General features: G+C 43.1%; 58 protein-coding genes, 1 other RNA gene, 2 pseudogenes and 1 riboswitch (1 of these 62 only partly in view). Of the genes and pseudogenes, 42 read left to right on the forward strand and 19 right to left on the reverse strand.

Annotated features, from left to right (window positions below; genetic code table 11):
* On the forward strand, positions 1-238 hold a 238-nt coding region (locus tag E2R31_RS10015; protein ID WP_243701299.1), incomplete at its 5' end, for an LPXTG cell wall anchor domain-containing protein.
* A gap of 173 nt (positions 239-411) precedes the next feature.
* Here E2R31_RS10015 and pbp1a read toward each other — a convergent pair.
* The gene (pbp1a, locus tag E2R31_RS06195) at positions 412-2,559 is read right to left on the reverse strand and encodes a penicillin-binding protein PBP1A (protein ID WP_132973474.1); all 2,148 of its coding nucleotides are present in this window, start codon (positions 2,557-2,559) and stop codon (positions 412-414) included.
* Positions 2,556-3,152: a Holliday junction resolvase RecU gene (gene recU, locus E2R31_RS06200; protein WP_000248780.1), complete on the reverse strand. Its 597-nt coding sequence runs from the start codon at positions 3,150-3,152 to the stop codon at positions 2,556-2,558. The genes pbp1a and recU overlap by 4 nt, the downstream gene beginning before the upstream one ends.
* Before the next feature lie 66 nt (positions 3,153-3,218).
* On the opposite strand from recU, the gene E2R31_RS06205 reads away from it, so the two are divergent.
* From E2R31_RS06205 to tig, 17 genes are all read left to right on the forward strand, one after another.
* Positions 3,219-3,746, forward strand: coding sequence for an SLOG family protein (locus tag E2R31_RS06205; RefSeq protein ID WP_132973476.1), 528 nt, complete (start codon positions 3,219-3,221; stop codon positions 3,744-3,746).
* A 69-nt stretch (positions 3,747-3,815) separates the two neighbouring features.
* Positions 3,816-4,145 carry a cell division regulator GpsB gene (gene gpsB, locus E2R31_RS06210; protein WP_125415678.1) on the forward strand — a complete coding sequence of 110 codons (330 nt, stop codon included), beginning with the start codon at positions 3,816-3,818 and terminating at the stop codon, positions 4,143-4,145.
* Positions 4,146-4,165: 20 nt separating this feature from the next.
* Positions 4,166-4,547, forward strand: an RNA gene (gene rnpB / locus E2R31_RS06215) — RNase P RNA component class B.
* Between the two features lie 83 nt (positions 4,548-4,630).
* On the forward strand, positions 4,631-5,788 hold the full coding sequence (locus E2R31_RS06220) for a THUMP domain-containing class I SAM-dependent RNA methyltransferase (RefSeq protein ID WP_084947041.1): 1,158 nt from the start codon (positions 4,631-4,633) through the stop codon (positions 5,786-5,788).
* Between the two features lie 12 nt (positions 5,789-5,800).
* A complete protein-coding gene (mapZ, locus tag E2R31_RS06225) occupies positions 5,801-7,252 on the forward strand; it encodes a cell division site-positioning protein MapZ (RefSeq protein WP_084947038.1) in 1,452 nt (483 codons plus the stop codon).
* 75 nt (positions 7,253-7,327) lie between these two features.
* Entirely contained in the window at positions 7,328-8,752 is a 1,425-nt protein-coding gene (gndA, locus tag E2R31_RS06230) for an NADP-dependent phosphogluconate dehydrogenase (RefSeq protein ID WP_132973478.1), read from the forward strand.
* An 11-nt stretch (positions 8,753-8,763) separates the two neighbouring features.
* On the forward strand, positions 8,764-9,453 hold the full coding sequence (locus tag E2R31_RS06235; protein ID WP_132973480.1) for a response regulator transcription factor: 690 nt from the start codon (positions 8,764-8,766) through the stop codon (positions 9,451-9,453).
* A gap of 99 nt (positions 9,454-9,552) precedes the next feature.
* The gene (gene cbpC / locus E2R31_RS06240; protein WP_132973482.1) at positions 9,553-10,572 is read left to right on the forward strand and encodes a choline-binding protein CbpC; all 1,020 of its coding nucleotides are present in this window, start codon (positions 9,553-9,555) and stop codon (positions 10,570-10,572) included.
* A 121-nt stretch (positions 10,573-10,693) separates the two neighbouring features.
* Positions 10,694-11,572 (forward strand): mevalonate kinase, encoded by an 879-nt coding sequence (gene mvk / locus E2R31_RS06245; RefSeq protein ID WP_132973484.1) that lies wholly within the window; start codon positions 10,694-10,696, stop codon positions 11,570-11,572.
* A complete protein-coding gene (mvaD, locus tag E2R31_RS06250; RefSeq protein ID WP_132973486.1) occupies positions 11,554-12,507 on the forward strand; it encodes a diphosphomevalonate decarboxylase in 954 nt (317 codons plus the stop codon). The genes mvk and mvaD overlap by 19 nt, the downstream gene beginning before the upstream one ends.
* The gene (locus tag E2R31_RS06255; protein ID WP_132973488.1) at positions 12,494-13,501 is read left to right on the forward strand and encodes a phosphomevalonate kinase; all 1,008 of its coding nucleotides are present in this window, start codon (positions 12,494-12,496) and stop codon (positions 13,499-13,501) included. Before mvaD ends, E2R31_RS06255 begins: the two co-directional genes overlap by 14 nt.
* Positions 13,485-14,486 carry a type 2 isopentenyl-diphosphate Delta-isomerase gene (gene fni, locus E2R31_RS06260; protein WP_132973490.1) on the forward strand — a complete coding sequence of 334 codons (1,002 nt, stop codon included), beginning with the start codon at positions 13,485-13,487 and terminating at the stop codon, positions 14,484-14,486. Before E2R31_RS06255 ends, fni begins: the two co-directional genes overlap by 17 nt.
* 166 nt (positions 14,487-14,652) lie before the next feature.
* Positions 14,653-15,351 carry a cell wall-active antibiotics response protein LiaF gene (gene liaF / locus E2R31_RS06265; protein ID WP_132973492.1) on the forward strand — a complete coding sequence of 233 codons (699 nt, stop codon included), beginning with the start codon at positions 14,653-14,655 and terminating at the stop codon, positions 15,349-15,351.
* Positions 15,348-16,346: an envelope stress sensor histidine kinase LiaS gene (locus E2R31_RS06270; protein WP_132973494.1), complete on the forward strand. Its 999-nt coding sequence runs from the start codon at positions 15,348-15,350 to the stop codon at positions 16,344-16,346. Before liaF ends, E2R31_RS06270 begins: the two co-directional genes overlap by 4 nt.
* Before the next feature lie 9 nt (positions 16,347-16,355).
* Positions 16,356-16,988 carry a response regulator transcription factor gene (locus E2R31_RS06275; protein WP_084877661.1) on the forward strand — a complete coding sequence of 211 codons (633 nt, stop codon included), beginning with the start codon at positions 16,356-16,358 and terminating at the stop codon, positions 16,986-16,988.
* Positions 16,989-17,645, forward strand: a complete 657-nt coding sequence (locus E2R31_RS06280; RefSeq protein ID WP_132973496.1) for a DNA alkylation repair protein — start codon at positions 16,989-16,991, stop codon at positions 17,643-17,645. It begins immediately after the preceding gene.
* Between the two features lie 92 nt (positions 17,646-17,737).
* A complete protein-coding gene (gene tig, locus E2R31_RS06285; RefSeq protein WP_132973498.1) occupies positions 17,738-19,021 on the forward strand; it encodes a trigger factor in 1,284 nt (427 codons plus the stop codon).
* A 40-nt stretch (positions 19,022-19,061) separates the two neighbouring features.
* On the opposite strand, the gene recD2 is transcribed toward tig, so the two are convergent.
* From recD2 to rnhC, 3 genes are all read right to left on the reverse strand, one after another.
* Positions 19,062-21,434, reverse strand: a complete 2,373-nt coding sequence (gene recD2 / locus E2R31_RS06290; protein ID WP_132973500.1) for an SF1B family DNA helicase RecD2 — start codon at positions 21,432-21,434, stop codon at positions 19,062-19,064.
* Positions 21,435-21,583: 149 nt separating this feature from the next.
* Positions 21,584-22,198: a signal peptidase I gene (lepB, locus tag E2R31_RS06295; RefSeq protein ID WP_001105831.1), complete on the reverse strand. Its 615-nt coding sequence runs from the start codon at positions 22,196-22,198 to the stop codon at positions 21,584-21,586.
* A gap of 3 nt (positions 22,199-22,201) precedes the next feature.
* Complete coding sequence (rnhC, locus tag E2R31_RS06300; RefSeq protein ID WP_084947005.1) at positions 22,202-23,083, reverse strand: ribonuclease HIII; 882 nt, start codon at positions 23,081-23,083, stop codon at positions 22,202-22,204.
* A gap of 86 nt (positions 23,084-23,169) precedes the next feature.
* Between rnhC and zapA the strand changes: the two genes are divergently transcribed.
* The 6 genes from zapA (at position 23,170) to E2R31_RS06330 (ending at position 29,811) form a co-directional block, all read left to right on the forward strand.
* Positions 23,170-23,472 (forward strand): cell division protein ZapA, encoded by a 303-nt coding sequence (gene zapA, locus E2R31_RS06305; protein WP_000002027.1) that lies wholly within the window; start codon positions 23,170-23,172, stop codon positions 23,470-23,472.
* A complete protein-coding gene (locus E2R31_RS06310) occupies positions 23,469-24,017 on the forward strand; it encodes a CvpA family protein (protein WP_132973502.1) in 549 nt (182 codons plus the stop codon). The genes zapA and E2R31_RS06310 overlap by 4 nt, the downstream gene beginning before the upstream one ends.
* 101 nt (positions 24,018-24,118) lie before the next feature.
* On the forward strand, positions 24,119-26,455 hold the full coding sequence (locus tag E2R31_RS06315; protein ID WP_132973504.1) for an endonuclease MutS2: 2,337 nt from the start codon (positions 24,119-24,121) through the stop codon (positions 26,453-26,455).
* Positions 26,456-26,622: 167 nt separating this feature from the next.
* A riboswitch (glycine riboswitch) is annotated at positions 26,623-26,711 on the forward strand.
* A gap of 88 nt (positions 26,712-26,799) precedes the next feature.
* On the forward strand, positions 26,800-28,122 hold the full coding sequence (locus E2R31_RS06320; RefSeq protein WP_000891446.1) for an alanine/glycine:cation symporter family protein: 1,323 nt from the start codon (positions 26,800-26,802) through the stop codon (positions 28,120-28,122).
* A gap of 130 nt (positions 28,123-28,252) precedes the next feature.
* Entirely contained in the window at positions 28,253-28,801 is a 549-nt protein-coding gene (locus E2R31_RS06325) for a carboxymuconolactone decarboxylase family protein (RefSeq protein WP_033680925.1), read from the forward strand.
* 110 nt (positions 28,802-28,911) lie between these two features.
* Positions 28,912-29,811 (forward strand): TDT family transporter, encoded by a 900-nt coding sequence (locus E2R31_RS06330; protein ID WP_132973506.1) that lies wholly within the window; start codon positions 28,912-28,914, stop codon positions 29,809-29,811.
* 25 nt (positions 29,812-29,836) lie between these two features.
* Here E2R31_RS06330 and serS read toward each other — a convergent pair whose 3' ends face one another.
* From serS to E2R31_RS06345, 3 genes are all read right to left on the reverse strand, one after another.
* Positions 29,837-31,111: a serine--tRNA ligase gene (gene serS / locus E2R31_RS06335; RefSeq protein ID WP_132973508.1), complete on the reverse strand. Its 1,275-nt coding sequence runs from the start codon at positions 31,109-31,111 to the stop codon at positions 29,837-29,839.
* A gap of 213 nt (positions 31,112-31,324) precedes the next feature.
* Positions 31,325-31,696 carry a DUF956 family protein gene (locus E2R31_RS06340; protein ID WP_132973510.1) on the reverse strand — a complete coding sequence of 124 codons (372 nt, stop codon included), beginning with the start codon at positions 31,694-31,696 and terminating at the stop codon, positions 31,325-31,327.
* Between the two features lie 2 nt (positions 31,697-31,698).
* Positions 31,699-33,063, reverse strand: coding sequence for an aspartate kinase (locus tag E2R31_RS06345; protein WP_000869649.1), 1,365 nt, complete (start codon positions 33,061-33,063; stop codon positions 31,699-31,701).
* Between the two features lie 202 nt (positions 33,064-33,265).
* Here E2R31_RS06345 and E2R31_RS06350 point away from each other — a divergent pair, with 202 nt between their 5' ends.
* From E2R31_RS06350 to E2R31_RS06420, 15 genes are all read left to right on the forward strand, one after another.
* A complete protein-coding gene (locus E2R31_RS06350) occupies positions 33,266-34,051 on the forward strand; it encodes an enoyl-CoA hydratase (protein ID WP_093586704.1) in 786 nt (261 codons plus the stop codon).
* Positions 34,052-34,141: 90 nt separating this feature from the next.
* A complete protein-coding gene (gene fabT / locus E2R31_RS06355) occupies positions 34,142-34,576 on the forward strand; it encodes a fatty acid biosynthesis transcriptional regulator FabT (protein WP_000386342.1) in 435 nt (144 codons plus the stop codon).
* On the forward strand, positions 34,576-35,550 hold the full coding sequence (locus tag E2R31_RS06360; protein WP_132973512.1) for a beta-ketoacyl-ACP synthase III: 975 nt from the start codon (positions 34,576-34,578) through the stop codon (positions 35,548-35,550). Before fabT ends, E2R31_RS06360 begins: the two co-directional genes overlap by 1 nt.
* A gap of 57 nt (positions 35,551-35,607) precedes the next feature.
* Complete coding sequence (locus tag E2R31_RS06365; RefSeq protein WP_000257840.1) at positions 35,608-35,832, forward strand: acyl carrier protein; 225 nt, start codon at positions 35,608-35,610, stop codon at positions 35,830-35,832.
* Between the two features lie 117 nt (positions 35,833-35,949).
* Positions 35,950-36,924, forward strand: coding sequence for an enoyl-[acyl-carrier-protein] reductase FabK (gene fabK, locus E2R31_RS06370; RefSeq protein WP_132973514.1), 975 nt, complete (start codon positions 35,950-35,952; stop codon positions 36,922-36,924).
* A complete protein-coding gene (fabD, locus tag E2R31_RS06375; RefSeq protein ID WP_132973516.1) occupies positions 36,917-37,837 on the forward strand; it encodes an ACP S-malonyltransferase in 921 nt (306 codons plus the stop codon). The genes fabK and fabD overlap by 8 nt, the downstream gene beginning before the upstream one ends.
* A gap of 45 nt (positions 37,838-37,882) precedes the next feature.
* Complete coding sequence (gene fabG / locus E2R31_RS06380; protein ID WP_132973518.1) at positions 37,883-38,614, forward strand: 3-oxoacyl-[acyl-carrier-protein] reductase; 732 nt, start codon at positions 37,883-37,885, stop codon at positions 38,612-38,614.
* Between the two features lie 28 nt (positions 38,615-38,642).
* A complete protein-coding gene (gene fabF, locus E2R31_RS06385) occupies positions 38,643-39,878 on the forward strand; it encodes a beta-ketoacyl-ACP synthase II (protein ID WP_000774050.1) in 1,236 nt (411 codons plus the stop codon).
* A gap of 2 nt (positions 39,879-39,880) precedes the next feature.
* Positions 39,881-40,369: an acetyl-CoA carboxylase biotin carboxyl carrier protein gene (gene accB, locus E2R31_RS06390; RefSeq protein WP_132973520.1), complete on the forward strand. Its 489-nt coding sequence runs from the start codon at positions 39,881-39,883 to the stop codon at positions 40,367-40,369.
* Positions 40,366-40,788, forward strand: a complete 423-nt coding sequence (gene fabZ, locus E2R31_RS06395) for a 3-hydroxyacyl-ACP dehydratase FabZ (RefSeq protein ID WP_000565515.1) — start codon at positions 40,366-40,368, stop codon at positions 40,786-40,788. Before accB ends, fabZ begins: the two co-directional genes overlap by 4 nt.
* Positions 40,789-40,799: 11 nt before the next feature.
* Positions 40,800-42,167: an acetyl-CoA carboxylase biotin carboxylase subunit gene (gene accC, locus E2R31_RS06400; RefSeq protein WP_000488665.1), complete on the forward strand. Its 1,368-nt coding sequence runs from the start codon at positions 40,800-40,802 to the stop codon at positions 42,165-42,167.
* A gap of 35 nt (positions 42,168-42,202) precedes the next feature.
* Positions 42,203-43,069 carry an acetyl-CoA carboxylase, carboxyltransferase subunit beta gene (accD, locus tag E2R31_RS06405; RefSeq protein WP_132973522.1) on the forward strand — a complete coding sequence of 289 codons (867 nt, stop codon included), beginning with the start codon at positions 42,203-42,205 and terminating at the stop codon, positions 43,067-43,069.
* The gene (locus tag E2R31_RS06410; RefSeq protein ID WP_001017382.1) at positions 43,066-43,833 is read left to right on the forward strand and encodes an acetyl-CoA carboxylase carboxyl transferase subunit alpha; all 768 of its coding nucleotides are present in this window, start codon (positions 43,066-43,068) and stop codon (positions 43,831-43,833) included. Before accD ends, E2R31_RS06410 begins: the two co-directional genes overlap by 4 nt.
* A gap of 155 nt (positions 43,834-43,988) precedes the next feature.
* Positions 43,989-44,171 (forward strand): hypothetical protein, encoded by a 183-nt coding sequence (locus tag E2R31_RS06415; RefSeq protein ID WP_000148135.1) that lies wholly within the window; start codon positions 43,989-43,991, stop codon positions 44,169-44,171.
* An 18-nt stretch (positions 44,172-44,189) separates the two neighbouring features.
* Positions 44,190-44,915: a CPBP family intramembrane glutamic endopeptidase gene (locus E2R31_RS06420; protein ID WP_132973524.1), complete on the forward strand. Its 726-nt coding sequence runs from the start codon at positions 44,190-44,192 to the stop codon at positions 44,913-44,915.
* 49 nt (positions 44,916-44,964) lie between these two features.
* On the opposite strand, the gene nusB is transcribed toward E2R31_RS06420, so the two are convergent.
* The 9 genes and pseudogenes from nusB to gatC all read right to left on the reverse strand — a co-directional run bounded on the left by nusB (position 44,965) and on the right by gatC (position 50,613).
* Complete coding sequence (nusB, locus tag E2R31_RS06425) at positions 44,965-45,387, reverse strand: transcription antitermination factor NusB (protein ID WP_084971775.1); 423 nt, start codon at positions 45,385-45,387, stop codon at positions 44,965-44,967.
* Entirely contained in the window at positions 45,380-45,769 is a 390-nt protein-coding gene (locus E2R31_RS06430; RefSeq protein WP_061415360.1) for an Asp23/Gls24 family envelope stress response protein, read from the reverse strand. The genes nusB and E2R31_RS06430 overlap by 8 nt, the downstream gene beginning before the upstream one ends.
* 21 nt (positions 45,770-45,790) lie before the next feature.
* Entirely contained in the window at positions 45,791-46,351 is a 561-nt protein-coding gene (gene efp / locus E2R31_RS06435; protein WP_000568640.1) for an elongation factor P, read from the reverse strand.
* Between the two features lie 128 nt (positions 46,352-46,479).
* A pseudogene (locus E2R31_RS06440) lies at positions 46,480-46,773 on the reverse strand (glutamyl-tRNA amidotransferase); the annotation flags it as partial.
* Positions 46,748-46,879: pseudogene (locus E2R31_RS10160) on the reverse strand (SPFH domain-containing protein); the annotation flags it as partial. The pseudogenes E2R31_RS10160 and E2R31_RS06440, both read right to left, overlap by 26 nt.
* Before the next feature lie 64 nt (positions 46,880-46,943).
* On the reverse strand, positions 46,944-47,342 hold the full coding sequence (locus E2R31_RS06450; protein WP_001032002.1) for a hypothetical protein: 399 nt from the start codon (positions 47,340-47,342) through the stop codon (positions 46,944-46,946).
* A 57-nt stretch (positions 47,343-47,399) separates the two neighbouring features.
* The gene (gatB, locus tag E2R31_RS06455; protein WP_132973528.1) at positions 47,400-48,845 is read right to left on the reverse strand and encodes an Asp-tRNA(Asn)/Glu-tRNA(Gln) amidotransferase subunit GatB; all 1,446 of its coding nucleotides are present in this window, start codon (positions 48,843-48,845) and stop codon (positions 47,400-47,402) included.
* Positions 48,845-50,311 carry an Asp-tRNA(Asn)/Glu-tRNA(Gln) amidotransferase subunit GatA gene (gatA, locus tag E2R31_RS06460; RefSeq protein WP_132973530.1) on the reverse strand — a complete coding sequence of 489 codons (1,467 nt, stop codon included), beginning with the start codon at positions 50,309-50,311 and terminating at the stop codon, positions 48,845-48,847. Before gatA ends, gatB begins: the two co-directional genes overlap by 1 nt.
* Positions 50,311-50,613 (reverse strand): Asp-tRNA(Asn)/Glu-tRNA(Gln) amidotransferase subunit GatC, encoded by a 303-nt coding sequence (gatC, locus tag E2R31_RS06465; protein WP_000705423.1) that lies wholly within the window; start codon positions 50,611-50,613, stop codon positions 50,311-50,313. The genes gatA and gatC overlap by 1 nt, the downstream gene beginning before the upstream one ends.
* Positions 50,614-50,816: 203 nt before the next feature.
* Between gatC and E2R31_RS06470 the strand changes: the two genes are divergently transcribed.
* Both E2R31_RS06470 and E2R31_RS06475 read left to right on the forward strand, forming a co-directional pair.
* Positions 50,817-51,509, forward strand: a complete 693-nt coding sequence (locus E2R31_RS06470; RefSeq protein WP_132973532.1) for a YwaF family protein — start codon at positions 50,817-50,819, stop codon at positions 51,507-51,509.
* 145 nt (positions 51,510-51,654) lie between these two features.
* On the forward strand, positions 51,655-53,199 hold the full coding sequence (locus E2R31_RS06475; RefSeq protein ID WP_132973534.1) for a peptide chain release factor 3: 1,545 nt from the start codon (positions 51,655-51,657) through the stop codon (positions 53,197-53,199).
* Positions 53,200-53,652: 453 nt separating this feature from the next.
* On the opposite strand, the gene E2R31_RS06480 is transcribed toward E2R31_RS06475, so the two are convergent.
* Positions 53,653-54,606 carry an aromatic acid exporter family protein gene (locus tag E2R31_RS06480; protein ID WP_132973536.1) on the reverse strand — a complete coding sequence of 318 codons (954 nt, stop codon included), beginning with the start codon at positions 54,604-54,606 and terminating at the stop codon, positions 53,653-53,655.
* Between the two features lie 67 nt (positions 54,607-54,673).
* Complete coding sequence (gene sstT, locus E2R31_RS06485) at positions 54,674-55,879, reverse strand: serine/threonine transporter SstT (protein ID WP_132973538.1); 1,206 nt, start codon at positions 55,877-55,879, stop codon at positions 54,674-54,676.
* A 147-nt stretch (positions 55,880-56,026) separates the two neighbouring features.
* Here sstT and E2R31_RS06490 point away from each other — a divergent pair, with 147 nt between their 5' ends.
* Positions 56,027-56,403: the 5' portion of a mechanosensitive ion channel family protein gene (locus E2R31_RS06490; protein WP_084946949.1), read on the forward strand. 184 nt of this gene lie beyond the right edge of the window; 377 of the gene's 561 nt are visible here — the first part of the coding sequence; it begins with the start codon at positions 56,027-56,029; the stop codon falls past the right edge of the window.

Raw genomic sequence — 56,403 nt, forward strand, 5'->3', positions numbered from 1 at the left:
ACCAGAGTACACAGGTCCACTTGGTACAGCAGGAGACCAACCAGCACCGACAGTTGAAAAACCAGAGTACAAATTGAACTTAAGTCTACTCGCTGATACTAAGACTCCAGAAGTTAAACATGATGATCAGAAGGAGCTTCCGGCAACAGGTGAAAGCAAAGCTGACACAGCTCTCTTCCTAGCAGGCGTAAGTTTAGCTCTATCTGCTCTATTTATCGCAAAAGGGAAAAAGGAATAGCTTCTGATTACCTTTGCTTTTGACAAATTTTAGCATCAAGAGAAAGTGAAAAGACAGCTCCATAACCTCTATAATAGTTAGAGAAACTATTAAAAGAGTTATGGTGCTGTTGGGATAAACTATTGAGCTATAAAGAATAAAAATCCTGAGAATTTTACTTCTCAGGATTTTGCTTATTGTTGCGGTTGACTTGGTTGGTTTTGCTCAGCAGGTGCAGTGCCTGATTGTTGAGGAATCGTCTGCGTTTGACTTGTGTTTGGAGTAGTTGAACTTGACTGAGAAGTCGAACTCTCAGATGTAGAACTAGAACTTTCAGATGTAGAACTTTGTTGTGTAGATGATGAAGGGGTCCACGTATTGCGTGCTCCATTCTTGAAGACAAATTCCCCGCTTCTGTAAAGACCTTCAGGCATGGTCCAATCTCCTGGATGATCATCAGTTGAGAGATAGGTCATCATCGAACGGTAGACCTTAGCTGCAACGTAGAAGCCATCACCAACGATAGGAGTAAGTCGGTTAGAGTAACCGGTCCAGACAGCCATTGAATATTTACGAGTATAGCCGACAAACATTTCGTCTGGAGCTACATAACCAGAGTTCTTAATGTATTTCTCAATTTCATCATCTGTATAGTTTGATGTACCAGTCTTACCAGCTTGTGGTAACCATGATAGGTAGGCTCCACGTCCTGTCCCGTAGGTTAGAACCGTTTTCATCATCTCTGTCATCATATAGGCGGTTGTTTCTTTCATAGCGCGTGTTCCTGAATCAGAAAACTCTTTTGAACTACCATCACTAAAGATGATTTTGTTGATGTACATTGGCTTATGGTAAATACCGCCATTGGCAAAGGCAGCATAGGCTGCGGCCATTTTTTCACTGCTTGCCCCATACTTTTTGTTAGATTCGGTTGTGTTACTTGAAATCGCGTTGGCATAGTGCATATCTGGGTAGTCAATACCGAGTCCATTTAGGAAGGTCTTGGCTCTATCCAAACCGACTTTATTCAAGGTTTCTACAGCTGTAACGTTCCGTGATTGTTGAAGAGCATACTGCAACGTGATGTTTCCAAAGTAACTCTTATCCCAGTTGTAGACAGGTGTGTTGGTGCCAGGATAGTTATATGGTACGTCGTGAACAACCGAAGCGGTTGAGTCATAGATATCGTACTCCAAGGCTGGCGCGTAATCTGTGATGGGTTTCATGGTTGAACCCCAGTCGCGGTTTGTTTCGACAGCTTGGTTCATACCGAAGGAAACATTGCTAGATTGATGGCGTGCACCTAGCTGGGCAATCACCTTTCCGTTTGTGACATCAACGATGGTAGAAGCTACTTGCAACTCATCATCTGGATAATTAACGTATTCGTCGGTATTGTAGATATCCCAGAGACGTTGTTGAACGGCTGGATCAACATTAGTATAAACTTCCATTCCTGTTGTCAAAAGGTTGTAACCAGTTTCCTGTTCGACTTGGTCGATTACTTCTTTGAGGTAATTGTCCATATACGGAGGATAGCTATTAGCAGATTTTAGACTTTGAAGTCCGTCTGTAATCGGAGTGTTAATGGCTTTTTCGTATTGTTCGGCAGAAATGTAGCCTTGACTTTTCATTTCCGAGAGGACAAGGTCACGGCGTTCTTGTGCCACTTCTGGATGAGAATAGGGATCATATTGATTTGGAGCTTGGGGCATTCCAGCTAAGAGAGCCAATTGGGGCAAACTTAAATCTTTGAGGTCTTTACCATAGTAGTTTTGGGCTGCCGTTTGCATCCCGTAATTTCCGTTGGACATATAGACCTTGTTGATGTAGTAAGTTAGGATCTCTTGTTTGGTCGCTTTTTGTTCTAGCTGAACGGCAAGCCAAGCTTCCTGTGCCTTACGTGAAAGTGTTTGATCAGATGTTGACGTTGAAAAATAGGTTAGTTTAATCAACTGCTGTGTCAAGGTAGAACCACCTTGAAGACCACCCCCACCACGGAGGTTTCGTAAGGAAGCGCCTAGGATACGAATCGTATCTACTCCTCGGTGACTGAAGAAACGATGATCTTCAATAGAGACAATTGCATTGACCAGCTCCGTAGGGATTTCATTCGCCTGTGCATTGACACGGCGCTCAGAACCCAGATCAGCGATAAGTTCATTTTTGCTGTCATAGATCTTACTAGAAGTCGTTGCGACTAGCTTGCTTTCGGATAGGGCTGGAGCCTTGCTTACATAGTAGAGAAAAAGGCCTCCACCTACCATAATAGCTGCGATAAATACAGTCAAGAGGCAGATACTGACATACTTAACTATTCGCAGGAAAGTTTGTTTGTTCATCTTATTTTACCACCTAGTAAATGTTCTTTGATAACTTCGAGATAGGGAATCTGTGGAAAGGCACCAGGCTCAATCCTATATCCATTTTCTCGAATATATCCAAGTGGCATTGACTTTTGTCCCATATCTTGATGATAGAAACGAATCAAATCAATGGCCGGCAATAAGTAGGTTTCTTGCTGAGAAGAAAAGTGAAGGAGGACAAAGCAGATTCCTTGCTGGGCAAGAACTTGTTCCATATGCTGGATCTGATGGAGATGAAAATTCTTCATCGGAATCGCATGTTTTTGCCTAGTTTCCTTTGCTTCAAAGTCGATGTAGTATCCATCATAAACCCCTGAATAGTCAGTCGTTGAGGCCTGTCTAAAGTAAGCTTCAACGATCTTGGCTCGACTTCGTTGGGGATAGTCGACACGTACGATTTGGATGGGAGTCGGTTTCTTGTGAATAACTGCTAACCCATGCGACAAATAGTAGTCGTTCGTAGCGTTGATCATCTTTTCAAAAGACATTCCCCGATTTGCGAAATTTTTAGTTTGTGACGGGGGTACTTGTCTCTTCTGTGATGAAAGTTTATGTGGATAGTTGACCATAATTCTCCTTATTGGTACAATAACATCACTCTATTATATCATAAATTTACAAAGAAAGGGTTAAAAATGACAACAGCCTTGATTTTAGGCTATTCAGCCTTCGACCTTGGTCTCTTTAATGACAAAGATATTCGCGTTGATATTATCAAAACAGCCATTCGGAGAGACCTAGAACGTCTAGCAGAAGAAGGGGTGACCTGGCTTGTCTATACAGGGACTCTGGGCTTTGAGTACTGGGTGCTTCAAGTGGCGAAAGACATGCAAGCAGACTATGGCTTTCAGTTGGCAACGATTTTTGCCTTTGAAACCCATGGTAGTAACTGGAATGAGGCCAATCAAATCAAACTCAGTGAGTTTAAGCAGGTTGACTTTGTCAAATATGCCTATCCACAATATGAGCACAAGGGGCAACTACGTGATTATCAGAAATTTCTGTTGGAAAATACGGATGGATGCTACCTGTTTTATGACGAAGAAAATGAAACCAAGTTACAGTATTTTTACCAGATGATGAAAAATCAAGAAGGCTATATTACAAAAAGATTAACATTTGAGGATCTGAACGAAATGGTGGAAAATTTTTCCGAAAAGTGAGGCTTTGACCTTGATTTTTGTTTGTCTTTTTTTATATAATAAGAATAGCAATCAAGAATGGAGAGAGAAATGGCAAGTATTATTTTTTCAGCAAAAGATATTTTTGAACAAGAGTTTGGACGTGAAGTTCGCGGATATAGTAAGGCAGAGGTAGACGAGTTCCTAGATGATGTGATCAAGGACTATGAGACTTACGCAGCTTTGGTTAAATCTCTTCGTCAGGAGGTTGCTGATTTGAAGGAGGAATTGTCTAACAAGCCACAGGCAAGTTCTACTCAACAAAGTTCTATCGAAGTAACAAGTTCAACTCCAATGACAAATTTCGATATTTTAAAACGATTGAATCGACTTGAAAAAGAAGTATTCGGTAAACAAATCGTAGACAATTCTGAGTTATAATCAGGTGTCTATTAGATGCAATTTTTGGATAATCGCGTGAAGAGAATCCCTTTTCATGAGGAAAGTCCATGCTAGCACAGGCTGTGATGCCTGTAGTGTTTGTGCTAGGCGAATCCATAAGCCTAGGGACGAGAAATCGTTACGGCAGTCGAAATGGCTAAGTCTTCGGATAGGTCAGAATAGGCTTGAAAGTGCCACAGTGACGGAGTCTTTCTGGAAACAGAGAGAGTGGAACGCGGTAAACCCCTCAAGTTAGCAACCCAAATTTTGGTCGGGGCATGGAGTGCACGGAAACGAACGTAGTACTCTGACTGCTGTCAGCTATAGGCTGCTAGCGGTAGACAGATGATTATCGAAGGAAGTGGTCCTAGTCACTTCTGGAACAAAACATGGCTTATAGAAAATTGCATATAGGTTGGGGCTGAGAATTTTTTCTCAACCTCATTTTTTAAAGTGAACAAGAGAAAGGTCTTGCAAGACTAGAAATGAAAGAACAATTTAATTTAATCGCAACTGCTGCGGCGGGGCTAGAGGCTGTCGTTGGACGTGAGGTGCGAGATCTTGGTTATGATTGCCAAGTTGAAAATGGGCGTGTCCGTTTTCAAGGAGATGTGCGGGCAATTATTGAGACCAATCTGTGGCTTCGCGCAGCTGACCGTATCAAGATTGTAGTCGGAAGTTTTCCAGCTAAGACCTTTGAAGAGCTTTTTCAAGGCGTTTTTGCTCTAGATTGGGAAAACTATCTCCCGCTTGGGGCGCGTTTTCCGATTTCCAAGGCTAAATGCGTTAAGTCCAAACTTCACAATGAGCCTAGTGTTCAGGCGATTTCCAAGAAAGCAGTTGTCAAGAAACTGCAAAAACACTATGCCCGTCCAGAAGGTGTTCCCTTGATGGAAAATGGTCCTGAGTTTAAGATTGAGGTGTCCATCCTGAAAGATGTGGCAACTGTCATGATTGACACGACAGGTTCTAGCCTCTTTAAACGTGGATATCGTACGGAAAAGGGTGGAGCTCCTATCAAAGAAAACATGGCAGCAGCCATTTTACAACTCTCTAACTGGTATCCAGACAAGCCCTTGATCGATCCGACCTGTGGTTCAGGAACTTTCTGTATCGAGGCGGCTATGATTGCTAGAAAGATGGCCCCTGGGCTTCGCCGTTCCTTTGCTTTTGAAGAATGGAACTGGGTTAGCGATCGGTTAATTCAAGAAGTGCGTACTGATGCTGCCAAGAAAATTGACCGTGAACTTGAACTGGATATCATGGGCTGTGATATAGACGCTCGTATGGTTGAAATTGCTAAAGCCAATGCCCAAGCAGCAGGTGTGTCAGGTGACATCACTTTTAAACAAATGCGGGTACAGGACTTGCGCTCAGACAAGGTAAATGGTGTCATCATTTCCAATCCACCATATGGGGAACGCTTGTCAGATGATGCAGGAGTTACCAAGCTCTATGCAGAAATGGGACAAGTCTTTGCACCACTGAAAACCTGGAGCAAATTTATCCTGACGAGTGACGAAGCTTTTGAAAGTAAGTACGGAAGCCCAGCGGATAAAAAGCGCAAACTTTATAACGGAACCTTAAAAGTGGATTTGTATCAATACTTTGGTCAGCGTGTGAAGCGCCAAGAGGTAAAGTAGAAAGGAAGACAGATGAGTAAAAAAAGACACAATCGTCATAAAAAAGAGCATCAAGAATCCAAATTTGATTTTGACGAGGCGAAAGATCTGACAGTTGGTCAAGTCATCCGTAAAAACGAAGAAGTTGAAGCTGGAGTATTGCCTGAGGACAATATCTTGGATAAATACATCAAACAGCACCGCGAGGAAATCGAAGCCGACAAGTTTGAAACACGTCAATTTAAAAAAGAAGAACTGCAGGAAGCTCAGGCTCAAGAAGAATTGACGACACAGGAAGTCTCAGAAATCACTGAAGAGTCGGCACCAATCATAGAGGAACCCGAGACAGTTTCAGAAGAAACGGTGTCAGACTCAGTGGAAACTACAAGCTCGGATGTGATTTTGCCTCCTTTGGGAGAAGAAAATCAAGACTTGGAACCGCTTGTGTTGGAAAAGCAAACGCCAGCAGAGGTTGCTGATGAGAAAGAAGAGGAAGAGACGGCTCTACTTTCACGCTCAGCTCAGGCAGAATCAGAAACAGTTTCTAATTCTAAAAAGAAGCGCGTGTTTGTTATCGGTTCAGCCCTAGCAGCAGCCCTTATCTTGGCAGGTAGTTACTATATCTATCACCAAGTAAACCGCTCCAACCAAGCCATCCAGTCTTCTCAGTCTTCTTCTAACAATCAAGAAACACAAACAGCCCTACAAGAGTTTAATACCCTCTACGATGCCTTTTATACGGATGCTAATAAAACAGCTTTGAAAAATAGTCAGTTTGACAAGTTGAACCAACTCAAGGCTCAACTAGATAAACTCGAAGGTAGCCGAGAGCACACTCTGGCCAAGTCTAAGTATGATAGTTTAGAAGCTCAAATCAAGGCTGTGCAAGAAGTGAATAATCAGTTTGAAACTCCAGCAATTACCGACGGTGTCTTGGATACCAATGCAAAGGTCAAGGCAGATGCTAAATTTACAGAAATTAAAACAGGAAATACAGAGCTAGATAAACTGTTAGATAAGGCCATTAGCCTTGGTAAGAGCCAGCAAACAAGCGCCTCTAGTTCAAGTTCAAGTAGCAGTAGCCAAGAAAGTTCAAGTACAACGACTGATAGCAGTACGAGCAGTTCGTCTGCTTCATCAAGTTCAGCATCTGCCAGCAGACCAGAAAGTGGAGGTTTGTCTAGCGATGGTGTCAATCTTCAAAGAAGTGCTAGTCGTGTACCGTACAACCAATCAGCTGTAGATGATAGCAACAACCCTGCCTGGAATTTTGCTGATGGTGTTTTGGAACAAATCCTAGCAACATCACGCGCTCGTGGTTATATCACTGGTAATCAATATATCCTAGAACGGGTCAATATCGTAAACGGAAATGGTTATTACAACCTCTACAAACCAGATGGAACCTATCTCTTCACCCTCAACTGTAAGACTGGATACTTTGTTGGTAATGGAGCTGGTCACGCAGATGATTTGGATTACTAGGAGTCCGTTACAAAATTCTTTCCTTTCATAGGTAAAAATGATAAAATAAAACATATTAAACAAGAGGAGTGTCACATGACAAAAGCTAACTTTGGTGTCGTAGGTATGGCCGTAATGGGTCGTAACCTTGCCCTAAATATCGAATCTCGTGGCTATACAGTTGCCATTTACAACCGTAGTAAAGAAAAAACAGAAGATGTAATTGCCTGCCATCCAGAAAAGAACTTTGTACCTAGCTACGATGTAGAGTCTTTCGTTCAATCTATCGAAAAACCTCGTCGTATCATGCTCATGGTTCAAGCTGGACCTGGTACAGATGCAACTATCCAAGCTCTTCTTCCACACCTTGACAAGGGTGATATCTTGATTGACGGAGGAAACACTTTCTACAAAGATACCATCCGTCGTAATGAAGAATTGGCAAACTCTGGTATCAACTTTATTGGTACAGGGGTTTCTGGTGGTGAAAAAGGTGCCCTTGAAGGTCCTTCTATCATGCCTGGTGGACAAAAAGAAGCTTATGAATTGGTAGCAGATGTTCTCGAAGAAATCTCAGCTAAAGCACCAGAAGATGGCAAACCATGTGTGACTTACATCGGTCCTGATGGAGCTGGTCACTATGTGAAAATGGTTCACAACGGTATCGAGTATGGTGACATGCAATTAATCGCAGAAAGTTATGACTTGATGCAACACTTGCTTGGCCTTTCTGCAGAAGATATGGCTGCAATCTTTACTGAGTGGAACAAGGGCGAATTGGACAGCTACTTGATCGAAATCACAGCTGATATCTTGAGCCGTAAAGACGATGAAGGTCAAGATGGACCAATTGTAGATTACATCCTTGATGCCGCAGGTAATAAGGGAACTGGTAAATGGACTAGCCAGTCATCACTTGACCTTGGTGTGCCATTGTCACTCATCACTGAGTCAGTATTTGCTCGCTACATTTCAACTTACAAAGAAGAACGTGTGCATGCAAGCAAGGTTCTTCCAAAACCAGCTGCCTTCAAGTTTGAAGGAGACAAGGCAGAGTTGATCGAAAAGATCCGTCAAGCCCTTTACTTCTCAAAAATCATTTCATATGCACAAGGTTTTGCTCAATTGCGTGTGGCTTCTAAAGAAAATAACTGGAACTTGCCATTTGCAGACATCGCATCTATCTGGCGTGATGGCTGTATCATCCGTTCACGTTTCTTGCAAAAGATTACAGATGCTTACAATCGTGATGCAGACCTTGCTAACCTTCTCTTGGATGAGTACTTCTTGGATGTTACTGCTAAATATCAACAAGCAGTGCGTGATATCGTAGCTCTTGCTGTTCAAGCTGGTGTACCAGTGCCAACCTTCTCAGCAGCTATTACTTACTTTGATAGCTATCGTTCAGCTGACCTTCCAGCTAACTTGATCCAAGCACAACGTGACTACTTTGGTGCCCACACTTACCAACGTAAAGACAAAGAAGGAACATTCCACTACTCTTGGTATGACGAAAAATAAGTAGGTCTGCCATGGGGAAACGGATTTTATTACTTGAGAAAGAACGAAATTTAGCTCATTTTCTCAGTCTGGAACTCCAAAAAGAGCAATACCGTGTTGATCTGGTAGATGAAGGACAAAAAGCCCTCTCCATGGCTCTCCAGATAGATTATGACTTGATTTTACTGAATGCTCATCTGGGGGATATGACGGCCCAGGATTTTGCAGATAAGCTGAGTCGGACAAAACCAGCCTCAGTAATCATGGTCTTGGACCATCGCGAAGAATTGCAAGACCAGATTGAGACAATCCAGCGCTTCGCCGTTTCTTACATCTATAAGCCAGTGATTATTGATAATCTAGTAGCTCGTATTTCAGCGATTTTCCGAGGTCGGGACTTTATCGACCAACACTGTAGTCAGATGAAGGTCCCAACGTCTTACCGCAACCTACGTATGGATGTAGAACATCATACCGTTTATCGTGGCGAGGAGATGATTGCTCTGACGCGCCGTGAGTATGACCTTTTGGCTACTCTCATGGGAAGCAAGAAAGTCTTGACTCGTGAGCAGTTGTTGGAAAGTGTTTGGAAGTACGAAAGTGCGACAGAGACCAATATCGTGGATGTTTATATCCGTTATCTACGTAGCAAGCTTGATGTAAAAGGTCAAAAAAGCTACATTAAAACCGTGCGTGGTGTTGGTTACACCATGCAAGAATAGGAAAGCAGTTGCAGTTGTGTAACTGCTCTTTTTGAGGAATTTCTATATATTGACATACAGTCAAGCCTTTGCTACAATCAGTTATGGAGGAAAAATCTAATGAAATTTTTGAAAAAAATGTTGCAAGCTGCTCTAGTTGTCTTTTTCTTTGCTTTGCTAGCGACAAGCACCGTATTGGCGGATACCACAGGTGGACAGTTTGCTGAAAAGGACAATAGAAAATATTATATAAAAGATGAGAATAAGGCTATCTACTGGCATAAAATAGACGGGAAAATGTACTATTTTGGTGGTAGAGGAGAGATGGTTGTCGGTTGGCAATACTTAGAAATTCCTGGGACAGGCTATCGTGATAATTTATTCTCTAACAATCCAGTCTTAGAAATCGGACTTCAACAGAAGTGGTACTATTTTGGACAAGATGGTGCTTTGCTAGAACAGACAGAGAAACAAGTCTTAGAGGCAAAATCGTCTGAAAATACAGGAAAAGTATATGGTGAACAGTACAATCCTTCTACCGAGAAGAGAACCTATTACTTCGATGAAGATTACGCCTTGAAGACAGGTTGGATTTATGAAGATGGTCATTGGTATTATTTAAATAAGCTTGGAAATTCTGGCGATGATTCTTACTATCCACTACCAATTGGTGAAATGGCTAAGGGTTGGACTCAAGATTTTCATGTTATTTTTGGCATTGACAGAAGCAAACCTGCTCCATGGTACTATTTAGATCCAGAAACTGGTATCATGCAAACTGGTTGGAAACAACTTGGCAATAAGTGGTACTATCTTCGTTCATCAGGAGCTATGGCGACTGGCTGGTATCAAGAAGGCTCATCTTGGTACTATTTAGATGCTCAAAATGGTGATATGAAGACAGGTTGGGCTTATGTTGGTAACAAGTGGTACTATCTCCGTTCATCAGGAGCTATGGTAACAGGCTGGCTTCAAGACGGCTCAACTTGGTACTACCTACATGCAAGTAATGGCGATATGAAGACAGGCTGGTTCCAAGTCAATGGCAAATGGTACTATGCCTATAGCTCAGGTGCTTTAGCAGTTAGTACAAGAGTGGATGGCTACTACGTCAACTATAATGGCGAATGGGTTCAATAATGAAAGGGGCGATTGTGAAGGAAACAATCGCTTTTTTTGTGAAAATATAATAAAATAGATAGGAAAGAATAAATACTTGTATGAAAAATGAGACGGTCTTTTCGTCTAGCAAAAGGAAAAAATGACAAAAAAAGTTGGTGTCGGTCAGGCACATAGTAAGATAATTTTAATAGGGGAGCACGCTGTCGTTTACGGTTATCCTGCCATTTCTCTACCTCTCTTAGAGGTGGAAGTGACTTGTAAGGTAGTTCCTGCAGATAGTCCTTGGCGTCTTTATGAGGAGGATACCTTGTCCATGGCAGTGTATGCTTCGCTGGAGTATTTGGATATCAAAGAAGCCTGTATTCGCTGTGAGATTGACTCGGCTATCCCTGAAAAACGGGGAATGGGTTCGTCAGCGGCTATCAGTATAGCGGCCATTCGTGCGGTATTTGACTACTATCAGGCCGATCTGCCTCATGATGTATTAGAAATCTTGGTCAATCGGGCTGAGATGATTGCCCATATGAATCCTAGTGGTTTGGATGCCAAGACTTGTCTCAGTAATCGACCTATTCGCTTTATCAAGAACCTTGGTTTTACAGAACTTGAGATGAACCTATCCGCTTATTTGGTGATTGCAGATACAGGCGTTTATGGTCATACACGCGAAGCCATCCAAGTGGTTCAAAGCAAGGGCAAGGATGCCCTACCGTTTTTGCATGCCTTGGGAGAATTGACCCAGCAAGCAGAAGATGTGATTAGACGAAAAGATGCTGAAGGATTGGGACAAATCCTCAGTCAAGCGCATTTACATCTAAAGGAAATTGGTGTTAGTAGCCCTGAGGCAGATTCTTTGGTTGAAACGGCTATGAGAAACGGTGCTCTGGGCGCCAAGATGAGTGGTGGTGGGCTAGGAGGCTGTATTATCGCCTTGGTAGCCAATCTGGACCAAGCACAAGAACTAGCAAAACGATTAGAAGAGAAAGGAGCTGTTCAGACATGGATCGAGAGCCTGTAACAGTACGTTCCTACGCAAATATTGCCATTATCAAATATTGGGGAAAGAAAAAAGAAAAAGAGATGGTTCCTGCTACTAGCAGTATCTCTCTGACTTTGGAAAACATGTACACAGAGACGACCTTGTCGCCTCTGCCAGCCCATGCGACGACTGATACCTTTTATATCAATGGTCAGCTCCAAAATGAGGCAGAGCATGCCAAGATGAGCAAGATTATCAATCGTTACCGTCCAGAAGGTGAGGGATTTGTCCGTATCGATACCCAAAACAACATGCCTACCGCAGCGGGTTTATCTTCAAGTTCTAGTGGTCTATCCGCCTTGGTCAAGGCTTGCAATTCTTATTTCCAGCTTGGTTTGGATCGGAGTCAGTTGGCGCAGGAAGCGAAGTTTGCCTCAGGCTCTTCTTCTCGGAGTTTTTATGGACCACTGGGTGCCTGGGATAAGGATAGTGGGGAAATTTACTCTGTTGATACAGACCTGAAACTAGCTATGATTATGTTGGTGCTAGAGGATAAGAAAAAACCAATCTCTAGCCGTGATGGGATGAAACTCTGTGTGGAAACCTCGACGACTTTTGACGACTGGGTGCGTCAGTCTGAGAAGGATTATCAGGATATGCTGCGCTATCTCAAAGAGAATGATTTTGCCAAGGTTGGAGAATTAACGGAGAGAAATGCCCTAGCCATGCACGCTACGACCAAAACAGCATCACCATCCTTTTCTTATCTAACGGATGCGAGCTATGAAGCCATGGATTTTGTTCGCCAGCTTCGTGGGCAAGGAGAGGCCTGCTACTTTACCATGGATGCTGGTCCCAATGTCAAGGTCCTCTGTCAGGAGAAAGACTTGGAGCATTTATCAGAAATTTTTGGTCAATATTTTCGCTTGATTGTGTCAAAAACAAAGGATTTGAGCCAAGATGATTGCTGTTAAAACTTGCGGAAAGCTTTATTGGGCAGGGGAGTATGCTATTTTAGAGTCAGGACAGTTAGCCTTGATAAAGGCTATTCCTATCTATATGAGGGCTGAGATTGCCTTTTCTGACAGCTACCGTATCTATTCAGATATGTTTGATTTCGCAGTGGACTTGACGCCAAATCCTGCCTACAGTTTGATTCAAGAAACAATTGCTTTGGTGGGAGACTTCCTTGCTGTTCGTGGTCAGGCTTTGCAACCTTTTTCCTTGGAAGTCCGTGGAAAAATGGAACGAGAAGGGAAAAAGTTTGGTCTAGGCTCTAGTGGTAGCGTCGTTGTCTTGGTTATCAAGGCCCTGCTGGCTCTATATGATATTACGGTTGATCCGAAACTCTTGTTCAAACTGGCAAGCGCGGTCTTGCTCAAGCGAGGCGACAATGGCTCTATGGGAGACCTTGCCTGTATCGTGGCGGAGGATTTGGTTCTCTACCAGTCTTTTGATCGCCAAAAGGTGGCTGCTTGGTTGGAAGAAGGAAACTTGGCGACAGTTTTGGAGCGTGATTGGGGCTTTTCTATCTCACAAGTGAAACCAGGTCTAGAATGTGATTTCCTAGTGGGATGGACTAAGGAAGTGGCTGTATCGAGTCAAATGGTTCAGCAAATCAAGCAAAACATAGACCAGAATTTTTTAACTTCCTCAAAAGTAACAGTGGCTGCTTTGGTAGAAGCTTTAGAACAAGGAAAAGCAGAAGAAATCATCAAGCAGATGGAAACAGCCAGTCAACTTTTAGAAGGCTTGAGCCCAGATATTTACACGCCTTCGCTTAGACAGCTGAAAGAAGCCAGCCAAGGTTTGCAAGCCGTTGCCAAAAGCAGTGGAGCTGGTGGTGGTGACTGTGGCATTGCCTTGAGTTTTGATGAGCAATCAACTGAAATCTTAAAAAATCGTTGGGCCGATCTGGGGATTGAGCTCTTATACCAAGAAAGGATAGGACATGACGACAAATCGTAAGGACGAGCACATCCGCTATGCCCTTGAGCAAAAAAGCTCCTATAATAGCTTTGATGAGGTGGAGTTAATCCACTCTTCGCTACCGCTCTATGACCTAGATGAGATTGATTTGTCTACAGAATTTGCAGGTCGAAAGTGGGACTTTCCTTTTTATATCAATGCCATGACAGGTGGGAGCGAAAAAGGTAAAGGAATCAATCAAAAGCTAGCTCAGGTGGCAGAAGCTTGTGGGATTTTGTTTGTGACGGGTTCTTATAGCGCAGCCCTAAAAGATCCAACAGATGACTCTTTTTCTGTCAAATCTAGCCATCCAAATCTCCTCCTTGGAACCAATATTGGATTGGACAAGCCTGTTGACCTAGGACTTCAGACTGTGCAAGTGATGAATCCCTTGCTTTTGCAAGTGCATGTCAATGTCATGCAGGAATTACTCATGCCTGAGGGAGAACGAAAGTTTAGAAGCTGGCAATCGAATCTGGTAGACTATAGCAAGCGTATCCCTGTTCCTATTATTCTCAAGGAAGTCGGTTTTGGGATGGATGTAAAGACTATCGAGAGAGCCTATGAACTAGGAATTCGAACCGTTGACCTGTCAGGTCGTGGTGGCACCAGCTTTGCCTATATCGAAAACCGTCGCAGTGGTCAGCGTGACTACCTCAATCAATGGGGACAATCCACCATGCAAGCCCTTCTCAATGCTCAAGACTGGAAAGATAAGGTCGAACTCTTGGTCAGTGGAGGGGTTCGGAACCCGCTTGATATGATTAAGTGCCTGGTCTTTGGAGCCAAGGCTGTAGGACTGTCCCGAACCGTTCTGGAATTGGTTGAAACCTACTCGGTCGAGGAAGTGATTGCGATTGTCCAAGGATGGAAAGAAGATCTACGCTTGATCATGTGTGCCCTTAATTGTGCCACCATAGCGGATCTGCAAAAAGTAGATTACATTCTATATGGAAAACTAAAAGAAGCGAATGATCAGATCTAAAGAGGTCGGGACAAGAATCCCGCCCTTTTTTGTATCTCTTTGTCAACCGTAGTGGGTTGATGGAATCTAGCTTGTACGAGCTATTTCTGTCCAACCGCTTTTTTCCATCCTTAGACCGAGGTGACTTTTTTGAATTGTGATAAAATAGAAGGGAGAGGATGCAGCTATGAAAAAATTTCAAATCTTTTTATTTATTGAAGCCTGTCTTTTGACGGGAGCTCTGATTTTGATGGTGTCAGAGCATTTTTCGCGTTTTCTGCTGATTCTGTTCCTCTTTTTGCTTTTGCTCCGTTATTATACAGGTAAAGAGGGCAACAACGTTCTCCTCCTTGTAGCGACTATTCTTTTCTTTTTTATCGTCATGCTCAATCCCTTTGTGATTTTAGCCATCTTTGTAGCGGTGATCTATAGTCTTTTTCTTCTCTATCCAATGATGAATCAAGAAAGAGAGGAGACCGACTTGGTCTTTGAAGAGGTGGTGACGGTTAAAAATGAAAAGAATCGCTGGTTTGGCAATCTTCATCATTTCTCTAGTCACCAGACCTGCCAGTTTGATGATATCAATCTCTTTCGCCTCATGGGCAAGGACACCATTCATTTAGAAAGAGTTATCCTAACCAATCATGACAATGTCATTATCCTTAGAAAAATGGTCGGAACGACTAGGATTATTGTACCCGTAGATGTGGAGATCAGTCTCAGTGTCAACTGCCTCTACGGGGATCTAACTTTCCTCCATCAACCCAAGCGAGCACTTCGTAATGAACACTATCATCAGGAAACCAGGGACTATCTCAAGAGTAACAAGAGCATCAAGATTTTCCTAACTACTATGGTTGGTGATGTGGAGGTAGTCAGAGGATGAAAAAGCAATCGTATCTATTAATCGGGCTGACTTCTTTCCTCTTTATCCTCTTTTTGACCAATAGTCTGCTTGATATTCTCAATCTTGATTGGTCCTATTTGCTACAAGATATCGAGAAAACAGAGAAACTCATCTTCTTGATCTTGGTCTTTAGCCTTTCCATGACCTTCTTTTTTGTACTCTTTTGGCGCGTGATAGAAGAAGTCTCTCGCAGAAAAATGCAGGTTAATCTCAAGCGACTGCTAGCAGGGAAAGAGGTGATCCCCTTTGCAGATCCAGACTTGGAAGCCAGTTTCCAATCCTTGTCTGGCAAGCTCAACCTCTTGACAGAGGCTGTTCAAAAGGCTGAAAATCAAGGTCTGGTCAAGGAAGAAGCAATCATCGAGAAAGAACGGAAGCGGATAGCACGTGACTTACATGATACGGTTAGTCAGGAGTTGTTTGCGGCCCATATGATTTTATCAGGTGTCAGTCAGCAGGCTTTGAAGCTGGATAGAGAAAAGATGCAGATCCAGTTGCAAAGTGTCGCGGCCATCCTCGAAACAGCTCAGAAAGATCTGCGGGTCTTGCTCCTACATTTGCGACCAGTTGAGTTGGAAGAGAAGAGTTTGGTTGAGGGGATTCAAATCCTCTTAAAAGAGCTAGAGGACAAGAGCGACCTCAAGGTTAGTCTCAAGCAAAATGTGTCTAAATTGCCCAAGAAGATTGAAGAACATATCTTCCGTATTTTGCAGGAGTTGATTAGCAATACCCTCCGCCATGCCCAGGCATCTTGTCTCGATGTATATCTCTATCAGACAGATGTTGAAGTGCAACTGAAGGTGGTGGACAATGGGATTGGTTTCCAGTTGGGGAGCTTAGATGACTTGAGTTATGGACTGCGAAATATCAAGGAGCGGGTCGAAGATATGGCAGGAACGGTTCAACTCTTGACAGCTCCAAAGCAAGGACTGGCGGTTGATATCCGTATTCCCCTGTTAGATAAGGAATTATAAGGAGTAGAGATGAAAATTTTACTGGTAGATGACCATGAAATGGTCCGATTGGGCTTGAAAAGCTATTTTGATCTCCAAGACGATGTAGAAGTTGTTGGCGAGGCAGCTAACGGTGTCCAAGGGATTTCCTTGGCCTTGGAACTACGCCCAGATGTCATTGTCATGGATATTGTCATGCCTGAGATGAATGGGATTGATGCTACCTTAGCCATCCTCAAAGAATGGCCTGAAGCCAAGATTTTGATTGTGACCTCTTACTTGGACAATGAAAAAATCATGCCAGTCTTGAATGCTGGTGCCAAAGGTTATATGCTCAAGACTTCTAGTGCAGACGAACTGCTTCATGCAGTTCGTAAGGTGGCTGCTGGCGAGTTAGCCATTGAACAAGAGGTCAGCAAGAAAGTCGAATACCATCGCAATCATATGGAGCTTCATGAGGAATTGACTGCGCGTGAACGTGATGTGCTTCAACTCATCGCCAAGGGTTATGAAAATCAGCGGATCGCTGATGAACTCTTTATCTCTCTCAAGACGGTCAAGACCCATGTGTCCAACATCCTTGCCAAACTTGAGGTTAGTGATCGCACCCAGGCGGCGGTCTATGCCTTCCAGCACCACTTGGTCGGGCAGGAGGACTTTTAGATGAGTCTTGTAGATTTACTTGAGGAGCTAGAAGCAACAAAAGTCCCTGAAAAAGCAGGGCCTATGGAAGCCTATATGCGCCATCAATTTCCCTTTCTAGGTATTGCAGCGCCTGAAAGAAATGCACTCTATAAAAAGTATTTTCCAGAAGCGAAAAAAACAAGAATTATCGATTGGGATTTTGTAGACACTTGCTGGGAAAAGGAACCTAGAGAATACCAATATGTGGCTGCCAACTATTTGAAAGCCATGCAGTCTTATCTAACGAAGGACGATTTGCCTAAGCTTGAGCGCCTGGTCGTGACCAAGTCTTGGTGGGACACGGTAGATATCTTAGATCGAGTAGTAGGGAGTTTGGTGGCTAACCATCCGGAACTTGAAGAAGTGATTTTAAAATGGAGCCTATCGGACAATATCTGGCTGAGACGCGTCGCTATTGACCACCAGTTGTTAAGAAAAGAGAAAACGGATGTTCGACTGATGGAAAAGGTCCTACTAAACAATCTGGACCAGACAGAATTTTTTATCAATAAAGCCATCGGCTGGGCTCTAAGAGACTACTCCAAGACCAATCCGGAATGGGTAGAAAGCTTCATCGAAAAAAATAAGGAAAGAATGGCTGAACTTAGTATCAAGGAAGCGAGCAAGTATCTCTAGCATCATTGAAAAGCGCATTCATTACTTGAAAAAAGTCGCCCGTTTATGTTATAATAGACTGTATTTAAAAAATTTTAAGGAGAAATGACAGAATGTCTGTATCATTTGAAAACAAAGAAACAAACCGTGGAGTCTTGACTTTCACTATCTCTCAAGACCAAATCAAACCAGAAGTGGACCGTGTATTCAACTCAGTAAAGAAAACTCTTAACGTTCCAGGTTTCCGTAAAGGTCACCTTCCACGTCCTATCTTTGATAAAAAATTTGGTGAAGAAACACTTTACCAAGATGTGTTGAACGCTCTTTTGCCAAACGCTTATGAAGCAGCTGTAAAAGAAGCTGGTCTTGAAGTGGTTGCGCAACCAAAAATTGACGTGACTTCAATGGAAAAAGGTCAAGACTGGGTCATCACTGCTGAAGTCGTGACAAAACCTGAAGTAAAATTGGGTGACTACAAAAACCTTGAAGTATCAGTAGATGTAGAAAAAGAAGTAACAGACGCTGATGTTGAAGAGCGTATCGAACGCGAACGCAACAACTTGGCTGAATTGGTTATCAAGGAAGCTGCTGCTGAAAATGGTGACACTGTTGTCATTGACTTCGTTGGTTCTATCGACGGTGTTGAATTTGACGGCGGAAAAGGTGAAAACTTCTCACTTGGACTTGGATCAGGTCAATTCATTCCTGGTTTTGAAGACCAATTGGTTGGACACTCAGCTGGCGAAACTGTTGATGTTGTCGTAACATTCCCAGAAGACTACCAAGCAGAAGACCTTGCAGGTAAAGAAGCTAAATTCGTGACAACTATTCACGAAGTAAAAGCTAAAGAAGTTCCAGCTCTTGACGATGAACTTGCAAAAGATATCGACGAAGAAGTGGAAACTCTTGACGAATTGAAAGAAAAATACCGCAAAGAATTGACTGCTGCGAAAGAAGAAGCATACAAAGATGCCCTTGAAGGCGCAGCAATCGATAAAGCTGTAGAAAACGCTGAAATCGTAGAACTTCCAGAAGAAATGATCCACGAAGAAGTTCACCGTTCAGTAAATGAATTCCTTGGAAACTTGCAACGTCAAGGTATCAACCCTGATATGTACTTCCAAATCACAGGAACTACTCAAGAAGACCTTCACAAACAATACGAAGCAGAAGCTGAGTCACGTACGAAGACTAACCTTGTTATCGAAGCAGTTGCCAAGGCTGAAGGATTTGACGCTACTGAAGAAGAAATCCAAAAAGAAGTCGAACAATTGGCAGCAACTTACAACATGGAAGTTGCGCAAGTTCAGAACTTGCTTTCAGCTGATATGTTGAAACACGATATCACAATCAAAAAAGCTGTTGAATTGATTACAAGCACTGCAACAGTAAAATAATCTTGAAAGAGAAAAAGCCCACCTGATTAGGTGGGTTTTCTTATGGTCTATTTCCAAAGATCTCTTTGAGGTCTGCATCTGTAATCCCGATCATTGCTGGAATGCTGGACCAGTTTTCCTCGGTGAGGATGTAGGATAGAGGAGAGTTCTCATGATTTGTCGTTTCGGTAGGGACTGGGCTGGTTTGGTCAACTGAATCGACCAGATCCTGAAAGCGTTCAATCAGATAGGTCTTGCGAGCAGTCCCGATATGCTTGACTGCATAGTCAAAGGCCTGTAATTCGCCAAGAAGGATGAGCTTGCTCTTGGCCCGTGTAATAGCTGTGTAGATGAGATTTCGCTCCAGCATGCGCTTGCTAGCACTAGTGATGGGCAGGATGACAACAGGAAACTCACTTCCCTGAGACTTATGGATACTCATGGCATAGGCTAGTCGAATCTTGTACCATTCATTTCGAGGGTATACGACTTCATTGCCATCAAAATCAATGACAATCTCGTCTTGTTTGGACTCGGTGTATTTTCCAGGAATCAAATCTGTGATGTAGCCTAGGTCTCCGTTAAAGACATTGACTTCGGCATCGTTGACAAGGTGAATGACCTTGTCCCCTGTTCGATAGTGGCACTGGGGAGCTTCAAAACTGAGTTGATCTTTTTGTGGTGGATTGAGCAAATCTTGCATGAGTTGGTTTATAGCGTCAATACCAGCAGTTCCTCGATACATAGGCGCCAATACCTGAATATCACGAGCCGGAATGCCACTTCTGAGGGCAGCACCAAGAATTTTCTCAATCGTAGCTGGGATATGGCCGCTAGCGATTTCAAAGTAGGAGCGGTCAGCTTTTTTCTGAGTAAAGTCAGCTGGCAAGATTCCCTGTCGAATCTGACTAGCCAAGGTGACGATAGTTGATTCTTCGCTCTGACGGTAAATCCGTTCCAAGCGAGTCTGCGGAATCAGGGGTATCTGGAGCAGGTCAGCCAGGACTTGTCCAGGACTGACAGACGGTAGCTGGTCACTGTCTCCCACGATGAGAATTTTACTGTTAGAAGAGATGTTAGAGAAGAGTTGGCTAGCTAGCCAAGTATCCACCATAGAAAACTCATCTACTATGATAAAGTCGGCATCCAGATAATCTTCCAGATGAATGGTATCATCGTCTCCCGTCATTCCCAAATGGCGGTGAATGGTCGCGCTGGGCAAACTTGTTAATTCATTCATGCGTCGAGCTGCTCGACCAGTTGGAGCTGCTAGAAGGATAGGCAGGTTGCTTTTTTTTCTGAGGTCAAGTCCCTCTAAGAGAGCATAAACAGCGATAATCCCATTGATAACAGTCGTCTTGCCCGTACCAGGTCCACCTGTTAGGATAAAGACCTTGTTCTGGATAGCATCGCAGATAGCCTGTTTTTGGATGCTATCGTATTGGATACCCAGTTCCTCCTCGACAGTAGCGATATGCTTTTGAATGGTTTCTAAATCCTGATTTTTCTGTTTTCCTTTTTCAAGGATACGAACCAAGTGACTGCGAATACCTTCCTCGGCGAAAAAGAGGCTGTTATCAAAGATCTTGGTATCAATCTGCTGAACCTTATCTTCTTCGATGAGGTAGGAAAGCTCTTGGGCTACTTGGCTGGGGTCCAATTCCACGGGTCGGGAAGACTCGAGGAGAGTCAGGGTCTGTTCCAGCAAATCTCGGGCTTCCATGTAGGTATCGCCCGTATTCATACAGCCTTGAAAGAGACTGTGGACAAGGCCAGCACGAAAGCGCTCAGGAGCCTGACTTTCGATGCCAAGTTCCTCCGCTAGTTGGTCAGCAATGGTAAAGCCCAATCCCTTGATATCCTCGACCAGCTGGTAGGGATAATTTTCAACCACATCAAGAGTTTCTTCCTTGTAAAAGTCTTGAATCTGAAAGGCTAGTTTATTGGGAATGCCGTAGTTGGCTAGTTTTGCCAAGACCATTTCTGTCCCATAGTTGAGACGGAGGGTAGAGACGAAAGCCTCACGGTTTTTGGCAGAGAGTCCTACAATGCTTTCTAGCTTTTCAGGATGCTCCAGAATTTCGTCTATGGTATTTTCACCATAGATATCAACGATTTTTTGGGCCGTTTTGAGACCAATTCCCTTGAAATGGCTGCTAGAAAAGTATTTGACAAGCCCTTTTCGAGTCGGTTTTGCTCGTTCATAGCGGCTGATTTGCAGTTGTTCTCCGTACTTGGAGTGTTGAACGATTTGTCCCCAAAAAGTGTAGTCTTCGCCCTCAATCACGTCAGCCATGGTTCCTGTAACGATGATTTCAAAATCGTCAAAGTCCTCCGCATTGGTATCTTCGATATCTAGGAGGAGGATGCGATAAAAATTACTGACATTCTCAAAAATAATGCGTTCAATGGTGCCTGAAAAATAAACTTCCATAGGTTTCCTTTTTGATAGAAAAAGAGCTGGGATAGAGCTCTCAGTTAGGCTTTTCTTGGATCTGGAACTTGGTACAAGATATCGCCAAGTTGCAATCTAATCCTAAAAGGCTAACTCAAAAAGACTATCACAGCATCTGGTTGCTGGTTTTAAAAGATTCCGATACGGTTGAGTGGCCAGAAACGGAATTTGGCTTCCCCTTTGATTTGACTGGCCTTAAAGGTTCCAACATGGCGACTGTCACTAGAAACCAAGCGATCATCTCCAAGGAGGAGGTATTCACCTTCAGGTACTGTAAAGCTGAAGCTAGTGTTGAAATTTACATCGACAGTAAAGGCCTGAGCCTTCTGAGCAAGGCTTCTAAAATAGACTCCCTTATCCCCTTCAAAGCCTTTCCCTGAATAGGCGTTTTGTAGTTTATCATTTTTAAACTGTTGGAGGTAGTCTGCTAGGTAAGGTTCGTCGGTTTCTTGATTGTTGATAAAGAGTTTGTCGTTTTCGTAGCGAATGGTATCACCAGGCATGCCGATGACGCGTTTAACGATGTCTTTATTTCCATCATCTTCATGGGCAACTACAATGTCAAAGCGGTTAATAGGGAGGTGCTTGACGACAAAGAGAATCTCTCCATCAGCTAGGGTCGGATCCATAGAGTGCCCTTCCACACGGACATTGGTCCAGAGAAAGAGACGACTGAGACCAACGAGTATAATGATAAGGAACGTAAGTCCCCACTCTTTTAGAAATGTTTTAAAATAATTCATAACTTACCTTTCTAGCAGTGCTTTGGCTTTTTCAGTATTTTTAAAATGAAGCTTGGCACAGAAGTTGAGCCCTTTCATGCCATAGGCTTGAAGGATTTTGCTAGCAACCTTATCAGATGCAGTTCCAGCGCCACTTGGCAGTTGATAGCCTAGTTCTCGTCCAAGATTTTCCAAGCTTTCGAGGAAGAGATACCGCGCGATGATGGAACTAACAGCAACAGCCAGGTATTTTCCCTCGGCTTTTTCTTCCAAACTAATCTTGTTTGGAAAACGGTTGGCTTCTTGCGCCAAGTATTTGTCATAGTTTTTAGGATTTGTAAAAGCATCAATCACGATTTTTTCTGGCTGAACTCCTTTTTGGAGAAGGAGAAAGATAGCCTGATTGTGAAGGGAAACCTTTACAGAAACAGCATTGTAACGCTCTTCGATAACTTCGTTGTACTTGCTCGGTGAGAGAAGGAGCGCTTGATGCTGGATCTTTTCCTTGAGGATAGGTGCAATCTGACGAATCTTTTGGTCTGTCAGGGTTTTAGAATCCCCCACACCGAGTTTTCGTAAGAAGTCATGCTGGTCAGGTGTTACAAAGGAGGCCACGACAGCAAGCCCACCAAAGTAGGAACCATTTCCCACCTCATCAGTCCCAATCATAGGAAAATCTTGTCCACTGTTTTCTTGTTGAACTTGGTAACCAAAGAAACTGGCGTACTGCTCAGCAGCTTCGCCCTGCAGGAGGACTTTTCCAGAAGTATAGATGGAAACCGTTGCCTGAGGGAAGCGCAAAAAATAGCGAATATAAGGATTTTTACTAGGGGCGAGAGCCTTCTGATACTGACTTAAAAAGCTCTGAATTTCCTGTTCATTTGGTGTGAGTGTGATACTTGCCATAGTCTCTATTGTACCACAAAAGCAGGAGAATTGGTAAAAACTGACAAAGTTAGCGAAATTTGGTATAATATCGTGAGGTGAATTTTATGGCAAATCTAAATCGATATAAGTTTACATTCGGGAAAAAAACATTAACCTTGACAACCGAGCATGACAATCTTTTTATGGAGGAAATTGCCAAGGTTGCGACTGAAAAATACCAAGCAATTAAGGAACAAATGCCCGGGGCGGATGATGAAACCATTGCCCTCCTTTTAGCCATTAACAGCCTATCGACGCAGCTTAGTCGCGAGATTGAGTTTGACGATAAGGAGCAGGAGCTTAAAGACCTTAGAAATAAGCTAGTGGCTGTCAAGCAAGAGCAGAGCAAGATTGAGGATTCCCTATGATTTCGATCCTTCTCTTACTGGTTCTAGCTTGGGGTTTTTACATCGGCTACCGTAGAGGTTTGGTGCTACAAGTTTATTATTTCCTCGTGGCAGTGATTTCAGCCTTTATTGCTGGGCAGTTTTATAAATCGCTGGGAGATCAATTTCACTTGCTTGTCCCTTATGCTAATCCTCAGGAAGGGCAGGGTACCTTTTTCTTCCCTTCAGCCCAGCTTTTTCAACTAGATAAAGTCTTTTATGCGGGTCTGGCCTACCTCCTAGTTTTCGGAATTTGTTACAGTATCGGACGTTTTATCGGTTTGTTTCTTCATTTGATTCCAGTTAAAACACTAGGTGGCAAGTGGTTCCGGGTTAGTGCGGGGACTTTGTCTCTATTGGTAACCTTATTTGTCTTGCAAATGGCTTTGACCATTCTTGCAACTGTACCTATGGCAGCCGTTCAGAATTCACTTGAAAAAAGTATCGTAGCTAAACACATCATCCAAAGTATCCCCTTTACGACAAACTTTATCAAACAACTCTGGGTGACAAATTTAATCGGATAAAAAGGGCAGGATTTTTCCTAGCCCTTTGTTTACAGATTGGAGAACTAGGTCAAAAACCTCTAATTACTATAATCTTGTAAACAAATACACAAGGAAAAAATATGAATACAAAAATACTAGAAACCTTAGAATTTAATAAAATCAAGGCCTTGTTTGAACCTCATCTCCTGACAGAACAAGGACTAGAGGAGCTAAAAGGTTTGGCTCCAACTGCCAAGGCGGATAAGATCAAACAAGCCTTTACAGAGATGGAGGAAATGCAGGCGCTTTTTGTGGAGCAACCTCACTTTACCATCCTAGCGACACGTGAGATATCAGCGATTTGTAAGCGTCTGGAGATGGGGGCGGACCTCAATATCGAGGAGTTCCTGCTCCTCAAACGGGTTTTGCTTGCTAGCAGAGAGTTGCAAGGTTTTTATGCCAATCTCGAAAATGTTCGCTTGGAACAATTGGCGAGATGGTTTGAAAAACTACATGATTTTCCACACTTGCAAGGGAGTCTTCAATCTCTAAATGATGTAGGATTTATAGAAAATTTCGCCAGTGAAGAGCTAGCACGCATCCGTCGGAAAATCCATGATAGCGAGAGTCAAGTTCGAGATGTCTTGCAAGACTTACTTAAACAAAATGCGCAGATGTTGACCGAAGGAATCATTGCTAGCAGAAATGGCCGTCAGGTTTTACCTGTCAAGAACACCTATCGTAATAAGATTGCAGGTGTTGTCCATGATATCTCTGCTAGTGGTAATACGGTTTATATCGAGCCACGGGAGGTCGTCAAACTGAGCGAAGAAATCGCTAGTTTGCGAGCTGACGAACGCTATGAGATGATTCGCATCCTGCAGGAACTATCAGAACGGGTCCGCCCTCATGCTGCAGAGATTGCTAATGACGCTTGGATTATCGGCCATTTAGACTTGATTCGTGCCAAAGTGCGTTTCATTCAAGAAATGCAAGCAGTTGTTCCTCAACTTTCAGAGAATCAAGAGATTCAACTCCTTCATGTTCGCCATCCTTTGGTCAAAAATGCTGTTGCAAACGATGTACACTTTGGCAAGGAATTAACGGCCATTGTCATTACAGGTCCCAATACAGGTGGGAAGACCATCATGCTCAAAACCCTTGGCTTGACTCAACTCATGGCCCAGTCAGGCTTGCCCATTTTAGCTGATAAAGGAAGCCGTGTCGGTATTTTCGAGGAAATCTTCGCGGATATTGGGGATGAGCAGTCTATCGAACAAAGCTTGTCTACCTTCTCCAGCCACATGACCAATATCGTAGATATTCTTGGCAAGGTCAACCAACACTCGCTCTTATTGCTAGATGAGCTTGGGGCAGGTACCGATCCGAAGGAAGGAGCAGCTCTTGCCATGGCTATTCTGGAGGATCTTCGCTTACGTCAGGTCAAGACCATGGCGACGACCCACTATCCAGAGCTTAAGGCTTATGGTATTGAAACAGCCTTTGTGCAAAATGCCAGCATGGAGTTTGATACAGCTAGTTTGCGTCCGACTTATCGCTTTATGCAGGGAGTTCCTGGCCGAAGTAATGCCTTTGAAATTGCCAAGCGTCTGGGCTTGTCAGATGTCATCGTGGGAGATGCCAGCCAGCAGGTTGATCAGGATAATGATGTCAACCGCATCATTGAACAATTGGAAGAGCAAACGCTTGAAAGCCGTAAACGCTTGGACAATATTCGTGAGGTGGAGCAAGAAAATCTCAAGATGAACCGTGCTCTTAAAAAACTCTACAACGAGCTCAATCGTGAAAAGGAAACTGAGCTCAACAAGGCGCGTGAACAGGCTGCTGAGATTGTGGAACTAGCGCTAAGTGAGAGTGACCAGATCCTGAAAAATCTTCACAGTAAGTCTCAGCTTAAACCCCACGAAATCATTGAAGCCAAGGCTGAGCTGAAAAAACTGGCCCCTGAAAAAGTCGACTTGTCCAAAAACAAGGTCCTTCAAAAGGCCAAGAAAAAACGGACTCCAAAGGTGGGGGATGATATTGTGGTCCTCAGTTATGGACAACGTGGAACCTTGACCAATCAGCTTAAGGACGGTCGCTGGGAAGCCCAAGTTGGTTTGATCAAGATGACCTTGGAAGAGAAAGAATTTGACCTTGTTCAGAACCAACAAGAAGCCCCAGTCAAGAAAAAACAAGTCAATGTTGTCAAACGAGCTTCTGGTCGTGGTCCGCAAGCCAGACTGGATCTCCGAGGCAAACGGTACGAAGAAGCCATGAATGAGCTGGACGCCTTTATCGATCAAGCCTTGCTTAATAACATGGCGCAGGTAGACATTATCCATGGTATCGGTACAGGAGTCATCCGCGAGGGTGTCACCAAATACCTACAAAGAAACAAGCATGTCAAGAGTTTTGGCTATGCCCCACAGAATGCTGGAGGCAGTGGTGCCACCATTGTGACTTTTAAAGGGTAGAGAAAGAAGGATTCGCCCTTTCTGAAAAAAGAAGTGAAATGTTAAAAATTTTCATAGAAAATATTGACAAAAACTAACTTTTCTTGTAAAATAATAAAAAATTAAATACCAACACCGAATGAAGTTTAATAGAAGTGGAGAAAGGTTTGTTTTCCATGACTGTAAATGGACGGAACTCTGGAGAGACCGTAAAGGCACCGAAGGGGCAAGGCAGGTAACTGCTCAAACTCTCAGGTAAAAGGACAGAGCTAAGATAGAGCGTTTTTTGCATTTATCTAGGCATTCCAGAGTACATGTATCTTGCATGTGCTCTTTCTTTTGGGGTTGAAAGATAGGAGTAGGATATGTTAGAATTGCTAAAAGCGCTTGATGCTTTCGTTTGGGGACCTCCCCTCTTAATCTTATTGGTCGGGACAGGTATCTATTTGACCATCCGACTAGGCCTTTTGCAGGTGGCTCGTCTCCCTAAGGCCTTTCAGTTGATTTTTACCAAGGACAAGGGACATGGCGATGTGTCGAGCTTTGCAGCTCTTTGTACAGCTCTAGCTGCCACCGTTGGTACGGGAAATATCATCGGAGTCGCGACAGCCATTAAGGTTGGAGGACCAGGGGCCCTCTTTTGGATGTGGATGGCGGCCTTCTTTGGGATGGCGACCAAGTATGCTGAAGGTTTGCTGGCTATCAAGTATCGCACTAAAGATGCAAATGGGGCTGTAGCTGGAGGGCCCATGCACTACATTCTTTTAGGAATGGGAGAAAAGTGGCGTCCCCTTGCAATCTTCTTTGCCCTAGCGGGTGTATTGGTAGCCCTTCTAGGGATTGGTACCTTTACCCAAGTCAATTCGATTACAGAATCCATTCAAAATACGGCTCAAGTTGATCCAGCTATCACAGCTCTGATTTTATCCATTTTTGTAGGGATTGCCGTCTTTGGTGGCCTCAAATCCATATCAAAAGTTTCGACAGCAGTGGTTCCTTTTATGGCTATTGTCTATATTTTAGGAACTCTTACAGTTATTCTCTTTAATATCGAGAAAATCCCGGCCACACTTGCCCTCATTTTTACTTCAGCCTTTAGTCCAGCTGCTGCGGTGGGTGGTTTTGCAGGTGCCAGCATTCGGATGGCTATCCAAAATGGTGTGGCGCGTGGCGTCTTTTCTAACGAATCTGGTCTTGGTTCAGCTCCCATTGCAGCGGCTGCAGCTAAGACTAATGAGCCTGTAGAGCAAGGCTTGATTTCCATGACAGGAACCTTTATTGATACTTTGATTATCTGTACTCTGACAGGTCTAACAATCTTAGTAACTGGTGTTTGGAGCGGAGATTTAAATGGTGTTGCCTTGACCCAGTCAGCCTTTTCAACAGTTTTTTCACACTTTGGTCCTGCTCTTTTGACTATTTTCCTTGTGCTCTTTGCCTTTACGACAATCCTCGGTTGGAACTATTACGGAGAGCGTTGTTTCGAGTTTCTCTTCGGTGTTCGTTTTATCTGGCTTTACCGTGTAGTCTTTGTACTCATGGTCTTGTTGGGAGGATTTATCGAGTTGGATATGGTTTGGATTATCGCAGACATCGTCAATGCCCTGATGGCTTTACCAAACTTGATTGCCCTCTTAGTCTTGTCGCCAGTCGTCATTGCTGAGACTAAAAAGTATTTTAAACACTAACCCAATCACACTTTTAGTGTGATTTTTTCATTTCATAGATATTTCTTATCAAGGCGATTGAAAATATATATTATCCAAGTGGAAAATTCTATGATAGACTAAATGACAATAAAATGAAAAGAGGTTTCTTATGACAACATTTACCATCCACACAGTAGAATCAGCACCAGCAGAAGTGAAAGAAGTTCTTGAAACAGTACAAAAAGACAACAATGGCTATATTCCCAACCTAATCGGTCTCTTGGCTAATGCTCCTACCGCGCTTGAAGCCTACCGAACTGTCGGAGCCATCAACCGTCGCAATAGCCTGACACCAGTGGAACGCGAAGTAGTGCAAATCACAGCTGCCGTAACCAATGGTTGTGCTTTCTGCGTCGCAGGTCACACAGCCTTTTCAATCAAACAAATCCAGATGAATGATGATCTTCTTCAAGCCCTCCGCAACCGTACTCCAATTGAGACAGATCCAAAACTAGATACTCTAGCTAAGTTTACCTTGGCGGTCATCAATACCAAAGGGCGTGTGGGAGATGAAGCCTTGACTGAATTTTTGGAAGCTGGCTACACGCAACAAAATGCCTTGGATGTGGTTCTCGGTGTCAGCTTAGCCAGCCTTTGCAACTATGCTAACAACCTAGCCAATACGCCTATTAACCCAGAATTACAACCCTATGCCTAGTTCGAATCCTAAATAAAAAATGAAGGCTGATCTACCCAGTCTTCATTTTTCTGTGCTATTTTAAAGGCTTTTATGCTATACTGATAATAATATGATTAACGGAGGTTGCCATGAAAAAACTCCCCTTGGTATTTTCTGGTTGTTTGTTAGGTTTGGCAGGTGCAGGAAACTTGATTGCGGATACTTGGCCTGTTCTGTCGCATTTATTGAGTCTGACTGGTTTAATTTTGTGTATTTTCTTTCTGATTCTTCATCTTTTTAATTGGGAAGAAACCAAGCAAGAATTGACCAAGCCCCCTCTTTTATCTGGAATGGCTACTTTTCCCATGGCTGGGATGATTTTATCGACTTATGTCTTTCGTTTGTTTCCTCATCTTCCTTTGATATCACAAGGGCTCTGGTGGTTTTCCTTTCTCTTGGACCTCGCTTTAATCACTTACTTTACCATTAAATTTGCCTGTCCAGGCAAGAGAGTCAATGCGACTCCTAGCTGGACGGTGCTCTATGTGGGGATAGCAGTAGCTGCCTTGACCTATCCTCTGGTAGGCATCGTTGAAATTGCCTATGCAACCTTGATTTTTGGTTTTGTCTTGACCTTCTATCTCTATCCGCTTATTTATAGGGATTTAAAGAAACATCCACTCCCAATGGCCTTGCTTGGACAAGAAGGAATCTACTGTGCTCCCTTTTCCCTACTCTTGGCCTCACTAGTTCGAGTTGGAGGGGCAAGCTTGCCAACATGGCTCTTGATCGTCATGATCCTAGCGTCTCAATCTTTCTTTTTCTTTGTTTTAACTCGCCTGCCCAATATTTTAAAACAAGGCTTTCAACCAGCTTTCTCAGCCTTAACCTTCCCAACCATCATCACAGCTACATCGCTTAAAATGGCTCAGGGAATTTTGAAACTTCCTTTTCTGGATTATTTGATATTGGCTGAAACCCTCCTTTGCTTAAGTATTTTACTCTTTGTCTTGAGTGGTTATCTAATTTGGTTACGAAAAAAGGTCTAGCTATCTTCTAGCTAGGCCTTATTTTTTATGGTTTGATAACTTCAGCTCCACCCATATATGGACGAAGAACTTCAGGGATGGTCACAGAACCATCTGCGTTTTGGTAGTTTTCAAGAATAGCAGCCACTGTACGTCCAACTGCAAGTCCAGAACCGTTCAAGGTGTGAAGGAGTTTCACTTTGCCATCGGCTTCATCACGGTAACGGATTTGAGCACGACGAGCTTGGAAATCTTCTGTATTTGAACAGCTTGAGATTTCACGGTAGGTATTTTGGGCTGGAATCCAAACTTCCAAATCGTAAGTCTTGGCAGCTGAGAAGCCCATATCTCCAGTAGAGAGCGCGACCACACGGTATGGAAGATTAAGCTTTTGAAGAATATTTTCAGCGTTGGCTGTCATTTTTTCTAATTCTTCATAAGATTCTTCTGGTTTGGCAAATTTGACCATTTCAACCTTGTGGAATTGGTGCAAACGAATCAAGCCACGTGTGTCACGGCCTGCTGAACCTGCTTCAGAACGGAATGATGGGCTCATAGCAGTGAAGTAAATTGGTAGGTCTTTTCCATCAAGGATTTCATCACGGTAGTAGTTTGTAAGAGGCACTTCAGCTGTAGGAATGAGGACATAATTAGTGTCTTTCAATTCAAAAGTGTCTTCCTTGAATTTTGGATATTGACCAGTACCAAACATAGAATCATGGTTGACCATGTAGGGAGTGATGACTTCGGTATAACCTTCTTTGCCATGCTCGTCCAACATGAAGTTGTAGATAGCACGTTCCAAACGAGCCCCAAGTCCTTTATAGAAGAGGAAACGAGCCCCCGTCACTTTTCCACCACGTTCCCAGTCAAGGATACCAAGGTCTTCCCCAAGATCCCAGTGAGCTTTTGGCTCAAAGTCAAACTCGCGTGGAGTTCCCCAACGGCGAACTTCGACGTTGTCATCCTCATCAGCTCCAACAGGAACGCTGTCAGCTGGGATGTTTGGAAGAGTAGTGGTAAATTCTGTCAATTTAGCATCGATTTCTGCCAATTCAGCATCGAGAGATTTTACTTCAGCAGAGAGAGCTTGCATAGCAGCAATCTTGTCATCAGCATTTTCCTTATTACGCTTGGCTTGAGCAATCTCTGCAGAAACTGTGTTACGTTCTGCCTTGAGATTTTCAACTTTGACCAAGATGTCACGACGTTTAGCGTCGATTTCTTTCATCTCGTTCAAGACTGCAGCATCTACACCACGTGTAGCCAATTTTTCAGCGACAGCATCAAAGTCTGTACGAATACGTTTGATATCTAACATAAGAACTCCTTTATGAAAAAAGCACACCTAACAAAGCGTTGGAGTGGCAGGGCCACGGTTCCATCCAACTTCACAGGTGTGCACTTGATTCTGTATTTAATTGTGAATAACGGTAGAATTTCACCTATCCCTCCTATCTGCTCGCAGCACCCGCAGACTTTCTGAAAGAAGAGGATAACCTACTTATCCGTTGCTATGATTATACTAAAGTTTCTACTTTTTTGCAAATAGATTTTTAAATTTTTGTCCAATGGTCTGGAGTAAAGTAGGAAGTTTCACAACTTTGTCATTACCAAGTTTTTCTCGAGCGATTTTGAGAATAGCTCCAGAGTCTTTGGAAGCAAAGAGGAATTTTCCTTGATCAGTGAAGACTTCAAAGTGGCGACTGATTTTGCGACCAGTTACGTTGGCTCCGATTTGCTGAATGTTGGACCAGGGAATTTGGATATATTGTTCGACGTTGACATCAGGATAAAACTCTAAGGCTTGATTCCCGACTAGAAATTTTCCAACCTTTCCAGAGATAGAGAGGTAAGATGTTCCAGTGGTTTGGAGGTCAATGACTTTATTGAGAGATTGGGCCATGATCAGTCTTCCTTACTTTCATCGAAAAAGGCATGGTAGAGAGCCTTGATAGCTGCTTTTTCTTGATCTTTATTGACAACAAACATGATGGAAACTTCACTTGAACCTTGGGACATCATCTGGATGTTGATTTTATTCTCAGACAAAGCACGTGTTGCAGTAGCAGTTACCCCGATATGACTCTTCATCTTTTCTCCGACAATCATAATGATTGAAAGGTCATGTTCGATTTCGGCATGGTCCACTTCAGCCTTTTGAACGAGCTGACGTAGAATTTCTTCTTCTTTGATAGGAGTCAACTCACGGGAGCGGAGAATGATCGAAAGATCGTCGATACCTGTTGGCATGTGTTCCCATCCGATGTTAAGATCTTCGAGAATTTGCAGAACCTTGCGTCCAAATCCAACTTCACGGTTCATGAGGTATTTCGACATGTTGATGCTGACAAAGCCAGAATCACCAGCGATTCCAACGACTGGGAATTTATCACTGCTATGCTTTAGAACGATACGAGTACCCGGATGGTCAGGGTTATTGGTGTTTTTGATAACGAGAGGAATTTTCCCACGGTAAGCGGGTAGAAGAGCTTCATCATGAAGAACTGAAAATCCAGCATAAGCCAACTCACGCATTTCACGGTAGGTCAATTCAGGGATAGAATGAGGCTGGTGAATGATACCTGGATGGGCAGCAAAGATACCGTCTACGTCCGTAAAGTTTTCATAGAGATCAGCCTTAACACCGGCAGCGATGATGGAACCAGTTATGTCGGATCCACCACGGGAGAAGGTACAGATTTGATTTTCTTTAGTGACCCCAAAGAAACCAGGAATAACAAGGACTTCGTTGCTGTCAGCCAAGCCTTCAATCTTGTCATAACTAGAGGGAATGATGCGAGCATTCCCAGGTTCGCTTGTTACGATAATTCCCGCTTCTCTAGGGTGAACATAGCGCGCATCGATGCCGTTTTGGTTAAAGTAAGCTGCGATAAGTTTGGCATTGTTGTTTTCTCCAGCTGCTAGGAAGGTGTCATAGAGAAAGTCATTTTCCTCAATAGGAAGAGTCGCTAAGGCACGGATGCTTTTAGAAATTTTTTCTAGAACTGATGGTTTTAAGCCTAGTTCGCTCACCATAGCCGCATAGCGATCGATGATCCAGTTTTGGCTCTTGCTGATATCATTTCCTGCTACATAATCACGATAGTATTTGATCAAGGCATCTGTAACCTTGGTATCCTCAGAATTGCGTTTACCCGGTGCAGAAACGACCACAAAACGGCGCTCTTTATCGCTTTTAACGATGTTTAAAACTTTTTCTAACTGACTAGCAGAGGCAAGAGAGCTTCCGCCAAATTTTACAACCTTCATAGGGACTCCTCAAGTAAGTATTTTATACGATTATAGCAGAAAGAGGGCCTTTTTTCAATGAAGAAAATAGTATAGTCTTTAGGATAAAGTGAGCGTTTTGATCAGCCGAGACACTTTCGATTGGTTTTCTCTTGCCTCTTTATCTAAAAAAAGGTATACTTTGACAATGAAATAATTTTATCACCTTATAAAAGGAGAAGCTATGAATCATATCTTATATCAGATCCTAGATGATCTTGCTATCATTACTTTGAATCGTCCCGAAGTGGCAAATGGTTTCCATATCCCAATGTGTGAGGAGATTTTAGAAGCTTTAACCTTAGCAGAACAGGATCAAGCTGTTCAGTTTATCTTGATTAACGCGAATGGGAAGGTCTTTTCAGTTGGGGGAGATTTGGTTGAGATGAAGCGTGCAGTGGATGAGGATGACATTCCTTCTTTGAATAAGATTGCAGAATTAGTCAATACAATCTCCTATAAAATTAAGCAGATCCCTAAACCTGTTTTGATGGAGGTAGATGGAGCAGTTGCTGGTGCTGCAGCCAATATGGCAGTAGCAGTCGATTTTTGTTTGGCGACTGATAAGGCAAAATTTATCCAAGCCTTTGTTGGAGTGGGATTGGCGCCAGACGCTGGTGGGATCCATCTCTTGAGTCGTAGTATCGGAGTAACACGGGCTGCGCAACTTGCCATGACAGGAGAAGCTTTGACTGCGGAAAAAGCACTGGAATGGGGCGTGGTATACCGTGTTTGCGAGGCAGATAAGCTAGAAAAGACAAGAGAACAAGTTCTGAAGAAATTAAGACGAGGCTCAGCAAACTCATACGCAGCCATTAAAAAGTTGGTTTGGGAAAGCCAATTTAAGGATTGGCAGAATTATGCTGAACTGGAATTGAAACTGCAAGAATCTTTGTCTTTAACTGAAGATTTTAAAGAAGGAGTTCGAGCTCATTCTGAAAGAAGACGACCAAAATTTTCAGGAAAATAAAAAAATACTTGCGCAATTCTTTGAAGTTTGATATACTTTTTTTGTCAAATGTTTTGAATACAAAAGTTTTTTTGAGAAGGAGGGAATACTTTGGACTACCAACAAGTGAATGAGTATTTAACATCTATTTTTAATAATGTCCTTGTGATTGAGGAGGTTAGCTTACGAGGTAGTCGTTTCAAAGACATCTCCATCAAAGAAATGCACACGATTGATGTGATTGGCAAGTTCCCAGAGGCGACACCAAGTAAGGTTTCTAAAGAACTGATGGTCACTCTTGGAACTGTTACGACCAGCTTGAATAATCTCGAAAGAAAAGGTTATGTTGAGCGCATTCGTTCTGATCAGGATCGTCGTGTGGTCTATCTGCATTTGACAAAGAAAGGTCGTTTGGTTCACCGCCTTCATAAACGTTTCCACAAGGCCATGGTCGAAAAAATTATCGATGGTATGAGTTCTGAAGAAATAGAAGTGATGGGCAGGGGCTTGACTAATCTTTATCAATTTTTGGAGGATTTGAAATAATGGCTTTTGCAAAAATAAGCCAGGTTGCTCATTATGTTCCAGAGCAAGTGGTCACTAATCAGGACTTGGCTCAAATCATGGATACAAGCGATGAGTGGATTTCAAGTCGGACAGGAATTAAACAGAGACATATTTCAAAAACGGAATCTACAAGTGACTTGGCGACAGAAGTTGCGAAGAGCTTGCTAGATAAAGGGAGCTTAACAGCGGATCAGATTGATTTTATCATTGTAGCGACGATTACCCCAGACTCGATGATGCCTTCCACAGCAGCTCGAGTTCAGGCGAATATCAGAGCGCATAGAGCTTTCGCCTTTGATCTGACAGCAGCTTGCAGTGGCTTTGTATTCGCTCTCTCAACTGCAGAAAAGTTTTTAAGTTCTGGACAGTTCAAAAAAGGGATTGTTATCGGGGCTGAAACCTTATCCAAGGCAGTTGATTGGTCTGATCGTTCGACAGCCGTTCTCTTTGGAGATGGTGCTGGTGGCGTTCTCTTGGAAACGAGCGAAACACGGCACTTCCTCGTGGAAAGTCTCTATACAGATGGCTCTCGGAGCGAGTGTTTGACCTATGGTCAAACGGCTTTGGCTTCTCCTTTCTCAGATCAAGAAGCAGTTCCTGCTTTTTTGAAGATGGATGGACGAGCAGTTTTTGATTTTGCAAATCGTGATGTTGCTAGATCGATCAAAGAGACTATTGAAAATAGTCCAATCGCAGCATCGGAATTGGATTATCTCTTGCTTCATCAGGCAAATATCCGCATTTTGGATAAGATGGCTAAGAAAATCGGTTTAGACCGAGACAAGCTTCCTGCCAATATGATGGAGTATGGAAATACCAGTGCTGCAAGCATCCCGATTTTGCTCTCAGAGTGTGTGGAGAATGGCAAGATTCGTTTAGATGGTAGCCAGACTATTCTCCTATCAGGCTTCGGCGGAGGTTTGACATGGGGCACACTCATTCTCACAATCTAGGTAATCATGTGGTAAACACATAGTTATAAATTTTTTATATTTTAAAGGAGTCCTATCATGGCAGTATTTGAAAAAGTACAAGAAATTATCGTTGAAGAACTTGGGAAAGACGCATCAGAAGTAACACTTGAATCTACTTTTGATGATTTGGATGCAGATTCATTGGACTTGTTCCAAGTAATCTCTGAAATCGAAGATGCTTTCGATATCCAAATCGAAGCAGAAGATAACTTGAAAACAGTTGGTGACTTAGTTGCCTACGTTGAAGAACAAACAAAATAATTAACATATTACTAGAAGGAGTAGGGGAAACCCGCTCCCTCTTGTTTAGGTAATAGTTTGAAACTCAAATGATAAACTCATCGAACTATTACGTAAGCAAGGAATGATGGAGGCACTATGAAAACACGTATTACAGAATTATTGAACATTGATTATCCTATTTTTCAAGGAGGAATGGCCTGGGTTGCAGATGGTGACTTAGCTGGTGCGGTATCAAAAGCTGGTGGTCTAGGGATCATCGGTGGTGGGAATGCACCTAAAGAGGTCGTAAAGGCTAATATCGATAAAATCAAATCACTTACGGACAAACCTTTTGGTGTCAACATCATGCTCTTGTCCCCTTTTGTAGAAGACATTGTTGATCTCGTCATAGAAGAAGGGGTCAAGGTGGTTACAACTGGTGCAGGAAATCCAAGTAAATACATGAACCGTTTCCATGATGCAGGAATTACAGTTATTCCTGTTGTTCCAAGTGTTGCTTTGGCAAAACGTATGGAAAAAATTGGTGCAGATGCAGTTATTGCAGAAGGAATGGAAGCCGGTGGACATATTGGGAAACTAACAACTATGACCTTGGTACGCCAAGTTGCTGCAGCAGTTTCAATTCCAGTTATCGCAGCTGGAGGAATTGCGGACGGTGAAGGTGTCGCTGCAGGCTTTATGCTTGGTGCTGAGGCCGTTCAAGTTGGTACGCGTTTCGTAGTAGCTAAGGAATCTAACGCCCATCCAAACTACAAGGAAAAAATCTTAAAAGCGCGTGATATCGATACGACTATTTCAGCTCAACACTTTGGACATGCTGTTCGTGCCATTAAAAACCAGTTGACACGTGACTTTGAACAGGCTGAAAAAGATGCCTTTAAACAAGAAAATCCAGATTTAGAAATCTTTGAACAAATGGGAGCTGGTGCTCTTGCTAAAGCCGTTGTTCATGGAGATGTAGAAGGTGGATCTGTCATGGCAGGTCAGATCGCTGGTTTGGTTTCTAAAGAGGAAACTGTCGAAGAAATCCTAAAAGATCTATACTATGGCGCAGCCAAAAAAATTCAAGAAGAAGCCGCTCGTTGGGCAGGAGTTGTAAGAAATGACTAAAACAGCCTTTCTATTTGCAGGTCAAGGTGCTCAGCATCTAGGAATGGGGCGTGATCTCTATGATCGCTATCCTATCGTCAAGGAAACAATTGACCAAGCCAGTCAGGTTTTGGGTTATGACCTTCGTGATTTGATTGATAAGGAAGAAGTCAAGTTAAACCAGACTCGCTATACGCAACCAGCTATTTTAGCGACTTCGGTTGCTATTTACCGACTATTGAAAGAAAAGGGTTATCAGCCGGATATGGTAGCAGGATTGTCTCTTGGGGAATATTCTGCTCTTGTAGCAAGTGGTGCCTTGGACTTTGAAGAGGCAGTTACCTTGGTTGCTAAGCGTGGTGCTTATATGGAAGAGGCTGCACCTGCAGGTTCTGGAAAGATGGTTGCCGTCCTAAATACTCCAGTAGAAGTGATCGAGGAAGTTTGTGAAACAGCCTCTAAAGTTGGAGTAGTGACTCCAGCCAACTACAACACCCCAAGCCAAATCGTTATCGGTGGTGAGGTGGCTGCGGTTGACCGCGCAGTTGAACTCTTGCAGGAAGCAGGAGCAAAACGATTGATTCCTTTAAATGTATCTGGTCCTTTCCATACAGCTCTTCTTGAGCCAGCCAGTCAGCAACTAGCTGTTGCTCTTGAGGGAGTGAGTTTCTCTGATTTTACTTGCCCACTAGTCGGCAATACGGAAGCTGCTGTTATGGAAAAAGATCGAATCCAAGAGCTCTTGACGCGTCAGGTGAAAGAACCTGTTCGTTTTTATGAAAGTATTGCAGTGATGCAGGATGCTGGGGTAACCAACTTTATTGAAATTGGTCCTGGTAAGGTCCTATCAGGCTTTGTCAAAAAGATTGATAAATCAGCTAAGCTAGCTAATGTTGAAGACCAAGCAAGCTTGGATGCTTTGTTAGGAAACTAATGACCCCTTCTCCCACAAAATACAACAGGAAACAGGAGAGATAGAATGCAACTTACAAACAAAAATGTCTTTGTAACAGGTTCAAGTCGTGGTATCGGACTTGCCATTGCTCACAAATTTGCCCAACTAGGCGCTAATGTTGTTTTGAATAGTCGAGGAGCAATCTCAGAAGAATTGCTGGCTGAGTTTTCAAACTACGGCGTCAAAGTAGTACCGATCTCAGGTGATGTTTCAGACTTTGCAGATGCCAAGCGTATGGTAGATCAAGCGATTGCAGAACTCGGTTCCGTCGATGTCTTGGTAAACAATGCTGGCATTACCCAGGATACGCTTATGCTCAAGATGACCGAGGAAGACTTTGAAAAAGTGATTAAGATCAACTTGACAGGTGCCTTTAACATGACGCAAGCAGTCTTGAAACAGATGATCAAGGCACGTGAAGGTGCGATCATCAATATGTCCAGTGTGGTCGGTCTGATGGGAAATATCGGACAAGCCAACTATGCAGCTTCTAAAGCGGGTTTGATTGGTTTTACCAAGTCAGTTGCACGTGAAGTTGCCAATCGCAATGTGCGCGTAAATGCTCTTGCACCAGGAATGATAGAGTCAGATATGACCGCTATTTTATCTGATAAGGTCAAGGAAGCGACATTGGCACAAATCCCAATGAAACATTTTGGTCAAGCAGAACATATCGCAGATGCTACAGTGTTCCTGGCTGGACAGGATTATTTGACTGGACAAGTTCTCGCCGTTGATGGCGGACTTAGCATGTAAAAAATAAGGAAAGATATAGGTAAGACAGATGAAACTAAATCGAGTTGTAGTAACAGGTTACGGATTGACCTCTCCTATCGGAAATACTCCAGAAGAATTTTGGAACAGTTTGCAAACTGGGAAGATTGGAATTGGAGAAATCACTAAGTTTGACCACAGTGAATTTGCTGTGCACAATGCGGCAGAAGTTCAAGATTTCCCATTTGATAAATACTTTGTTAAAAAAGATACCAACCGTTTTGACAACTATTCTTTGTATGCCTTGTATGCGGCTCAAGAAGCGGTGACAAATGCAAATCTTGATGTAGAAGCAATCGATAAAGATCGCTTTGGTGTTATCGTAGCTTCTGGTATTGGGGGAATTAAAGAAATCGAAGATCAGGTTATCCGTCTTCATGAAAAAGGTCCAAAACGCGTTAAACCAATGACACTTCCAAAAGCCTTGCCAAATATGGCTTCAGGAAATGTTGCCATGCGTTTCGGAGCAAACGGTATCTGTAAATCAATCAATACTGCCTGTGCCTCATCTAACGATGCCATTGGGGATGCCTTCCGCTCTATCAAGTTTGGTTTCCAAGATGTCATGTTAGTTGGTGGATCAGAATCATCTATCACTCCTTTTGCTATCGCTGGTTTCCAAGCATTGACTGCCCTATCAACTACAGAGGATCCAACTCGTGCTTCTATCCCATTTGACAAAGACCGTAATGGTTTTGTGATGGGAGAAGGTTCAGGAATGTTGGTTCTTGAAAGCCTTGAACATGCTGAAAAACGTGGGGCAACTATCTTGGCTGAAGTAGTTGGTTATGGTAATACCTGTGATGCTTACCATATGACTTCACCTCATCCAGAAGGTCAAGGCGCGATTAAGGCGATTAAATTGGCTTTGGAAGAGGCAGAAATTTCTCCAGAGCAAGTGGCTTACGTCAACGCCCACGGAACTTCAACTCCTGCTAATGAAAAAGGAGAAAGTGGTGCAATCGTAGCTGTCCTTGGTAAAGAAGTACCTGTATCTTCAACCAAGTCCTTTACAGGACACTTGCTTGGTGCTGCAGGGGCCGTAGAAGCGATTGCTACTATTGAAGCCATGCGTCATAACTATGTACCAATGACAGCTGGGACAAGCGAGTTATCAGATTATATCGAAGCGAATGTCGTTTATGGACAAGGCTTGGAGCAAGAAATCCCTTATGCTATTTCAAATACTTTTGGTTTTGGTGGACACAATGCGGTTCTTGCTTTCAAACGTTGGGAGAATAAATAATTATGAATTTAAATGAGATCAAGGACTTGATGGCTCAATTCGACCAATCAAGTTTGAGAGAATTTTCTTATAAAAACGGAGCGGACGAATTGCAGTTCAGTAAGAATGAAGCAAGAATGGCTTCTGAAGCTCCAGCTCAAGTTGTTCCAGCACCAACTGCAGTAGCGGCAAGTCCAGTAGTTTCTACCCCTTCAACTCCAGTAGATAGTGCAGTGGAAGAAGCTCCAGTACCAGCTGAAACGACGGTTGCTCCGGAGGGTGATGTTGTTGAGAGTCCACTTGTAGGGGTGGCTTACTTGGCTGCTGGACCAGATAAACCTGCCTTTGTCACAGTCGGAGACAGTGTTAAAAAAGGTCAGACTTTGGTGATCATCGAAGCCATGAAGGTCATGAATGAAATTCCTGCACCTAAGGATGGTGTGGTGACAGAAATTCTCGTTTCAAATGAAGAAATGGTTGAGTTCGGTAAAGGATTGGTACGCATCAAATGATCGATATTCAAGGAATCAAAGAAGCTCTACCTCATCGCTACCCCATGCTCCTAGTGGATCGTGTCTTGGAAGTGAGCGAGGATACTATTGTTGCCATTAAAAATGTGACCATCAACGAACCTTTCTTTAATGGTCATTTTCCTCAATACCCAGTCATGCCAGGTGTCCTTATTATGGAAGCCTTGGCCCAGACTGCTGGTGTCTTGGAATTGTCCAAACCTGAAAATAAAGGGAAACTGGTCTTCTATGCTGGCATGGACAAGGTTAAGTTCAAGAAGCAAGTTGTACCAGGTGACCAATTAGTCATGACGGCTACTTTTGTCAAACGTCGTGGTACGATTGCTGTGGTTGAAGCAAAGGCTGAAGTAGATGGTAAGCTTGCAGCGAGTGGTACTCTTACCTTTGCAATTGGAAACTAAGGAGGTTCTCCATGTTTCGTAAAATTTTGATTGCCAACCGTGGTGAGATTGCGGTTCGCATTATTCGAGCTGCGCGTGAATTGGGCATTGCAACCGTAGCAGTTTATTCAACTGCTGATAAGGAAGCCCTTCACACACTCCTAGCGGATGAAGCTATCTGTATCGGACCTGGTAAGGCGACAGAGTCTTATCTCAATATCAACGCTATTTTATCTGCTGCAGTCTTGACTGAAGCAGAAGCCATCCACCCAGGTTTTGGTTTTCTTAGCGAAAACTCCAAGTTTGCCACGATGTGTGATGAAGTGGGGATTAAGTTTATCGGCCCTTCTGGCGCTGTAATGGATACCATGGGAGATAAGATCAATGCGCGTGAGCAAATGATCAAGGCTGGGGTTCCAGTTATCCCAGGATCTGATGGTGAAGTTCACACGGCTGAAGAAGCCCTTGCAGTTGCAGAAAAAATTGGTTATCCAGTCATGCTAAAAGCATCGGCAGGTGGTGGTGGAAAAGGGATTCGTAAGGTTGAAAAGGCAGAAGACTTGGTCGCAGCCTTTGAAACAGCATCCAGTGAAGCTAAGGCCAATTTTGGAAATGGCGCAATGTATCTTGAGCGTGTGATTTATCCAGCTCGTCATATCGAAGTTCAGATCCTTGCGGATCAAGAGGGGCATGTTGTCCATCTAGGAGAACGGGACTGTTCACTCCAACGGAATAACCAAAAGGTCTTAGAAGAAAGTCCGTCCATTGCGATTGGCAAAACACTTCGTAATGAAATTGGTGCTGCGGCCGTTCGTGCAGCAGAGTCTGTAGGCTATGAAAATGCAGGGACGATTGAATTTCTTCTCGATGAAGCGAGTGGCAATTTCTACTTCATGGAAATGAATACTCGTGTGCAAGTGGAACACCCAGTCACAGAGTTTGTTTCAGGTGTTGATATCGTGAAGGAACAGATTCGCATTGCTGCCGGGCAACCTTTACCTTTCAAACAAGAAGATATCGTCCTACGAGGTCATGCTATCGAGTGCAGGATCAATGCGGAAAATCCAGCATTTAACTTTGCTCCAAGCCCAGGTAAAATTACCAATCTTTATCTACCAAGTGGTGGAGTTGGCTTGCGCGTGGACTCAGCAGTTTATCCAGGCTATACCATTCCTCCTTACTATGATAGTATGATTGCCAAAATCATTGTTCATGGGGAGAATCGTTTTGATGCCTTGATGAAGATGCAACGGGCACTTTATGAACTTGATATTGAAGGAGTGCAAACCAATGCAGACTTCCAGTTGGATCTGATTTCAGACCGCCGAGTTATCGCTGGTGACTACGATACTTCCTTCTTGATGGAAACTTTCTTGCCAAAATACCAAGAAAAAGAATAGACTTTCAAAGAGTATGAGAACTAAAAGGGGGAGTTATGGCTCTATTTAGTAAAAAGGATAAGTATATTCGGATCAATCCTAACCGTTCCGTAAGGCAGAAACCACAAGCCAAGCCTGAGGTTCCGGATGAACTCTTCTCCCAGTGTCCTGGTTGTAAACACACCATTTACCAAAAGGATCTTGGGAGCGAACGAATTTGTCCCCATTGTAGCTATACTTTCCGTATTTCAGCTCAGGAACGCTTGGCTTTGACGGTTGATTCTGACAGCTTTATGGAGATGTTTACGGGTATTGAAACTCAAGATCCATTAAACTTTCCTGGCTACCAGAAAAAACTTGCTAGTATGCGTGAAAAGACAGGTTTGGATGAAGCGGTACTAACTGGTACAGCTAGTATAAAGGGACAAAAAGTTGCCCTTGGAATCATGGATTCTAACTTTATCATGGCTTCTATGGGAACCGTTGTGGGTGAAAAAATCACGCGCCTGTTTGAGTATGCAACGGTAGAAAACTTGCCAGTCGTTCTCTTCACAGCTTCTGGTGGAGCCCGTATGCAAGAAGGAATCATGAGCTTGATGCAGATGGCTAAAATTTCTGCAGCAGTTCAACGTCATTCCAAGGCAGGACTTTTTTACCTAACTATTTTAACCGATCCGACAACAGGTGGAGTGACCGCTTCTTTTGCTATGGAAGGTGATATTATCCTAGCGGAACCCCAGAGTTTGGTTGGTTTTGCTGGGCGTCGTGTTATCGAAAATACAGTTCGTGAGACCTTGCCGGATGACTTCCAAAAGGCAGAATTTCTGCTTGAACATGGATTTGTTGATGCAATTGTCAAACGGAGAGAATTGCCTGAAACAATTGCTAAATTAGTAAGATTGCATGGAGGAAGTCGCGGATGAATATTGCAAAAATAGTCAGAGAGGCACGCGAGCAGAGTCGCTTGACAGCCCTTGATTTTGCCAATGGAATCTTCGATGAATTTATCGAATTGCATGGAGATCGCTCTTTCCGAGACGATGGTGCGGTCATTGGTGGAATTGGCTGGTTAGGTGAACAAGCAGTAACTGTCGTTGGTATCCAAAAGGGGAAAAGTCTTCATGATAACCTCAAACGGAATTTTGGGCAGCCTCATCCAGAAGGCTATCGCAAGGCTCTTCGCCTGATGAAACAGGCAGAAAAGTTTGGTCGTCCAGTTGTGACCTTTATCAATACGGCGGGTGCTTACCCAGGTGTTGGAGCAGAGGAACGTGGACAAGGTGAAGCAATCGCCCGAAACCTGATGGAAATGAGTGACCTCAAGGTTCCAATCATCGCGATTATTATCGGTGAAGGTGGATCTGGCGGGGCCCTAGCTCTAGCAGTAGCTAACCGTGTCTGGATGTTAGAAAACTCAATCTACGCCGTACTTAGCCCTGAAGGATTTGCCTCTATCCTTTGGAAGGATGGAAGTCGTGCTATGGAAGCAGCGGAATTGATGAAAATCACTTCGCATGAACTTCTAGAAATGGGAATCGTAGACAAGGTAATCTCAGAAGCAGGCCTCTCCAGTAAAGAGCTACAAGCTCGTGTTAAAAATGAATTGCGTGCAGAACTAGATAGGTTGCAAGAACTACCACTTGACCAACTTATTGAAGAACGTTACCAACGCTTTAGAAAATACTAAGAACGACTAAATGAGACTAGAAAGGTCTCATTTTTTTATAGAAAATGCCATTCAGGTTGAAAAATTGATAGTTGAGGAGAAGACTAATAAAATAGATAAAAAAGAAGTATACTGTAGAGGTGAGCCTACAACAATATTTTAAGAAGGTTCTTGCAATGACAGGTACAGAAACATTTATAGTTCTTTCATCTGAAGACTTAGATCAAGTTCCAGGTGGTGGCATGATTTGGTTGGTTGATGATAGACATTGGGATTCGCCATATGCATATAGTTTAGCGACAGAATGGAGTACAATACTGACTCATGCGACTAGACGTGCTTATGGTATTGGCTATTAATAAATTAAAGGTGTAAGTATGAAAAAACTAGGGCATTTGGGAGTCTTTATCTTACTGGTATTTCTATCGGTTTATCTACCAGAGTTAGGGATTATGCATCTAACTAAGTTTTTAGGATGGGGGATAGATGGCTATTCTATCATTTCACTTGTTTGGGAACTAGTTCTTGTAGTCTTATTTGTCTTTTGGTTAAAAAAGAAAGAGATGCTCTTTATCTTTGAAAAAAAGGCTTGGACTTGGTCAACGATTTTTCCCCTTGTAGTCAGTCTAGTAGCTTGTTATTTTGTTCGTCAATTGGTGGATGCTTTTCAGATACAGTATCACTATTTAGTTGATAACAAGTATATTTTTCAAAAGCTACTTTCTATCCTTTATTCAAATGGACAACCAACTTTTCTATCAACCGTTCTCGGTTTTATTTTAACAGTAGTCGTCGCACCTATATCAGAGGAACTAATTGATAGAGGGTATTTTATGAATACCTTCTTTCCCCAGTCCAAGTATTATTTGGATGTTATCCTATCTGCTCTCATCTTTGGGATTAGCCATTTAATCCTAACTCACCGAGACCCTATCGGTTTGATTATTTATAGTTTTATTGGTCTTTTCTTTGCTCTAGTATATCGTTGGACAAAGAACTTAAAAATCACCATCCTCTGTCATAGTTTTTTCAACTTTCTCATTTATGCAAAACCCATCTGGATTTTTGTTTATAATTATGTCTATTACCACTTTTTTAGATAGTGGAAGGCAAAGAAAAAAGTGTTTGATGTTTGTCAAACACTTTTTCTAATTACTGTTCTTCTGTTACAAACTGGCTGAGCAGTCCATTGATAAAACGGGCAGATTTTTGATCTGAGAAGTCCTTTGCAAGCTCGATAGCTTCGTTAACAGCAACCAACTGTGGGGTGTCAAATGAAGTGATTTCAAAGACTCCCAAGCGAAGGAGGTTTCTCTCCACGAGTGTTAAACGCTCAATGGTCCAACCAGCTTTTAAATGCTGTGTGATTTGCTTGTCTAGTTCTTCCTTTTTAGTTTGAACACCAGAAACGAGCTCTGTCAAAAAGGCTGGAAGTTGCACATCCGTATCTTCACGATCGTGTGTGTAGGCGAAACGACAAGCAGTTTCGACGTCTGTATCAAACTCAAGACTCATAAGAGCTTGAAAGGCACACTTACGGAGCTCACGTCTAGATTCTAATAGTGGACTAGTCATTGAGGAAGTCCTCATCAAACAAGTCTTTCAAGTCTGGTTTTGGTGTTTTATCTGGAACAATACCTGCAACGTGGATATTGATAGCAGTGAGTTCTACATCAGCCATATTGCGGACTGCATCTTTGACAGCTTTCTGGATAGCAACAGCTACCTTAGGAACTTTTACTCCGTACTCAAGGTAGAGGTAGATATCAGCTGTGAGTTCTTCGTCCACATTTTTAAGATAAACGCCACGGCCGAGAGAAAGTTTTGAAAGGGTATCAGACACTGATTTGTTTGAAAAAGAGTGAACACCCTCTACTTTTGCAGTAGCAATAGCAATGATTTTTTCAAGTACACGTGGGGCGATAACGATTTCGCCAAGTTGTTCTTCAATTCCCATAGAATGACCTCTTTCTAGAGATTAGGCACGAGAAACGTAAGTTCCTTCTGCAGTGTTGATAACGAGTTTTTGTCCTGCTTCGATGAAGTCTGGAACGTTTACGACAAGTCCAGTTTCCATCGTTGCTGGTTTACCAGAACCTGTAACAGTAGCACCTTTGATAGATGGTTGAGTTTCTGCAACTGTCAATTCAACAGTAGTTGGTACAGTTACACCGATTACTTCAGTTCCGTAGAATTGGATCTTCACATCAGAGTTTTCAAGGATGTAAAGCAATTCGTTTTCAACGTTGACTACAGGGATTTCGTATTGGTCGTAAGTTTCTGTATTCATGAAGTAAGCTGTGTCATCCATTTTGTACAAGTATTGAGCTGGGACAGTCTCGATGATGGCTTGTTCAAATTTTTCCTCTGGACGGTAGCTTGTGTCAAATGTAGAACCAGTACGGACATCACGCAATTTCATACGCATGATTGTGTTTCCTTTACCTGGTTTGTGGTGGCTAGCTTCCAAAACGCGGATCAATTTTCCGTCAGCTGTTTCAAAGGTCATACCAGCTTTTAATTTACTTGCTTCAATCATGTTTTTACCTCTTTAATAAATATTATTACTCTTCATTTTACCATAAAATACTCTGGAAATAAAGCCAAAATAGTTATTGGGAGTTGGTAGAGAAGAAAAAACCAACCTTGGGGCTGGTTTTGTTCTGTCTAGTTTTCTTTCAACTTGGCCAATTCCTGGGCGAGTAGTTTAAGGGCAACTTGTGGGTTGGCTTGTCCTTTGGTTGCCTTCATGAGGAAGCCTGTGAAGGCCTTGTCTGCGTTGCGTTTACCTGATTTGAAGTCGGCAACGGCTGCTTCATTATCTGCGAAGACTTGGTGAATGATTGGAATCAGAATATTTGGATCAGAGATTTGCACCAAGCCAGCTTTTTCCACGTATTCACGCGCGCCACCGCCATTTTTAGCCAGGTGGACAAAGACTTTCTTGGTCATAGCTGAGGTCTTCAAGCAAGATACTGGTTGCTTCAATCTCGTAGAGGCCTGTCCAAACCTTGTTGACCTTTTGTTTAGCGAGTTCGTTGAAGGGTTTTTGATTGGCATTGAGACTATTGAAAAGGTTGATTTCATAACTCGAATAATTATTAAATTATTTGATAACCTTTAAAAATCATCTAAGATTTACTAGCATTTAGCTTCTTTATGGAATGGTGTTCGATGAGCCATCCCACAATCCATCCTATTGCTAGCAAGTAATTTTCAAAAGCACCGATAGCATTTACAGGAGAGTGATACTCCATATAATTGAGTAAGTGATTTGTTCCTATTCCAATTCCGCCAATAATGAGAGCAAGAAGTGCGATTCGTAGATAGAACCAATCGTATTTAATATTAACGGCAAGAATAATAATTAAGACAGCTAGATTCCAAATTCCAATTTCTCTTTGCCATCCTGCAGAAATACCGTAACCAGAATGCTCTCCCAAATATGATGGGAGAAAGATTTGTAGTATAGAAGCGCCTAACATAGCGATGATGACTAAGACAAATAGCAATCGTAAAAATTTGTTCATTTATTCCCCTTGTCTCATTCTCGTTTTAAAAGTAGAAAAAAGTGTTTAAAGAGTGAATTACTCACTGTCTTTCAACTTCGCCAATTCCTGGGCGAGGAGTTTAAGGGCAACTTGTGGGTTGGCTTGACCTTTGGTAGCTTTCATAAGGAATCCTGTGAAGGCCTTGTCTGCGTTGCGTTTACCTGATTTGAAGTCGGCAACGGCAGCTTCGTTATCCGCAAAGATTTGGTGGATGATTGGAATCAGAACATCTGGATCTGAGATTTGGCCCATACCTGCTTTTTCGACGTAGTCACGCGCCCCACCGCCATTTTTAGCCAGGTGGACAAAGACTTTTTTGGCAATCTTAGAAGAGATAGTACCGTCTTCGATGATGGCAATCATTTCAACCAAGTTTTCTGGTGTCAATTCGATTTGTTCTAGTGTCTTGCCTTCAGCATTAAGGAACTGAGCAACTTCCCCTTGGAGCCAATTTGAGACTTGCTTAGCATCGCCACCAAGGGCAACAGCTTTTTCAAAAAAGTCAGAAGTAACTTTGTTTGCTGTCAACTGGCTAGCATCGTAGTCTGACAAGCCAAGGTCAGCAACGTAGCGAGCACGGCGTTCCTTTGGAAACTCTGGCAACTCTGTACGCATTTCCTCAATCCACTCGTCTGAGATTTCAAAGAGGGGTAGATCTGGTTCTGGGAAGTAGCGGTAGTCTGCAGCACCTTCCTTGACACGCATGAGGATGGTTGCCTTGTTAGCTTCATCGTAACGGCGAGTTTCTTGGCGAATTTGACCACCTGAGCGAAGGATTTCGGCTTGACGTTGGACTTCGTATTCAAGACCCTTGCGAACATTTGAGAAGGAATTCAAGTTCTTCAACTCAGTCTTGGTACCGAATTTCTCTTGACCATAAGGACGAAGCGAGATGTTGGCATCCACACGCATAGAACCTTCTTCCATCTTAACGTCAGAAATACCAGCGTACTGGATGACTTCCTTGAGGGCAGTTAGATAAGCGTAGGCTTCTTCAGGAGAACGCATGTCAGCTTCAGATACAATCTCAATCAATGGCACCCCTTGGCGGTTGAGGTCTACATAGGAGTAGCCATCTGTACCGTGGGTGTTTTTACCAGCATCTTCCTCTAAGTGGGCACGTTCGATACCGATTTTCTTGGTCGTACCGTCTTCTAGTTCGACTTCAATCCAGCCGTTGTATCCGATTGGCTCATCAAACTGAGAAATTTGGTAGGCTTTGGGATTATCAGGATAGAAGTAGTTCTTGCGGTCAAAGTGCATGTGCTTGTGGATGTCCATGTTGAGGGCAAGAGCAGCTTTGATACCGGCATCAACAACACCTTTATTGAGAACTGGCAGAACTCCTGGGAAAGACCAGTCAATCACGTTGGTGTTGGCGTTTTGGTCATTTCCGAAGTGGGCAGAAGTTGGTGAGAAGATTTTTGAATTGGTGTTAAGCTCTACGTGGACTTCAAGTCCAATGACTGTTTCAAAGTTCATTAGTTATCACCTCCAAAAATCACGGGTTGTTGTTTGTGGTAGTCTGTTGTTGCTTCAAAAGCAGCGGCAGCTTGGTAAATGGTCTCCTCAGAGTACTTAGGACCGATCAATTGGAGACCGACAGGGAGACCTTGAGCAAATCCAGCAGGAATTGAAATTCCTGGGAGACCTGCCAAGTTAACTGGAATTGTCAAGAGGTCGGCCAAGTACATAGCAACGGGGTCGTGGTTGAGTGAGTCCAAGTCATAGGTAACACTTGGAGCTGTTGGTCCCAAAATCAAGTCGTAATCCGCAAAGACTTTTTCGAAATCTTGAATGATGAGGGTACGGACCTGACCAGCCTTCTTGTAGTAGGCGTCGTAGTAACCTGACGAAAGACTGAAAGTACCCAGCATGATACGGCGTTTCACCTCTTCACCGAAACCTTGACTGCGGCTGTTTACATAGATTTCATCAAGGTTAGTCGCATTCTCTGCGCGGTAGCCGTAACGGATACCGTCAAAGCGTTGCAAGTTTGATGAAGCTTCTGATGAAGCAATGATGTAGTAAACGGCAACCCCGTATTTTGAGTGAGGAAGGCTCACTTCTTCGACGATAGCGCCAAGTTTCTCAAAGTGTTTGGCCGCGTTTAGAATAGTTTCTTTAACTTCTGGGTCAATTCCTTCACCGAGGTATTCTTTAGGCAAAGCGATTTTCATACCCTTGATGTCTTGCCCGATTTTTGAAGTAAAGTCGGCAATGCGGACAGGAGCAGAAGTCGAGTCTTTGGCATCTTCGCTGGCAATAGCGTTTAGTAATAGAGCGTTTTCTTTAACAGTTGGTGCAAAAGGTCCAATCTGGTCTAATGAGCTACCGAAGGCAATGAGACCAAAACGTGAAACCGTTCCGTAGGTTGGTTTGAGACCAACAATCCCGTTGAAGGCAGCAGGTTGGCGGATAGAACCACCAGTATCAGAACCAAGTGACAAGCGGACTTGTCCTGAGGCTACAGCTGCGGCAGAACCACTTGATGAACCACCAGGAACCTTGCTGTGGTCCCAAGCATTTTTAGTGGCACCGTAGTGAGAAGTCTCACCTGAACCACCCATGGCAAATTCGTCCATGTTGGTCTTTCCAACAACAATCATACCCTTAGCTTTGGCATTGGCAACGGCTGTCGCATCAAAAATTGGCTCATAGTTGTAGAGCATTTTTGAGGCTGCAGTTGTCAGGATACCGTCGGTAGAGATATTATCCTTAACAGCCAGTGGAATTCCTGAAAGGACATTGTCCACGTCAATTCCAGCTTCATCAATAGCCTTAGCTTGAGCGAGGGCTTGCTCTTCAGCGATGGTAATAAAAGCATTGATAACTGTCTCGCGAGACTTGATATCCTCAAGCGTTGCTTGGGTCAATTCAGTTGCTGAAATTTCCTTAGAGACAAGGAGGTTGTGCAAGTCTTCAATCGTTTTGTTATTAAAAGTCATTAGGCATCTCCTCCATCGTCTAGGATAGCTGGTACCTTGATATAGTAGTTATCTTTTTCAGGTACGTTTTTAAACAAGCGATTACGGTCTGTTCCTTCTTCGGCCACATCAGGTCGGAGTACGGTCTTACGGTCAGCCATAGTCGTAGTAGGTGCGACACCAGTTGTGTCGACTTCGCCTAGCAATTCAACCATATCAACAATCTTAGACAAGGTAGTCGCAAAGGCGGCAGTTTCTTCTTCAGAGAATCTTAATTTTGAAAGATTGGCAACGTGTGTTACCTCTTCTTGCGTAATTTTCATCTTGCATCCTTTCGTGAAATGATGATTTTTAGTCTGTTCTATTTTACCATATTTTCCTATAAATAAGGGAGCCAAACTGAAAAGAAATAGAAATTGAAAAATCGCTTTTAATTCGCTATAATAGTTAAACTAAAAGAAAAATTGAGTGAGACTAGAGATTAATGTAGGAAGAATTCCTCGAAAGATGAGTTAGGATAGAAAATATGCTACATAATTTTTTTACAAGATTCCAAACCGTACCTCCTCCCATTTCGCTCTTTTGGTATGGGGTGATGCTTGCTTTTTTAGTGCTATCTGTCTACGGTGCCCGTACTTATCACAAAAATCCTCGATTTGTTCGCTTGTTTAAGGGGATTCAGATCCTCCAGTTGCTGACCCTTTATAGTTGGTATGTTGGTTTTGGGATTCCATTGTCTAATAGCCTTCCATTTTACCATTGTCGTTTGGCTATGTTTGCGGTGGTTTTCTTGCCAGATAAATGGCGGAGCAAGCAATACTTTGCCCTCTTAGGAGCAAGTGGAGCGGTCTTTGCCTTGGTTTACCCGGTTTTTGACCCCTATGATTTCCCCCATATCACTAGTTTTTCATTTTTGATTGGGCACTATGCCCTTTTGGTGAATTCCTTGGTCTACTTGATGAATCACTATGACAAGAGCCTGCTCAAGAAATATATGATAGTAGCCTACACCTTTGTTCTCAATCTTTTTCTAATTGGGGTTAATCAGGTGACTGGTGGAAATTATGGCCTCTTAAGAGATACACCGTTTATCCCGAATGCTCCTCTATGGATAAAGTACCTTCTTGTGTCCGTCATCCTCTCACTGGCTCTGGTTCTCTTTGATATCTTGTTCAAGAAACGGTGGAAAAAGAGAAATCAGGCGCAATCTGTGCTCTAGTTTACCTTTTTCATCTGATGAGCAATTGAAAAACTCCCCAAAATCCGATATAATGGAGAGTTGAAAGGAATGGTAAAATCCAATGTAAAAATCATTCTTAGCTATATGAAACAACCAAAAATAGAGAATCAAAGAAAGAGAACTTATGACTATTCAAGAAGAAATCAAGAAACGCCGTACCTTTGCCATTATTTCCCACCCGGACGCCGGGAAAACAACCATCACTGAGCAGTTGCTCTACTTCGGGGGCGAGATTCGTGAGGCTGGTACTGTAAAAGGTAAGAAAACAGGAAATTTTGCCAAGTCTGACTGGATGGATATCGAGAAACAACGTGGGATTTCGGTAACCTCATCTGTTATGCAGTTTGACTACGACGGCAAACGTGTCAATATCCTAGACACACCAGGGCACGAGGACTTTTCAGAAGATACCTATCGTACCTTGATGGCGGTAGATGCTGCGGTCATGGTCGTGGACTCTGCCAAGGGTATTGAGGCCCAAACCAAGAAATTGTTTGAGGTTGTGAAGCACCGTGGCATTCCAGTCTTTACCTTTATGAACAAGCTGGACCGTGACGGTCGTGAGCCACTGGACCTCTTGCAAGAACTAGAAGAAGTCCTTGGTATTGCGAGTTATCCAATGAACTGGCCAATCGGGATGGGGAAAGCCTTCGAAGGCTTGTATGACCTCTATAACCAACGTTTAGAACTTTATAAAGGGGATGAACGTTTTGCCAGTTTGGAAGAAGGTGACAAACTCTTTGGAAGTAACCCATTTTATGAGCAAGTAAAAGAGGATATTGAACTCCTGAATGAAGCAGGAAATGAGTTTTCAGAAGAAGCCATTCTCGCAGGTGATTTGACTCCGGTCTTCTTCGGATCAGCTCTGACTAACTTTGGGGTACAGACCTTCCTTGAAACTTTTTTGAAATTTGCTCCAGAGCCACATGGACACAAGAAAACAGATGGCGAAATTGTCGATCCTTACGACAAGGATTTCTCAGGGTTTGTCTTTAAAATCCAAGCTAACATGGATCCTCGTCACCGTGACCGTATCGCCTTTGTCCGCATCGTATCAGGTGAATTTGAGCGTGGAATGAGTGTCAATCTGCCTCGTACTGGTAAGGGAGCTAAACTGTCGAATGTCACTCAATTTATGGCGGAAAGTCGTGAGAATGTGACCAATGCCGTGGCAGGTGATATTATCGGGGTTTATGATACAGGTACTTATCAAGTTGGGGATACGCTAACTGTTGGGAAAAACAAGTTTGAATTTGAACCATTGCCAACCTTTACTCCTGAGATTTTCATGAAAGTTTCTGCCAAGAACGTCATGAAACAAAAATCCTTCCACAAGGGGATTGAGCAGTTGGTACAAGAGGGAGCCATCCAGCTTTATAAGAATTACCAAACAGGCGAGTACATGCTGGGCGCTGTCGGCCAACTTCAGTTTGAAGTCTTCAAGCACCGCATGGAAGGCGAATACAACGCTGAAGTTGTCATGACTCCGATGGGTAAAAAGACCGTTCGTTGGATCAAGCCTGAGGACTTGGATGAACGGATGTCATCAAGCCGCAATATCTTGGCCAAGGACCGTTTTGACCAACCAGTATTCCTTTTTGAAAACGACTTTGCCCTTCGCTGGTTTGCGGATAAATATCCAGATGTAGAGTTGGAAGAGAAGATGTGAATCGTTACAAATGACTAGCAACATAAAGTTGCTGTCATTTGACGGTAACCGCTATGGCGGTCTACCTAAACGCTTCACTAGGAAAAATCCACGAATAGTATCGATTCGTGGATTTTTCCGTCGTAACTACGTTTTACAAATGAAATCGATTTGTAAAACTCAGTGTCGTAATCTAACAATCGATAACCGCTTCACTAGGCAAAGCCCATTAATGGTATCTATTCATGGGCTTTACCGTCGTAATGATGGGGAAGCCAAATAGCAACCAGTCTTACTAACTACATTTGGCAAATAGAGTAGATTTGCCAAACTCCGTGTCGTGGCTCAATACTGAAAAATTTGAGATAGATATTAGAGCGGAGTTTTTTCAAAAAGTATGCTCAAGTTGAGATCTGTAAAACAAAAACCTCAGAAGTATTCACCTTTTGTGAATCCTCTGAGGTTCTTTAATTTCTAGTTTCCATATTTCTGGTAAAAATCGACCTTGACCTGAATGAAAGTTTCGGCTTCGCGTAGTAGCTGCAGGAGGGTGGCACGGGTCTCAAACTCCTCACGTGTTTTAGGGAGACTCCGATTGCGGAAGACTTGCAGATAGCGTTCGATGTCATCAAGTAGGTCGTGAGCAGGATTGGTCTGACTTAGCTGGACAGCAATCTTTGAAAAGAGCTGGGCCAAAATCAAACTCTCACTTGCGGCCAGGTGGCAGGTATTGATCTGCTGGGCCATATTTCGCAGGATACGGCTTTGGCGCTGTCTCATCTCAAAGTAGTGGATGTGGTAGTCTGTCTGGTGAAAGAGGTGGTCTGAGTGATCCAAATAGACTAGCTTGAGGGCCTCATCAAGGAGTTCATCTAATTCGTCAACGAGTTGGGCGCGATTGCGCCCGTCTCCTCTTGACAGATAGTATTTAAAGCGAAGCAGGATATCTTTTAACTTTTCTTCGACCTGAAGGTGGTAGTTTTGGATGGCTTTCTCACGAGAGGGCATATAAAGGTTGACCAATAGAGCAAAGCTTGTTCCGATGAGAAAGAGGAGCACTTCATTGAGCAGGAGGGCTGGGGAAGTAGACTCCTGCACCAAGAGATGACTGACCAAGACACTGCTAGGGGTGATGCCGATTTCCCAGCCCATTTTATAGGCTAGGGGCACGTAGAGAGCCAGATAGAGGCCGAAACTCCAGATGTGAAATCCTGTCAGTTGAAAGGCTAGAACACCGATAGCGAGCGCTAGGAGCATGGAAAAGAGGCGGTTACGGGCCAATTTTAGCGTACTTCTTCGCGTGTCGGAAAGGCTTAAGAGGGCAATAATCCCAGCTGAAACAGCTGATGATAAATCTAAAAAATAAGCTAGAAAACAAGCGAGGCAGGTCGCCAAGATCAGTTTTGTCGTACGTTGGGTGATAGACATGAGAATTTCCTATAATACTAGAATAAGAGTACAAAAGACAAGGCTTGGAAGACTTGTCTTAAAAAATCTATTTTTTACGTGCCGACGCATACTCAGCTACTGCTGTAAAGAGGACGTCGGTAGAAGAGTTCAGGGCAGTTTCGCAGGAGTCTTGGACGACACCGATGACAAAACCAACTCCGACTACTTGCATAGCAAGGTCATTTGAAATCCCAAAGAGACTACAAGCGACGGGGATGAGGAGAAGTGATCCTCCAGCGATCCCAGAGGCTCCGCAGGCAGAAATAGCAGCGACGACACTGAGCACAAAAGCTGTACCAAAGTCAACAGGGATTCCTAGCGTATTGACTGCAGCTAGAGTGAGAATGTTAATGGTTACAGCTGCACCAGCCATGTTAATAGTGGAGCCAAGGGGGATAGAAACAGAGTATGTATCTGGATTGAGTCCTAGATCTTGGCAGAGTTTCATGTTGACAGGGATATTAGCGGCAGAACTACGAGTAAAGAAAGCTGTAATCCCACTAACACGCAAACATTTAAAAACAAGAGGGTAGGGATTTTTTCTCATAAAGAGAAAGGCGATGAGGGGATTGATGACAAGGGCCACAAATGCCATAGTTGCAACCAAGAGTCCTAGCAAAATTCCGTAGTTAGCAAGGCTGGTAATTCCTTTATCAGAGATGGTCTTGAAGACCAAGCCCATAATTCCGAAAGGTGCCAAATTGATAATCCACTCCACAATCTTGGAAGTTACATCAGCCATGGTTTTGAGCAATTCCTTGCTGTTTTTGCTAGCTTCTCTCATAGCAAGTCCAAAGACAACAGCCCAGGATAGGATCCCGATATAATTAGCTTGGACGATAGCGTTTAGGGGATTATCTACGAGATTTAGCAGAAGATTGCTGAGAACTTGACCGATGCCGTCTGGTGGGGCAATCTCTGTACTAGCACTGCTAAGAGTGATCTGGACAGGAAAGAGAAAACTAGCCAATACAGCGAGTAAGGCAGCAGCAAAGGTACCAAGTAGATAGAGAAAAATAACGGTCTTCATATTGGTATCTTGCCCTTTTTGATGTTGTGAGAGGGCATTTGCGACGAGGGTAAAGACCAAGACAGGAGCGATGGCTTTCAGACCCCCAACGAATAGGTCACCGAGAATGCCGAGCCCCGACAGACTAGGAAAAAGCAGCCCTAGAGAGGCTCCGAGAAGCATGCCGATTAGGATACGTTTGATGAGGCTGGCCTTGTTCCAGGCTCGAATGATTCTTTTCATAATAGTCTCCTTCAAAGTGTATTGTTTATGATTATAGTATAAATATGCCGTTGAGGCAAGTCTTTTTTGAGTTTGGGGGAATATCGGAATATTTATGAGGGATTTGAACGGGATGATTTGTGGTATAATACTAAAAAGGAGTTTTGTATGCAAGAATTTTTTCAACGTTATCTTGATAAATTGGATGTAACAACTGTATTAGAGAATGTCTTGACCAAGGTGATTTCTCTTTTGATTCTCTTTCTGTTGTTTTATATAGCTAAAAAAATGCTTCACGCGACTGTCCGAAAGATTGTCAAGCCTTCGCTTAAATTTTCAAATCGAGATGCTGGCAGACAGAAGACCATTTCTCGTTTGCTGGAGAATATTTTTAACTACACACTTTATTTCTTTTTGATTTACTGTATCTTGTCTATTTTGGGTTTGCCAGTTTCTAGCCTCCTTGCTGGTGCGGGGATTGCTGGGGTTGCCATTGGGATGGGCGCACAAGGTTTTCTGTCTGATGTTATCAATGGTTTCTTTAT

The organism is Streptococcus downii, from assembly GCF_004353325.1.
GTDB lineage: Bacteria > Bacillota > Bacilli > Lactobacillales > Streptococcaceae > Streptococcus > Streptococcus downii.

Bases quoted from the DNA above. Each gene is read 5' to 3' on its own strand.
- rnhC (WP_084947005.1), bottom strand. From the start codon at position 23,083: ATGGCAAGTATCACACTCACACCAAATGAACAGGAAATTCAGAGCTTT.
- pbp1a (WP_132973474.1), bottom strand. From the start codon at position 2,559: ATGAACAAACAAACTTTCCTGCGAATAGTTAAGTATGTCAGTATCTGC.
- recD2 (WP_132973500.1), bottom strand. From the start codon at position 21,434: ATGGAAGTTTATTTTTCAGGCACCATTGAACGCATTATTTTTGAGAAT.
- E2R31_RS06280 (WP_132973496.1), top strand. From the start codon at position 16,989: ATGAGTCTTGTAGATTTACTTGAGGAGCTAGAAGCAACAAAAGTCCCT.
- efp (WP_000568640.1), bottom strand. From the start codon at position 46,351: ATGATTGAAGCAAGTAAATTAAAAGCTGGTATGACCTTTGAAACAGCT.
- E2R31_RS06360 (WP_132973512.1), top strand. From the start codon at position 34,576: ATGGCTTTTGCAAAAATAAGCCAGGTTGCTCATTATGTTCCAGAGCAA.
- accD (WP_132973522.1), top strand. From the start codon at position 42,203: ATGGCTCTATTTAGTAAAAAGGATAAGTATATTCGGATCAATCCTAAC.
- mvk (WP_132973484.1), top strand. From the start codon at position 10,694: ATGACAAAAAAAGTTGGTGTCGGTCAGGCACATAGTAAGATAATTTTA.
- gatA (WP_132973530.1), bottom strand. From the start codon at position 50,311: ATGACTTTTAATAACAAAACGATTGAAGACTTGCACAACCTCCTTGTC.
- tig (WP_132973498.1), top strand. From the start codon at position 17,738: ATGTCTGTATCATTTGAAAACAAAGAAACAAACCGTGGAGTCTTGACT.
- E2R31_RS06420 (WP_132973524.1), top strand. From the start codon at position 44,190: ATGAAAAAACTAGGGCATTTGGGAGTCTTTATCTTACTGGTATTTCTA.
- E2R31_RS06220 (WP_084947041.1), top strand. From the start codon at position 4,631: ATGAAAGAACAATTTAATTTAATCGCAACTGCTGCGGCGGGGCTAGAG.
- E2R31_RS06275 (WP_084877661.1), top strand. From the start codon at position 16,356: ATGAAAATTTTACTGGTAGATGACCATGAAATGGTCCGATTGGGCTTG.
- E2R31_RS06480 (WP_132973536.1), bottom strand. From the start codon at position 54,606: ATGTCTATCACCCAACGTACGACAAAACTGATCTTGGCGACCTGCCTC.
- gpsB (WP_125415678.1), top strand. From the start codon at position 3,816: ATGGCAAGTATTATTTTTTCAGCAAAAGATATTTTTGAACAAGAGTTT.
- E2R31_RS06310 (WP_132973502.1), top strand. From the start codon at position 23,469: ATGATTTCGATCCTTCTCTTACTGGTTCTAGCTTGGGGTTTTTACATC.
- E2R31_RS06475 (WP_132973534.1), top strand. From the start codon at position 51,655: ATGACTATTCAAGAAGAAATCAAGAAACGCCGTACCTTTGCCATTATT.
- serS (WP_132973508.1), bottom strand. From the start codon at position 31,111: ATGTTAGATATCAAACGTATTCGTACAGACTTTGATGCTGTCGCTGAA.
- E2R31_RS06450 (WP_001032002.1), bottom strand. From the start codon at position 47,342: ATGAACAAATTTTTACGATTGCTATTTGTCTTAGTCATCATCGCTATG.
- liaF (WP_132973492.1), top strand. From the start codon at position 14,653: ATGAAAAAATTTCAAATCTTTTTATTTATTGAAGCCTGTCTTTTGACG.
- fni (WP_132973490.1), top strand. From the start codon at position 13,485: ATGACGACAAATCGTAAGGACGAGCACATCCGCTATGCCCTTGAGCAA.
- E2R31_RS06365 (WP_000257840.1), top strand. From the start codon at position 35,608: ATGGCAGTATTTGAAAAAGTACAAGAAATTATCGTTGAAGAACTTGGG.
- fabG (WP_132973518.1), top strand. From the start codon at position 37,883: ATGCAACTTACAAACAAAAATGTCTTTGTAACAGGTTCAAGTCGTGGT.
- fabZ (WP_000565515.1), top strand. From the start codon at position 40,366: ATGATCGATATTCAAGGAATCAAAGAAGCTCTACCTCATCGCTACCCC.
- E2R31_RS06255 (WP_132973488.1), top strand. From the start codon at position 12,494: ATGATTGCTGTTAAAACTTGCGGAAAGCTTTATTGGGCAGGGGAGTAT.
- sstT (WP_132973538.1), bottom strand. From the start codon at position 55,879: ATGAAAAGAATCATTCGAGCCTGGAACAAGGCCAGCCTCATCAAACGT.
- accC (WP_000488665.1), top strand. From the start codon at position 40,800: ATGTTTCGTAAAATTTTGATTGCCAACCGTGGTGAGATTGCGGTTCGC.
- E2R31_RS06410 (WP_001017382.1), top strand. From the start codon at position 43,066: ATGAATATTGCAAAAATAGTCAGAGAGGCACGCGAGCAGAGTCGCTTG.
- E2R31_RS06340 (WP_132973510.1), bottom strand. From the start codon at position 31,696: ATGGCCCAATCTCTCAATAAAGTCATTGACCTCCAAACCACTGGAACA.
- E2R31_RS06325 (WP_033680925.1), top strand. From the start codon at position 28,253: ATGACAACATTTACCATCCACACAGTAGAATCAGCACCAGCAGAAGTG.
- E2R31_RS06350 (WP_093586704.1), top strand. From the start codon at position 33,266: ATGAATCATATCTTATATCAGATCCTAGATGATCTTGCTATCATTACT.
- E2R31_RS06235 (WP_132973480.1), top strand. From the start codon at position 8,764: ATGGGGAAACGGATTTTATTACTTGAGAAAGAACGAAATTTAGCTCAT.
- lepB (WP_001105831.1), bottom strand. From the start codon at position 22,198: ATGAATTATTTTAAAACATTTCTAAAAGAGTGGGGACTTACGTTCCTT.
- E2R31_RS06315 (WP_132973504.1), top strand. From the start codon at position 24,119: ATGAATACAAAAATACTAGAAACCTTAGAATTTAATAAAATCAAGGCC.
- fabK (WP_132973514.1), top strand. From the start codon at position 35,950: ATGAAAACACGTATTACAGAATTATTGAACATTGATTATCCTATTTTT.
- fabD (WP_132973516.1), top strand. From the start codon at position 36,917: ATGACTAAAACAGCCTTTCTATTTGCAGGTCAAGGTGCTCAGCATCTA.
- recU (WP_000248780.1), bottom strand. From the start codon at position 3,152: ATGGTCAACTATCCACATAAACTTTCATCACAGAAGAGACAAGTACCC.
- E2R31_RS06430 (WP_061415360.1), bottom strand. From the start codon at position 45,769: ATGGGAATTGAAGAACAACTTGGCGAAATCGTTATCGCCCCACGTGTA.
- E2R31_RS06470 (WP_132973532.1), top strand. From the start codon at position 50,817: ATGCTACATAATTTTTTTACAAGATTCCAAACCGTACCTCCTCCCATT.
- zapA (WP_000002027.1), top strand. From the start codon at position 23,170: ATGGCAAATCTAAATCGATATAAGTTTACATTCGGGAAAAAAACATTA.
- gatB (WP_132973528.1), bottom strand. From the start codon at position 48,845: ATGAACTTTGAAACAGTCATTGGACTTGAAGTCCACGTAGAGCTTAAC.
- nusB (WP_084971775.1), bottom strand. From the start codon at position 45,387: ATGACTAGTCCACTATTAGAATCTAGACGTGAGCTCCGTAAGTGTGCC.
- E2R31_RS06415 (WP_000148135.1), top strand. From the start codon at position 43,989: ATGACAGGTACAGAAACATTTATAGTTCTTTCATCTGAAGACTTAGAT.
- E2R31_RS06320 (WP_000891446.1), top strand. From the start codon at position 26,800: ATGTTAGAATTGCTAAAAGCGCTTGATGCTTTCGTTTGGGGACCTCCC.
- gatC (WP_000705423.1), bottom strand. From the start codon at position 50,613: ATGAAAATTACGCAAGAAGAGGTAACACACGTTGCCAATCTTTCAAAA.
- cbpC (WP_132973482.1), top strand. From the start codon at position 9,553: ATGAAATTTTTGAAAAAAATGTTGCAAGCTGCTCTAGTTGTCTTTTTC.
- E2R31_RS06270 (WP_132973494.1), top strand. From the start codon at position 15,348: ATGAAAAAGCAATCGTATCTATTAATCGGGCTGACTTCTTTCCTCTTT.
- fabF (WP_000774050.1), top strand. From the start codon at position 38,643: ATGAAACTAAATCGAGTTGTAGTAACAGGTTACGGATTGACCTCTCCT.
- E2R31_RS06345 (WP_000869649.1), bottom strand. From the start codon at position 33,063: ATGAAGGTTGTAAAATTTGGCGGAAGCTCTCTTGCCTCTGCTAGTCAG.
- mvaD (WP_132973486.1), top strand. From the start codon at position 11,554: ATGGATCGAGAGCCTGTAACAGTACGTTCCTACGCAAATATTGCCATT.
- mapZ (WP_084947038.1), top strand. From the start codon at position 5,801: ATGAGTAAAAAAAGACACAATCGTCATAAAAAAGAGCATCAAGAATCC.
- accB (WP_132973520.1), top strand. From the start codon at position 39,881: ATGAATTTAAATGAGATCAAGGACTTGATGGCTCAATTCGACCAATCA.
- gndA (WP_132973478.1), top strand. From the start codon at position 7,328: ATGACAAAAGCTAACTTTGGTGTCGTAGGTATGGCCGTAATGGGTCGT.
- E2R31_RS06205 (WP_132973476.1), top strand. From the start codon at position 3,219: ATGACAACAGCCTTGATTTTAGGCTATTCAGCCTTCGACCTTGGTCTC.
- E2R31_RS06330 (WP_132973506.1), top strand. From the start codon at position 28,912: ATGAAAAAACTCCCCTTGGTATTTTCTGGTTGTTTGTTAGGTTTGGCA.